This window comes from Streptomyces sp. NP-1717, from assembly GCF_022695985.1.
Lineage (GTDB): Bacteria > Actinomycetota > Actinomycetes > Streptomycetales > Streptomycetaceae > Streptomyces.
Window position 1 is genome coordinate 1 of sequence record NZ_JAAPBF010000033.1, and the last position, 50815, is coordinate 50815.

Genomic DNA, 50815 nt, shown 5'->3' on the forward strand with positions numbered 1-50815 from the left:
TGCGGCGCCGCACCGAGGCGGGCGCGCTCCTGAGCGGTGACGGCGCGCGCGGCTGACGTACTACTTCGCTCATTTCCCTTTCTCGTGTCCCGCCCCTCTTTCCCGCTGCCCCTCCTTACCGCTGTCCCGCTGTCCCGCTGTCCTGAAGACGAACGGAGTGCAAGGTGATTCCCGATCCCGACGACGTGGTGTGGTCACTCGACGCCGCCGACGCCACCGAGATACGTACGTCCCTGCTGGTCCTCCCGCACGCCGGCGGCAACGCCCACGCCTACACGGAGTGGCGCGCGTTCCTGCCGTCCGACGTACGGCTGCTGATCGGCCAGTACCCCGGCCGCGGTGCCCGCTTCTCCGACCCGCTCCCCACCGACGTCGACGACCTGGTCGGTCCGATCGTAGAGAGCCTGCCGGCCGGAACCGACGACCTGGTGGTACTCGGACACAGCATGGGTTCGCTCGTCGCCTTCGAGGTGGCACGGGCCCTCACCCTGGCCGGCCGGGCGCCGCGCGCGCTCATCGCCTCGGCGTGCCGGGCGCCGTTCATCGCCAACCCGAGCACGGTCCACCCCGAACGGCTCACCGACGACGAGCTGGTCACGGCCATCAAGGCACGCGGAGGCACCGACGACGGCATTCTCGACGAGCCCGAGCTCCGCGAGATCATCATTCCGTCGATCCGCGCGGACTTCGCGATCGACGACGTCTACCGCTACACCGGACCCTCCCCCGCGCTGAGCTGCCCGGTGACCGCGATCGGCGGCACCGAGGACCCGGTCGTACCGCTCGACGCGCTCGCGCGATGGGCCGAGATCACCACCGGTCCGGCCACGTTCGAGTCCCTGCCGGGCGGCCACTTCTACTTCCAGCAGCAGTTGGAGCGCTTCTTCGGCCTCGTCAACTCCGTGGTCTCCGGCGCGCCCACCCCGCACGAATTCGCCTGACCCAGACCACCCGTCCACCCGATCAGAAGGAATCACGCGATGTCGCCCACGGCCACCGCCACCCCCGCCACCGCTCTCGACGTCAGCAGGGAAGCGGGCAAGCCCGCGGTCCTGCGGACCCCCTCGTTCGACGCGATCGACCCGGCGATCGACTGGCTCACCGATCAGCGGCCCGCGGTCAAGGACGAACTGCACCGCTCCGGAGCCCTGTTGATCCGCGGGCTGGGGGTGGGTGACGCGGCCGACTTCGGGCGGGTGCGCGACGTTCTCATGCCGCGCAGAGCCGGCTACAAGGAGAAGGCCACGCCGCGCACCGACTTCGGCGAGGGCGTGTTCTCGTCGACCGACCTGCCCGCCGTCCAGCCGATCCGGCTGCACAACGAGAACAGTTACACCCTCGACTTCCCCGGCACCCTGCTGTTCGGCTGCGTCACCGCTCCCTCGGAGGACGGCGCGACGACGGTCGGCGACATGCGCGCGGCGCTTCGCCTGCTGCCCGCGGATCTGCGCGACAGGTTCATGGCCAAGGGCTGGCTGCTGACCCGCAACTTCTCCGAACTGGCCGGGCTGCCCTGGCAGAAGAGCTTCGCCACCGAGGATCCCGCCGTGGCCGAGGCGTACTGCCGTGAGAACGCGATCGGCTACGAGTGGCTGCCGGACGGCGCGCTGCGCACCCGCCAGCGGCGCTCGGCGGTCGTCACCCACCCGGTCACGGGCGAGGAGTCGTGGTTCAACCACTTCGCGTTCTGGAACAACCGGACGCTGGACGCCGACGTCCGCGAGGTGCTGCTGGAGACGTACGGGGACGACGGGCTGCCGTTCGACACCTACCTCGGCGACGGCACCCGGCTGACGGCCGACGAGGTCGACGCGATCAACCGCGTCTACGACCAGGTCACCGTCCGCGAGACCTGGCAGCGCGGTGACGTGATGCTGGTCGACAACGTGCTCAACGCCCACGGCCGGGAGTCCTTCAAGGGTGACCGGAAGATCCTGGTGGCCATGGGCGACCCCATCACCCTGGACGCCTGCCGCCCCGCGACCGCGCCCTCGACGACCCCGTTCGGGGAGTGAGCGGCGATGACGACAGCACATGCCCACAGCGAGAACACGGGTCCGGCAGCCGCCGGAGGCACGGCGCGGGATCTGCTGGCCCGGCTCGCGGCCGTACCGGCCGACCGCCCCGCCGTGCTGGCCGGCGACCGGGAGCTGACCTTCGGTGAGCTGCGGGCCGAGGCGGGACGCGTCGCCAGGGTTCTGGCCAGGCGCGGTGTGGGCCCGGAGAGCGTGGTGGCGCTGAGCCTGCCTCGCGGCGCCGACCTGGTGGTGGCGCTGATCGGCACGCTCACCGCGGGGGCGGCCTATCTTCCGGTCGACCCGGCGCTGCCTGCGGAGCGCAGGAGGTATCTGGTCGAGGACTCGGCTGCCGATCTGCTGATCGTCGCGGACGGCGCAGAACCGTCCGACGGGCCGGCCGACGGGCCCGGTACGGTGGCTTTCGGTGAACTGACCTCACCCGTCGGCCCGTTGACGGACGGCGGCTTCGCCCCGGTCGCGGTCGACGCGCGGAGCCTGGCGTACGTCATCTACACCTCCGGCTCCACCGGGCTCCCCAAGGGCGTCGAGGTGAGCCGGGGCTCCGCGTCGGCGCTCCTGGCCGAGCTGGAGTCCGAGGGGATCGCCGCTCCCGGGCCGGGCAGGGTCGGCTGGAACGCGTCACCGTCCTTCGACGCGTCGGTGCAGCAGTGGGTACGCCTCTGCCGGGGCGACACCCTCGTCATGATCGACACGGAGACACGGTCCGACCCGGCGCTCCTCGCCGCACTGATCGGGGACCGGTCGCTGACCGATCTCGACATCACCCCGTCGCACGCCGAGCCGCTTCTGGAGCACCTCCCGCCCCGTGACCCGGCGGCCGGCGGCCCGCTCACCCTGCTCATCGGCGGCGAGGCGATCAGCCCCGACCTGTGGGGGCGCCTGGCGGGGCTGGTGGACGAGGGCGTGCTGCGCGCCGTCAATCTGTACGGCCCGACCGAGTGCACCGTGGACGCCACCGCCGGGTGGATCGCCGCCGGCGACGGCCCGCACATCGGCGCCGTCCTGCCCGGTCTGCGCATGCGGCTGCTGGACGACGAGCTGCGGCCGGTCGCGGACGGCGAGACCGGCGAGCTGTATCTGGCCGGTCCCCGGGTCGCCCGGGGTTACCGACGGCGCCCCGCCCTGACCGCCGAGCGGTTCGTGGCCGACATGTCGGCGGGCGGCTCGCGGATGTACCGGACCGGTGACCTGTGCCGCCGGCTGCCGGACGGCCGGCTCGCCTACCTCGGCCGTGCGGACGGCCAGGTCAAGGTGCGTGGTCACCGTGTGGAGCTGTACGAGATCGAGGCGGCCGTCTCCGGACACCCCGCCGTCGCCGAGGCCGCGGTGGTCCTGCGGGACGACGTCAACGGGACCGCCGGACTCGTCGCGTACTACCGCGCCTCACGGCCGGTGGCCGAGGCGGAGCTGCGCGAGCACCTGACGGCGACGCTGCCGGGCTACATGGTGCCGGCCGTCCTCATGGAGGTGGCGCGGTTCGCCACGACGCCCAGCGGCAAGCTGGACCGCGCCGCGCTCCCCGCCCCGGTGGCCGCGCCGCCCGTGGCCGGCCCGGCCGCTCCGGCCGGTGGCCCGGCGGCCGACGAACCGACCGGCCCCGTCGAGGAGTTGATCGCCCGGGTCTGGGCGCAGGTGCTCGACATGCCCCGGATCGGCGCCGACGACAACTTCTTCAAGCTGGGCGGTCACTCGCTCCTGGCGATCAAACTGGTCGCCGGGGTCCGCAGGGAGCTGGGGGTGAGCCTTCCGGTGAAGACCGTCTACGCGCACCCCCGGCTGCGTGACCTCGCCGGGCGGATCGAGTCGATGCTCGCCGCCCAGGAGGCCGAACGGCAGCCGGTGGGGGCGTCGGCCTGACCGGCGCCCGTCCGCCGGCGCGGCGCCGGCCCGGAGCCGGTGCCGGCCCGGAGCCGGTGCCGCGCCCACCCGGTCCCTTCCTCATGGGCAGGACCCGGGCCCTGAATGTCGCCGTGCGGCGCCGCTCCCCCGCGGGCCCCGTCCCGGTTCCACCGCTCCCGCTTCCGTCCCGCCGCGCGGGCTCCCGGCGCCGCCCGGACTCCGGGCAAGTCGGCGAGATCGCTCAACTCCCTTGAAATGTCTGGAGGAATGACTGTGCTCCCGTTGTCGTTCGCGCAGCGTCGGCTGTGGTTCATGAATCGCCTGGAAGGCGCGTCGGCGACCTACAACGTGCCGGTCGTGCTGCGGCTGGGCGGTGTGCCGGACCGGCACGCGCTGGCCGCGGCGGTGTCGGACGTGGTGCGGCGCCACGAGGTGCTGCGTACCGTGTTCCCCGCCGTGGACGGTGAGCCGTACCAGCACGTCCTCGGCGATCCCGGACCGGAGCCGGAGTGGGTGGAGTGCGCGCCCGGGGCCGTGGACGCCCTGGTGGACGCGTTCGCGCACGAGCCCTTCGACATCACGGCACAACGGCCGCTTCAGGTACGGCTGTTCGTGGATGGTGCCGGTGAGTCCGTGCTGGTGCTGCTGCTCCACCACGTGGCGACGGACGGCTGGTCGACCGGACCGCTGCTGCGGGACCTGTCGACCGCGTACGCGGCGAGGTCGGCGGGCGCGGCCCCGCAGTGGGAGCAACTGCCGGTGCAGTACGCCGACTACACGCTCTGGCAGCGCGACATGCTGGGCGACGCCGACGACCCGGCGAGTGTGATGGCCGAGCAACTGGCCTTCTGGCGCGAGGCGCTGGCCGGAGTGCCGCCGGTGCTGGAGCTGCCGACGGACCGGCCGCGGCCGGCGGAGCCGTCGGGCCGGGGGGACCTGGTGAAGGGCTGGATCGACGCCGGGACCCACGCCCGGCTGCTGGAACTCGCACGGTCGCGACGGGCGAGCCTGTTCATGGTGGCGCAGGCGGCCCTGGCGGGTCTGCTCGCGGAGGTGAGCGGGCGGGACGACATCGTCGTGGGCTCGGCAGTGGCGGGGCGCCCGGAGGAGGAACTCAACGACGTCGTCGGGTTCTTCGTCAACAGTCTGGTGCTGCGCACCGATGTGTCGGGCGATCCGGCCTTCACCGAACTCCTGGACCGGGTACGGGAGATAGGCCTCGCCGCGTACGCCCATGACGACCTGCCCTTCGACCTGCTGGTCGAACACCTCAACCCGGCCCGCTCCCTCTCCCACCACCCCTTCTTCCAGACGATGCTCACCCTCCAGAACGGCACCGATCCGGGCGTACGGCTCGGCGGCATCCCGGGCGCCGTCGAACCGGCCGGGCTGCGCACCGCCAAGTTCGACATCAACGTCTTCTGCACGGAGGTGTACGGCGACGGCGGGGAGCCCGGCGGTGTCGAGGTGTGGTTCCAGTACGCCACCGACCTGTTCGACGCACCGACCGCCACCCTGCTGCTCGGCTTCCTCACCCGGGCGCTCGACGCCGTCGCCACCGACCCGGCCACCCGCGTCACCGACGCCGTCGCCCTCACCGACGCCGAACGCCACCAACTGGCCGAACGGCGCGAACGGGTCGCGGACGCCGGGGCGCGGGCCGAGGACGGCGCGGGCGAACGGGCAGCGGGTGACGGGGATCCGCACGCCGGATCCCAGGGCGCAGCCGGGGCGGCACGCTCACCGCGCGAGGAGATCCTGTGCGGGCTCTTCGCCGCGGTGCTGGGCAGGGGGCGGATCGCTCCGGACGACAACTTCTTCCGCAACGGCGGGCATTCACTGCTCGGTGTGCGCCTGGTGAACCGCGTCAGATCCGTACTCGGCGTAGAACTCGGCATCCGTGACCTGTTCCTGGCCCCCACCCCGGCCGGGCTCGACCGGCGGCTGGACGAACTGGCCGGCGGGTCGGCGCGACCCGTTCTGGTTCCGGTGGAGCGCCCCGAGCGGGTGCCCATGTCGTTCGCGCAACGCAGGCTGTGGTTCGTCAACGAGCTGGAAGGACCCAGCCGTTCGTACAACATCCCGGTCGTGCTCCGGCTGGACGGACGACTGGACGCCACTGTGCTCGCGGACGCGCTTGCCGATGTCGCCGAGCGGCACGAGGTGCTGCGTACGGTGTGCGGTGTCGTGGACGGCGAGCCGTACCAGCGGATCCTGACCGGGGTCCGGCCGCCGCTGGACGTGGTGCACACCGACGAGGCAGGTCTGACCGGGGCCGTGGACGCGGCGACGGGCCAGATCTTCGACCTCGGCGCCGACGTCCCGCTGCGCGCGCGGCTCCTGGAGGTGGCCGACTCGGGCGCGCAGGTGCTGGTGGTGCTGGTGCACCACATCGCGGGCGACGGCTGGTCCCTGGAACCGCTGCTCGCCGACCTGTCGGCCGCCTACACCGCGCGGCTCGCCCGACAGGCTCCCGAATGGCGGCCGTTGCCCGTGCAGTACGCCGACTACGCGCTCTGGCAGCGCGAGGTGCTGGGCGAGGAGTCCGACCCGGAGAGTGTGCTCGCGCGACAGCTTCTCTTCTGGCGGGCCGCTCTGGACGGCGCCCCGCCGGTGCTGGAGCTGCCGGCCGCCCGCACCCGCCCGGCGGTCGCGAGCCACGAAGGCGCGCTGGTGCCGTTCGCGCTCGACGCGGACGCGCACGACGCTCTGGCCCGCATCGCCGGGGAGAGCGGCGCGACGCTCTTCATGGTCCTCCAGGCGGCGCTGGCGCTCACGCTGTCGAGGCTGGGGGCGGGGACCGATCTGCCGATCGGGACCGTCGAGGCCGGGCGCGGTGACGCGGCCCTGGACGACCTGGTGGGCTTCTTCGTGAACACCCTGGTCCTGCGGACGGATGTCTCGGGCGATCCCGCCTTCACCGAGCTGGTGGCCCGGGTCCGGGACACCGATCTGGCCGCGTACGCGCACCAGGACGTCCCCTTCGAACAGCTCGTGGAGCATCTGAGCCCGGACCGTTCCACCGCCCATCACCCGCTCGTCCAGGTCATGTTGCTCCTGCGGAGCGCGGGTGGCCCGGTCTGCCCACGTCGTCGTGCTGGACGCCGACGGCGTTCCCGTGACGGGGGGTTCGGCGATGGACGCCGGGTCCGACCCGGGTGCCCCGTCGCTCGCGGGCGACGCGTCGGAGGCGGCGTACGTCCTGCCGGGCACGCCCGCCGCGCTGTTCTCGCACCGCGCCGTCGTGGCCGCCGCGACGGACCGCGCGCTCCTGGGGCCGACGTCCTCCGGGGGCCGCCCGGAGACATGGCTCCAGCACGCACCCGTCACCTCGGAGCGGTTCGCCCTGGAGCTGTGGGGCCCGCTGCTGTCCGGCGCGGCCTGTGTGCTGTCGTCCGGGGGCAGCGGACGGCCCGAGGCGATCGCTTCGCTCGTCACCGGGCACGGCGTCACCGCCACGGCGCTGCCGGGCCGGGTGTTCGACGCGCTCGTGGACGACCATCCGGAGGCGTTCGCCCGGCTCGGCCTGGTGATCAGCTGCGAGGAGCCCCCCTCGTCCGGGCAACTGGTATACGCACAGGACCTGTTCGGGCAGGTGCGGATCGTGTACGGCCACGGCTCGTCGGGCAGCGTGTTCGGCCACGGCGGCACCGTGGGGAACGGCCCGGGGACCTTCGGCGAGGGACACCGCTACGTCCTGGACGGCAGACTGCGTCCGGTGCCCGTCGGTGTGCCGGGTGAGCTGTACGTCGCGGGTCCGCGAACCGCGGACGGTCTCCCGGGTCGGCCCGGGGTGTCGGCGGCGCACTTCACGGCCGATCCGTTCGGCCCCGCGGGCAGCCGGATGCACCGTACCGGCGAGTCCGCCGTCCGGACGGCGGACGGAACCCTGCACGTCCTCGGCCGTCGCCTGGACGAACCGCCGACGGTGCGTGGGCTGCGGGTCGGGCCCAGGGAGATCGAGACGGTGCTCACCCGGCATCCGTCGGTCCGGCGGGCCGCCGTACTTCTCCGGGAGGACGAGCCGGGCGAGCGCCGCCTGGTCGCCTATCTGGTGGCGGCGGGCGAAAGGGCGCCCGACGTGGCGGCGGTACGGGCGGCCACGGCCGAGACGCTGCCCGCGCACTGGGTTCCGGCGGAGTTCGTCGTACTCGACGCGCTTCCGCTGACGCGGGAGGGCCGGCTGGACGGACTCGCCCTGCCCGCTCCCGAGGACGTCCGGGGTTCGGAGGCCGAACTGCCGCGTGACGCACGGGAGGAGGTCCTGCACGGCCTGTTCGTCGAGATTCTCGGCGGCAGGCAGATCGGCAGGGACGACAACTTCTTCCGGGTGGGCGGCCATTCACTGCTCGCGGTACGGCTGGTGAACCGGATCCGCTCGGCGCTGGGCGCCGAACTGACCCTGCGCGACGTGTTCAATTCCCCGACCGTCGCCACTCTCGCGGAGCGACTGCCCGCGAACGGAGGCCCGGAGACCACGCCGTCCCCCCAGGAGAACCGCCCCACGCTGCGCCGCAGGACCCGGGCGGGCAGCCGCGTACACGACACGCCGGTCCCGGCGGGCCGACCGTAGGCCGGACCGAGCCGATGTCCGGGGCCGCTTCTCGTACCGGAGGTACGGGGGCGGCCCCACGTACTTGGCCTGCTGGCCGTGCCCCAGGGGCGCCGCCGCGACGCACCGTCAACTCCGGTCCGGCACCGCACTGTTCCTCGCTGTGCCGCGCCTACGGGAGCGAGGCTCCGCGAGAAACGCCGGATCGCGCGGCGGCCTGGCCGACCGCCCATACAGCCGACGCCCGCATGCACCGCCCGCGGACGAGAGCGAAGGCCGGGAGGCGACGCGACTCGCGCGCCCCGGCGAGGCGGACAGACCGCCGTGCCTGTGACGAGCAAAGGACTCGTGTAGGCCGACACCCACCTACCCCCCGCCGCCGAAAGCCCAAGACCGACAAGCAACGCTGCTCGCACGTGTCGTAACACCCGGGGCGGGCAGAGCGCTTCCGTACTGTCGTCGCCCACGCACCGCCCCTCGCCGCACCAACAGCGCGGACCAGGCACGGTTCGCTCCCCACCGTCCGGTCAGGTGGGTGCGGCGCGATTAGCACAGGTGCGTCCGCACCCGGCAGCTGTCGCCGTCGACCGCGGTTCGTGCGACGGCGCGCCGTGCCGCCCAATCTGCCTCAGGTACTGCCGATCGTGCGGCCTGCCCGTACCTAGCCTTCTGCCAGAAGGACGGCGGGCCCTGGACCGGGCGTTCCCGTCGGCCGTCGTCCCGGCCCCCTCCCCGGTGCCGGTCCCGTCCGACCAACGCCCCCGTAAGGAGGACGTCCGATGCGGTCAACCGACCTCGCGGTGCCCACCACCGAAGCCGAGCCGAACCGGGGTGTCCCGGAGCCGTCCGTGCTGCTGGACGGCGGTCCGCAGGCCGCTCCGGTGGTACCGGTGCTGGAGCTGATCGCTCTGCGGACGGCGGCCGATCCGCGGCGGACGGCTCTGGTGCACGGTGATGTCCGGCTGAGCTACGGCGAGTTGGCCGAGGCGGTCGAGGCGAGGGCCGCGCTGCTCCGGACGGCGGGCGCCGGCCCCGGGCGGCTCGTCGCGGTGTGCAGGCCGCGCGGTGTCGAGGCGATCGTGACCGTCCTGGCGGCCCTGCGCTCGGGTGCGGCCTATCTGCCTCTGGACCCGGACGCGCCCCCGGCGCGCAACACGGCGATCCTGGCGGACGCGTGCGACGGGGAGCCGCCGCACCCGGAGACGCTGCGCGCCGAGGGCGAGGCCGTGCTGCCGGGGGACGCGGCGGGTGCGGGGACCGCGTACGTGATCTACACCTCCGGGTCGACCGGCACGCCCAACGGGGTGCTCGTCGGCCAGGAGGCGCTGGCGCACTTCGTGGCCGGCGCGACGCAGCGGTACGGCATCGGCGCTGACGACCGGGTCCTCCAGTTCGCCCCGCTGCACTTCGACGCCAGCGTCGAGGAGATCTTCGTGACGCTGTGCGCGGGCGGCACCCTGGTGCTGCGCACCGACGACATGCTTGACGTACGGGGGATGCTGGCGGGCTGCGTGGCGCACGGTGTGACGGTTCTCGATCTGCCGACGGCGTACTGGCACGAGCTGGCGTACGCCGTGGCCGCCGGTGTGGCGGAGCTGCCGGCCACCCTGCGTACGGTGATCATCGGCGGCGAGGCGGCGCTTCCGGAGCGCGTGGCGCGCTGGCGGCGCGCGGTGGGCTCGCGGGTGCGGCTGCTCAACACGTACGGGCCGACCGAGGCGACCGTCGTCGCCACCGTCGCGGATCTGACCGAGGGCCCTGCCGACGGCACTTCGGAGGCCGACGGGGTACCGATCGGACTGCCGCTGCCGGGGGTCGGGGCCGCCCTGGTCGACGGTGAACTGTGGCTGCTGGGCGGCGGGTTGGCCCGGGGTTATCTCGACAGGCCGGAGCTGACGGCCCGTCGCTTCACCCGACTCGGCGGCGAACCGGCCTACCGTACCGGCGATGTGGTGCGCCTCGGCTCCGACGGCCAGTTGGTGCACGTGTCCCGGGTGGACGACGAGGTCAAGATCAGCGGGCATCGGATCGACCCCGCGGCGGTGGAGTCGGTGCTGCTGGGCCTTCCGGAGGTCCGGGCCGCCGCCGTGGTGGCCCAGGAGTCGCCGGACGGTACGAAGCGGCTGGCGGCGTATGTCGTCGCGGACGGTCGTCCGACGCCGGCCGGGATACGCGAGGCTCTCGCGGAGCAGCTGCCGCCGCCGGCGGTGCCGGGTGTGATCAGTCTGATCGAGTCGCTGCCGAGAACCAGCACCGGTAAGATCGATCGGTCGCTGCTGCGGGCGATGCGACCGTCCCGGGAGCAGCCGGTCCGCCCCGAGGAGGCGGCGCCTGAGCACGAACACCCTGCGGCGGAGGACCGGGTTCCGCTGTCCTTCGCGCAGCGGCGGCTGTGGTTCCTCAACCGGCTTGAGGGCCCTTCGGCGACGTACAACGTGCCCCTCGTGCTGCGGCTGGCCGGTGTCCCGCGACGGGACGCGCTGGCGGCGGCGGTCGATGACGTGATCGAGCGCCACGAGGTGCTGCGGACGGTGTTCCCCGCCGTGGACGGCGAGCCGTACCAGTGGGTGCGCGACCGTGCGGGCGGTGCGTTCGCGGTCGTCGAGTGCGCGCCGGGTACGGGCGACGCGGCCGTGGCGGCCTTCACCGGCGAGGCGTTCGATGTCCCGGCCGATGTCCCCGTGCGGGTACGGCTGTTCGTGACGGGCCCCGGTGAGTCGGTGCTGGTGCTGCTGCTCCACCACGTGGCGACGGACGGCTGGTCGATGGGCCCGCTGCTGCGGGATCTGACAGCGGCGTACGAGGCGAGGTCGGCGGGCGCGGCCCCGGTGTGGGAGCAACTGCCGGTGCAGTACGCCGACTACACGCTCTGGCAGCGCGACATGCTGGGTGACGCGGACGACCCGACAAGCGTGATGGCCCGTCAGATCGGTTTCTGGCGGACGGCGCTCGCGGGTCTGCCCGGGGTGCTGGACCTGCCGGCCGACCGGCCGCGACCTGCGGAGCCGTCGTACCGGGGCGAGACCGTGACCGTCCGGCTCGGCGCCGAGACGCATCTGCGGCTGCGGGAGCTGGCCGCCGGGCAGGGCGCGAGCCTGTTCATGGTGCTGCGTGCGGCGCTGGCGGCGGCCCTGTCCGGGGCCGGCGCGGGTGACGACATCGCGATCGGTACACCGGTGGCGGGGCGCCCGGACGAGGCGCTGCACGATCTGGTCGGATTCTTCGTCAACACCCTCGTCCTGCGCACGGACGTGTCGGGCGATCCGGCCTTCACCGAACTCCTGGACCGGGTACGGGAGACGGACCTCGCGGCCTACGCCCATGACGACCTGCCCTTCGACCTGCTGGTCGAACACCTCAACCCGGCCCGCTCCCTCTCCCACCACCCCTTCTTCCAGACGATGCTCACCCTCCAGAACGACGCCGATCCCGGCATCCCCCTGGGCGATGTCCCGGGCACGATCGAGCCGGCCGGGCTGGAGACGGCGAAGTTCGATCTGAGTGTGTCCTGTGTCGAGACGCTGGACGGCGCGGGCGACGCGGCCGGGATCGAGGTGTGGTTCCAGTACGCCACCGACCTGTTCGACGAGCCGACCGCCACCCTGCTGCTGGACTTCTTCACCCGGGCGCTCGACGCCGTCGCCGCCGACCCGGCCACCCGCGTCACCGACGCCGTCGCCCTCACCGACGCCGAACGCCACCAACTGGCCGAACGGCGCGAGCGGGTCGCGGACGAGCGGAGCCGGGACACCGGGTTCGCCGCGGCGTCGGGTGGTACCGCGCGCGGCGGGCTCTCACCGCGCGCGGAGATCCTGTGCGGGCTCTTCGCCGAGGTGCTCGGCCTTCCGTCGGTGGGGGGCGACGAGAACTTCTTCGATCTCGGCGGGCATTCACTGCTGGGCGTGCGTCTGGTGAACCGGGTGCGGTCGGTGCTCGGTGCCGATCTCGGGATCCGCGATCTGTTCCTGGCTCCGACGGTGGCCGGTCTCGACCGGCGGCTTGACGAACTGGCGGGTGTCGGGGCGCGTCCCGCGCCCGCGCCGGCCGAGCGGCCGGAGCGGATTCCGCTCTCCTTCGCGCAGCAGCGGCTGTGGTTCGTCAACGAGCTGGACGGGCCGAGCCGTTCGTACAACATCCCGGTCGTGCTCCGCCTGGACGAACCCCTGGACGCCGCTGTGCTCGCGGACGCGCTGGCCGACGTCGCCGAGCGGCACGAGGTCCTGCGCACGGTCTACGGCGCGGTGGACGGGGAGCCGTACCAGCGGATCCTGACGGGGGTCCGGCCGTCCCTGGAGGTGGTGGGCACCACCGATGAACGGCTGGCGGCCTCGATCGACGACGCGGTGGGACACGTGTTCGATCTCGGTGCCGAACTGCCCTTGCGGGCCTGGCTGTTGGACATACAGGACTCGGGCGCCCAAGTGCTGGTGGTGCTGGTGCACCACATCGCGGGCGACGGCTGGTCGATGGAGCCGCTGCTGGCGGACCTGTCGGCCGCGTACACGGCGCGCCTCGCCCGACAGGTCCCCGAGTGGCGGCCGTTGCCGGTGCAGTACGCCGACTACGCGCTCTGGCAGCGCGACACGATGGGCGACGCGGCGGACGCCGGGAGCCCGCTCGCCCGCCAACTGGGTTTCTGGTCGGAGGCGTTGAAGGGGCTTCCGCCCGTTCTCGACCTGCCGGCCGACCGGCCGCGGCCGGCGGTCGCCACGCACGGCGGCTCCGTGGTGCCGTTCTCGGTCGACGGCCCGACCCACCAGAGGCTCGCCAGGCTCGCGGCGGCGCAGGGTTCGACGCTCTTCATGGTCCTCCAGTCGGCACTGGCGCTGGCGCTGGCGCGGCTGGGCGCCGGAACCGACATACCGGTCGGCACGGTCGTCGCGGGCCGCGGCGACGAGGCTCTGGACGATCTGGTCGGATTCTTCGTCAACACCCTCGTCCTGCGCACCGACGTCTCCGGCAACCCCGCCTTCACCAACCTCCTCACCCGGGTCCGCGACACCGACCTCGCCGCCTACGCCCACCAGGACCTCCCCTTCGAGCAGTTGGTGGAACACCTCAACCCGGACCGCTCCACCGCCCACCACCCCCTGGTCCAGGTCATGTTGCTGCTCCAGAACGGTGTGGGGGCGACAGGGACGGCGGAGGGGGACGCGGCGATGACGCGCTCGCCGCTGGCCGGCACGGACGTCGCGTTCGACACGGGGCTGACGAAGTTCGACCTGACGCTGACGGTGACCGAGCGGCGCGACGACGACGGAACGCCCCGTGGTCTGGAGGGTTTCGTGGAGTACGCCACGGACCTGTTCGAGCCGGAGACGGCCGCGCTCGTCTCCACGCGCCTCACCCGTCTGCTGGAGACGGTGGCGGCCGATCCGGGGCTCCCGGTGGACGACATCGACCTGCTCACGGCCGATGAACACCGCCTGCTGGTCACGGAGTACAACGACACCGAGGGTGTTCCCCTCCCGCGCGGAGCGGTGCACGAGCTGTTCGAGGCCCAGGCCCGGCGCACCCCCGACGCCGTCGCCCTCGTCCAGGACGACGGCGAGATGACGTACGCCGAACTCGACCGCCGCGCCAATCTCCTCGCCCACCGCCTCATCGCCGCCGGGACCGCACCGCAGGGCACCGTCGCTGTCCTCATGGACCACGGCCCGGACCTGATCGTCGCCCTGCTCGCGGTGCTGAAGACCGGCGCGGCCTATGTGCCGGTCGACGGGCGCTCTCCCGCCGACCGGGTGCGGCTCGTCATGGCGGAGGTCGGTGCGCGGCTGCTGCTGGTCGGCTCGGCCACCGCGGACAGCGACGTCACGGTCGCCGAGCGGGCCGCGGGCACGGCGGTCCTGCGTGCCGACAGCCCCGCCCCGGCCGGCACGCCCGACACCGCACCCGGCGTACCGACCGGCCAACAGGCCCTGATGTACATCATGTTCACCTCCGGCTCCACCGGCCGCCCCAAGGGCGTCGGGGTGACCCACCGCAATGTCGCCCGGCTCGCCGTGGACCGGTTCTGGGACCACGAGGTCCAGCGCCGGGTGCTGGTGCACTCGCCGTACGGTTTCGACGCGTCGACGTACGAGATCTGGGTGCCGCTGCTGGCCGGCGGCACGCTGGTCACGGCCGGCGGGGACGGCGCCGACGTGCGGTCCCTGAGCCGGGCGATCGAGCGGCACGGGGTCACCGCGACGTTCCTGACGGTCGGTCTCTTCCATCTGATGGCCGAGGAGGCGCCGGACACGCTGGCGCTGCTGCGCGAGGTGGGTACCGGTGGTGACGTGGTGTCGGCGGCGGCGGTGCGCGCGGTGCTCGCGCACTGCCCGGACACGGCCGTGACCCATGTGTACGGCCCGACCGAGACGACGTTCGCCTCGCATCTGCACCGGTACGACCGCTCCGGCGGCCTGCCGGAGACCCTGTCTCTCGGCCGTCCGCTCGACGACACGCGGGCCTATGTCCTCGACGGCCGGCTGCACCCGGTGCCGCTGGGTACCAGCGGCGAGCTGTACATCGCCGGTGACCATGTGGCCCGGGGGTACGTCGGCCGGCCGGAGCTGACGGCGGACCGGTTCGTTCCCGACCCGTTCGGGGCGGACGGCGGCCGGATGTACCGGACCGGGGACCTGGTGGCGTGGACGACGGACGGTGAGCTGCGGTTCGTCGGCCGGGCGGACAACCAGGTCAAGATCCGAGGCTTCCGCATCGAACCCGGCGAGGTCGAGGCGGTCCTCGCCCGGGACCCGTCCGTGGGAAGGGTCGCCGTGGTCGTGCGCGACGACGCGCCGGGCGGGAAGCGGCTGGTCGCCTATGTGGTGCCCCGGCCTGGCCTGAGCGTGGACGAGGCGGGGCTGCGCGCCGCGACGGCGCGGAGTCTGCCCGGCTATCTGGTGCCCTCGGCCGTGGTGACGCTCGACGCCCTGCCGATGACGGTCAACGGGAAGCTCGACCGGCGGGCCCTGCCCGCGCCGGAACCCCGGCACACCGCGCAGGGCCGCGCGCCGCGCACGCTCCGGGAGGAGATCCTGTGCGGGCTCTTCGCCGAAGTGCTCGGTCTCGGCCGGGTCGGGGCGGACGAGAACTTCTTCGACCTCGGCGGGCACTCCCTGCTGGCGACCCGGCTCATCAACCGGGTGCGGGCGGCGCTGGGCGTGGAGGTGGCGATCCGGGACCTGTTCCAGGCACCGACGGTGGCCGGGCTGGCGGAGCGCGTCGACGCGAGGGCCGGGGCGCCGGTCCGGGCGCCGCTGGTACCCCGGTCGCGGCCGGAGCGGATCCCGCTGTCGTTCGCGCAGCGCCGGCTCTGGTTCATCAACGAACTCGACGGGCCGAGCCAGGCGTACAACATCCCCGTCGTGCTGCGGCTCGACGAGCCGCTGGACGCCACCGCGCTGGCGGCGGCGCTGGCGGACGTCGGGGCACGGCACGAGGTGCTGCGGACGGTCTACGGCGCGGTGGACGGGGAGCCGTACCAGCGGATCCTGGCCGACGCCCGCCCCGAGCTGCGCGTGATACGCGTGCCCCGTGCGGAGTTGGCGGCCACCGTCGACGCCGCGGCCGGGCACGTGTTCGACCTGAGTGCCGAACTGCCGCTGCGGGCGGCCCTGGTGGAGTCCGAAGAGGACGACGCGAACGAGGAGGGCGCCGGTCAGTATCTGGTGATCGTCCTGCACCACATCGCCGGCGACGGCTGGTCGATGGGCCCGCTGATGGCGGACCTCTGGACCGCGTACGGCGCGCGGCTCGCCCAACAGGCCCCCGAATGGCGGCCGTTGCCGGTGCAGTACGCCGACTACACGCTCTGGCAGCGCGACACGATGGGCGAGGCGGCGGACACCGACGGCGCGGAGGGGCCCCGGGAGCGTCTTCTGGCGTACTGGAGCGACGCGCTGGACGGCGCCCCGCCGGTCCTGGAGCTGCCGGCCGACCGGCCGAGGCCGGCCGTCGCCACGCACCGGGGCGCCTCGGTGCCCGTCACGCTGTCCGGTCCGGAGCACGACGGGCTGGCCCGGCTCGCCGCCGAGAACGGGACGACGCTCTTCATGGTCCTCCAGTCGGCACTGGCGCTGACACTGTCACGGCTGGGCGCCGGAACCGACATACCGGTCGGCACCGTCGTCGCGGGCCGCGGCGACGAGGCCCTGGACGACCTGGTCGGATTCTTCGTCAACACCCTCGTCCTGCGCACCGACGTCTCCGGCAACCCCGCCTTCACCGACCTCCTCACCCGCGTACGCGACACCGACCTCGCCGCCTACGCCCACCAGGACCTCCCCTTCGAGCAGTTGGTGGAACACCTCAACCCGACCCGTTCCACCGCCCACCACCCGCTCATCCAGATCATGCTGCTGCTCCAGAACGGCATGGGGCCGGCCGGTGGCGGTTCCGTGCCGGGCGCGACGGAGGTGGCGTACGACACGGGACTCGCGAAGTTCGACCTGACGCTCTCCCTGACCGAGCGGCACGGTGCGGACGGCGCCCCTCAGGGGCTGTACGGATATCTCGAGTACGCCACGGATCTGTTCGACGCACAGACCGCGGCGCTCGTCGCCACGCGTCTGAGCCTGCTGCTGCGGGCGGTGACGGCCGATCCCGGGCGTCCCGTGGACGACATCGACCTGCTCACCGCCGAGGACCACCGGCTGCTCCTGACCGAGTACAACGACACCGCCACCGCCGGCCCCCTTCCGCACGGCACGGTCCACGAGCTGTTCGAGGCCCAGGCCCGGCGCACCCCCGACGCCGTCGCCGTCAGCCACGACGGTGGCGAGATGACGTACGCCGAACTCGACCGCCGCGCCAATCTCCTCGCCCACCGGCTCATCGCCGCCGGGACCGCACCGCAGGGCACCGTCGGTGTCCTCATGGACCACGGCCCGGACCTGATCGTCGCCGTCCTGGCCGTTCTGAAGGCGGGCGCCGCGTACGTACCCGTCGGCGGCGCTCTGTCGGCCGCGCGAGTCCGCGTGATCATGGAGGAGTCGGGGGCGACGGTCCTGCTGACCGACGCGGAACGGGCGGACGCGGGGATCGCGGCCGGGGAACGCGCCGCGGGGACGGCGGTGTTGCGGGCCGACGGTCCGGCCCCGGCCGGCACGCCCGACACGGCACCCGCCGTGCCGACCGGCCAACAGGCCCTGATGTACGTCATGTTCACCTCCGGCTCCACCGGCCGCCCCAAGGCCGTGGGCGTCACCCACCGCAATGTCGCGCGGCTCGCGGCCGACCGGTGCTGGGACCGGGAGACGCATCGCAGCATGCTCGTCCACTCGGCCTTCGGGTTCGACGCCTCGACCTACGAGATCTGGGTGCCGCTGCTGGCCGGGGCACGGCTCGTCATCGGGACCGGTGACGGCACCGATCTCCCCGCGCTGAGGCGGACCGTGGAGCGGCACGGCGTGAGCGCCGCGTACTTCACCGTCGGGCTGTTCCACCTGCTGGCCGACGAGGCACTGGACACGCTCGGGCTGCTGCGCGAGGTGTGGACGGGCGGCGACGTCCTGTCGCCGGACGCCGTTCGGCGGGTCCTCGCGCACTGCCCGGACACCGTGCTGGTCCACTCCTACGGGCCGACGGAGGCCACGTTCGGCACGCACCACCAGCGCTTCGGGCTCGACGAGCGGGAGCTCGATCTGGTGCATCTGGGCGGGCTGATGGACAACACCCGGGCCTACGTGCTGGATCACCGGCTGCGTCCGGTGCCGCGCGGCGGCACGGGTGAGCTGTACCTGGGCGGCTCCCATCTCGCGCGCGGCTATCTGGGACGCCCCGCCCTGACGGCCGAGCGGTTCGTCGCCGACCCGTTCGGCCCGGCCGGTGAACGCCTCTACCGCACCGGCGACCTGGTGAGCTGGACGACCGGCGGGCGGCTGCGTTTCGCCGGCCGGGCCGACGACCAGGTCAAGATCCGCGGCTTCCGCATCGAACCCGGCGAGGCCGAGGCCGCGGTGGCCCGGCACCCGTCCGTCGGCCGCGCCGCCGTCGTGGTCCGCGAGGACCGCCCCGGCGACAGACGGCTCGTCGCCTACGTGGTCCCCCGCTCCTCACCGGTGGACGAGGGGGCGCTGCGGTCCTGGCTGGCCGAGACCCTGCCCGAGTACCTGGTCCCCTCGGCCGTCGTGGTCCTCGACTCGCTGCCGCTCACCCCGAACGGGAAGCTCGACCGGGCCGCGCTGCCGGCCCCGGTTCGCGACGGCGCCCGGTCCGGGCGCGGGCCGCGCAACCCCCGCGAGGAGGTGCTGTGCGGGCTGTTCGCCGAGATCCTGGGTGTGACGGGCGTCGGGATCGACGACAACTTCTTCGATCTGGGCGGTCATTCACTGCTGGCGGTACGGCTGATGAGCCGTGTCCGGTCGGTGCTGGGCGTGGAGCGTTCCGTACGGGACCTGTTCCGCTCCCCCACCGTGGCTGGTCTGCTCGGTGACGAGACGGAGAGCGACGCCCTGGGGGTGCTGCTGCCCCTGCGCGCGGAGGGCGGCGGGCGACCGCTGTTCTGCGTCCATCCGGGAGCCGGCATGGGCTGGGCGTACGCGGGCCTCACCGCGCATCTGGGCGACTCCCAGCCGGTGTACGCCCTCCAGACGAGGGCGCTGACCCGGCCGGACTACCGGGCGTCGAGCGTCGAGGAGCTGGCCGAGGACTATCTGGAGCAGATCCGGCGGGTCCAGCCGTGGGGACCGTACCGGCTGCTCGGCTGGTCCTTCGGCGGTGTCGTCGCCCATGCCGTCGCGACCCGGCTCCAGGCGGCCGGCGAGGAGGTGGAGTTGCTCGCGCTGATGGACGCCTACCCGGTGCCGCCCGAGGAGGCGGCGGATCCGATGACGGACCGGGAGACCGTCGAGATGCTGGTGGGGCCGGCCGCCGAGGAGGCCGGGCGTCCGGACCCGCTGCCGGACGCCTTCTTCGCCCGGTTCGACACGGCCGCCGTGGTGGAGGTGCTGCGGCGCCGGGACCCGGTGCTCGCGGGCTTCGCCGAGGCGGAGGTCGCGGCGCTGGTCGGCGCCGCCGTGAACCACGCCGCCCTCATGCGGGCCTATCGGCCCGGCGTGTTCACCGGTGACCCGTTGCTGTTCACCGCGGCCGAGGGGCGGGGCCCCGATTCACCGTCCGCCGGTCTGTGGGACCCCTACACCGACGGAGAGACGCAGCGCCACGACATCAATTCCACCCATCTCCGCATGACCGAACCAGAACCGCTCGCGCACATCGGCCGAATTCTTCGGCAACGACTGTCGGATCCGCAGGTAATTGACCTCGGCCTCAACGAGACAAGGAACTGAGATGACCAATCCTTTCGACGACGACAACGCCACCTTCCTCGTTCTGGTGAATGACGAGGGCCAGCACTCCCTGTGGCCGGTATTCGCCGACGTACCTGCCGGCTGGGACATCGCACAAGGTGAGAGCAGCCGCCAGGAGTCCCTGGAGTACATCGAGAAGAACTGGACGGACATTCGCCCGAAAAGCCTGGTGGCGCAGTACACCTGATGTCCGGGTGAATTCGGCGGCCCGCCGTGCCTCTGTGCACGGCGGGCCGCCATTTTCGTTTTCCGGCCCGGTGCCGGCCGCCTGCGATTTCTCCGACTGCCCGCCTTACTGCCGCATCAACTTCCGTCCACGCCCTCTTCGGACTTCTATATTTCTGGTGCGGTACAAGGAAAGGCGCCGGTTCAGGAAAGTGTCCGCCGGAGCAGAGACCCATATATCTTTTCGGAGAGCTGCCATGGTGCTGTCGCAGAGCGGGCTCACGGTCCTGGTGACCAGTACCCGATCCGATTCGCACAACTGGAATCTGGTTTTCCTCCAGCTCCTCATCGAGGAGCTGGGGCATCGGGTGATCGGGCTCGGCCCCTGTGTGCCGGACGACCTGCTGATCGAGGAGTGCCGGGCGTCCCGTCCGGACCTGGTCGTGATGAGCAGTGTCAACGGCCACGGGTACCGCGACGGACTCGGTGCCATCGTCCGGCTGCGCCGGGAGCCCTCGCTCGCCACGCTGCCGGTCGTCATCGGCGGCAAGCTCGGCGTGACCGGCGCCACCGACACCGACGCCGCGCTCCGGCTGCTCGAAGCGGGATTCACCGCCGTCTTCGACGACGGGAACGTGGACGCCTTCCGGGAGTTCCTGGCACGGCTGCCGCGCCGCGAGCCGGCCACCGCGCGCCGGAACCGGGTGACGGCATGACGGGGACCGCGGCCCGGACCGCCGCTCCCGCACCCGTACTCCGCTCGCCCTTCGGCAGGTTCGTGGCCGAGTCGGCCGCGGCGGGCCGGCTGGTGGTCCAGCCCCGGATGGGCTTCAGCGACCTCCCCCGGATGCGTCTGGGCCTGGAGCGGACCAAGTCAGCCGCGGCCACCACCGTCGGCACCCTGACCATCGACAGCTACACCCGCCTGGGCGACCACGCGGCGGCCCGCCGGGCGCTGGACGAGGGGGCCCGCCTCAACGGCTACCCGATCGTCAGCCACTCCCGGGACACCACCCGCGCCCTGCTGGACGGGGTACGGGACGCGTCCTTCCCGGTCCAGGTGCGCCACGGCTCCTCACGGCCGCACCACATCATCCGGGCACTGGCCGACGCGGGAATCGACGCCACCGAGGGCGGCCCGGTCTCGTACTGCCTGCCCTACGGCCGTACCCCGCTGCGGGACTCGGTCCGGAACTGGGCGCGGGCCTGCGAACTGCTGGCCGCCACGGTGCCCGCCCCGCATCTGGAGAGCTTCGGCGGCTGCATGCTCGGCCAGCTCTGCCCGCCGAGTCTGCTGGTCGCCATCAGCCTGCTCGAAGCGGTGTTCTTCACCCGGCACGGCATCGGCAGCGTCTCCATGAGCTACGCCCAGCAGGCGCACCCGGCGCAGGACGAGGAGGCGGTCCTGGCGCTGCGCCGGCTGGCCGCCGAGTTCCTGCCGGCCGGGACGGACTGGCACATCGTCCTCTACACCTACATGGGCGTCTTCCCGGTCACGGCGCACGGTGCGCGGCGGCTGCTGGAGGAGTCCGCGCGGCTCGCGGTCCGCTCCGGGGCACGGCGCCTGATCGTCAAGACCGCGGCCGAGGCGCACCGGATCCCGACCGTCGACGAGAACGTCCGGTCGCTGGAGGCCGCTGCGCTCGCGGCGGCCGGCGCCGCCCCGCTTCCCGCGCGGCCGCATCCGCCCGAGAGCGGGATCCACGCGGAGGCACGGGCCTTCGTCACGGCGGTGCTCGGCCTCGGCGACGACCTCGGCCGGTCGCTGACCACAGCTTTCGAGCGCGGCCACCTGGACATCCCGTTCTGTCTGCACCCGGACAACGCCGGCCGGTCACGGAGCTTCGTCGACGCGGCGGGACTGCTGCGCTGGTCGTCGGTGGGATCGATGCCGATCCGGCCCGATCCCGGCCCCGGAGCGCGGACCGCCATGACCTCGGACCAGCTGATGTCCGCCCTGCACGGTGTCGCAAGGAGGTTCGACCACCCATGAGATCAGGAGAGCTGATGCCCCCCACGGAAGACGTCGGTACCACGATCGCGGACGGACGGCAGCCCGCCCCCCTGGGCGAGCACCTGCGCTCGCCGTCGCTCGGGGCCGCGATGCTCGTCCAGCAGGAAGCGCTGTACGCGGCGCGGGAGTTCCTGCGCTCGCGCGGCTTCGTCGAGCTGCTCCCGCCGCTCGTCGGACCGGTCACCGACCCCGGCGGGCGTGGCGCGAAGGCCCTGGACGTCGACTACTACGGCGAGCCGTACAAGCTCATGACGAGCGCGATCCTCTACAAGCAGGCGTCGCTGCGCGGCTTTCCGAAGCTGTTCTACATCGCGCCGAACCTCCGTGTGGAGCCTCCGGAGACCCGGCACACCGGGCGGCACCTGGTCGAGTTCCACCAGATCGACGTCGAGATGGCCGGGGCGTCGCGCGCCGACGTCATGGAGATCGCGGCGGGACTGCTGCGGCACGTCACCGCACGGGTGTGGGAGACGGTGCCCGGGGTCCTGTCCGGTCTGGGCCGCGACCCGCTGGCCTTCGCCGAGCTCCTCACGGGCAAGTTCGACGCCTGCACCCACGCGGAGGCGGTCGGCCGGCTGCGCGGCCACGGGCACACGCAGAGCGCCGACGCCGAGATCGACTGGACCGGTGAGGAGGCCCTGTCGCACGAGGCCGACCGGCCGTTCTTCATCACCGACTACCCCAAGGGTTCGCGCGGTTTCTACGACCGTGAGGACCCGGACCGCCCCGGTGTGCTGCGCAACTTCGACCTGATCGCACACGGCGGCTTCGGCGAACTGGTGAGCGGCAGCGAGCGCGAGTCCGACTACGCCACCGTCGTCACCCGGATGCGGGAGAGCGGCGAGAACCCCGCCAAGTACGAGTGGTACCTGGCCATGGCGCGTGAGGGCATCCCCGCGAGCGCCGGGTTCGGCATGGGGGTGCAGCGGCTGGTGCGCTTCCTCACCGGACTCGACGCGCTCTGGCAGGTCAGTGCCTACCCGAAGCTGCCGGGGGTGATCGCGCCGTGACGACACCGCGAACTCCCCTGACGGCGGGCGGTCTTCCGGTCGCGGCGATACGGGCCCGCGCCCGGCACGGCACCCGTGAGGTGTTCCCGCCCGTGGCGGCGTACGGAGCCGAGCTGTTCGGCGCGGGCGCGGGCGCGGACGCGGAGACCCCGCTGAGCCTTCCCGACGAGCTGGACCGGGCGCGGATCGTGCCGCCGGTCTTCATGCCACGGCGGCTGGAGAAGCTGATCGAGCTGGGCCGCGAACCGCTGGACGACGACGTCAGCCTGCGTACCGCCATCGGCGGTTTCGACTCGGCGCTGCCGGTCTACCTCTCCGCCTTCGGCTCCACCCGCGCCGGCAGCGGTGACCTCGGCATCGCGGCGAGCCGCCAGGCCGGGCGGCTCGGTATCCCCATGGTGATCGGGGAGAACATGGTCCCGGTGCACGGCTACCGCACCGGAGCCGGCCGCGCCGCGCCCTCCGCGATCACGGCGCGCATCCGCGCGTATCTCGACGAGTGCCCCGAGGGCACGGGCGGCGTGGTGGTGCAGCAGAGCACCGAGGACGCCGACTCGGAGGTCTGGAACCTCCTGTACAGCGACCCGGCGACCGAGCCGCTGCTGGAGTCGGGGCGGCTCGCCTTCGAGCTGAAGATCGGTCAGGGCGCCAAGCCGGGCCTCGGCGGCATGACCGTGGTGGACGAGGCGGACGCCGACCGGCTCGGCAGACGCTTCGCCGTACGGGACACGCTCGGCCCCGGCAGCCGGCTGCGGCTCGCGAGCCCCGGGACGTACACCGAGGAGATCGTGCGCCAGCAACTGCGCTTCATGCGCAACAACTTCCCCCGGGCCAGGGTGTGGGCGAAGTTCCATCCGGGCCGGGACATCGCGGACGCGGCGTCGACCGCCTGGCGGGCCGGCGCGGACGCGGTGACCGTCGACGGCGCCGAGGGCGGCACCGGCTGGGCGCCGCGCGTCTTCCTCGACCATGTCGGGCTGCCGCTGGCCGAGTGCCTGCGGCGCGTCGGACGCCCCGGCGGCTGCCTCCTGGTGACCGGCCGGATGTGGGAGGGCGGCCGGGTGGTACGGAGTCTGGCGCTGGGCGCCACGGCCGCGGGGCTGGGCCGCGCGGCACTCGTCGCGGTCGACGAGGACCCCGAGGACGGGCTCGTACGCCTGGTGGAGGCCCTGGCCCTGGAGAGCAGGCTGCTGATCAGCGCGCTGGGCAAGTACGCGACCGACGCGCTCGGCCCGGACGACCTGTGGTGGCCGGACCGCTCCCTCTCGTACGACACCGGCACCGACACCGCGGCGGCCGGGCCGCCCCTCGCGGAGACCGCCGGCACGACGGCCGCGACCGCGGACCGGATCGGAGGACGGGCATGACCGCCCTGCTGGACGTCGCGAGCCATCTGCCCGAACGACACGTCCCGATCGCCGACATCGGCGCGGACGTCGGGGCCGACGCGAGCCTCATGTGGACCTTCCGCAGGTTCTACGGACTGCGGACGGTGCTGCGCGCCCCCGGCCGGGATCTGCGCGCCACGCTGACCGCGGCCGTGGAGTCGCTGACCGGACTGCGGGGCAACGAGCACCGGGTCCGCTATGTGATCCATCCTCGTACGGTCTCGACCGTCGCCCCGGCCGGCGAGAACACCGTCGAGGGGCTGTGCGCCGAACTGGGGCTGACCCGGGCCGCCTCCTTCACGCTCACCCAGCACGGCTGCGCGACGGGGCTGTTCGCGGTGGACCTGGCCGGACGGCTGCTCGCCGCCGACGGCGACCCGGACGCCCTGGCGCTGGTACTCGCCGGGGAGAAGGCGTTCAGCCGCACCCTCCAGATCATCCCGGAGAGCACCGTCATGGGTGAGGGGACTGCGGCCTGTCTGGTCTCCGCGGACGGGGACGGCGACCGGCTGCTCGGCTTCGCGACCCGCACCCACGGCCGGTACAGCGAGGAGTTCCCCCCGTACCCGCTGGACCCGAGGTTCCTCAAGGAGCACAACGCCACCCTGGCGGCCGTGATGCGCGAAGCCGCCGAGGACGCCGGAGTCGGGCTCGACGACCTGGCGCTGGTCCTGCCGCACAACGTCAACCGGCTGTCGTGGCAGTGGACCTGCAAGCTCCTCGGCATCCCGCTCGACCGGGTCTTCCTGGACAACATCCCGGTGACCGGCCACTGCTTCACGGCCGATCCCTTCATCAACTACGTGCACGCCCGTGAGGCGGGCCGGCTCCGGCCGGGAGACCTCTACCTGATGGCCGCCGTCGGTCTGGGGGCGACCTTCTCGGCCGCCGTACTGCGCCACTGATCCGATCCCGGAAACCGGCCGTGCCCGTACGCGCTCGGCCTCGCGCCCTTGCCCGTACGTCCCTGCTTGCCCGTACGTCCCTGCTTGCCCGTCCGCTCCACCCGACCCGTCCGACACCGTGAGAAGGAAGAAGCCCATGCCACCGTCCCCCCGCCAGAACTTCCTCGACGGTGTGAAACACGCCTGCACCGGCGACCCGCGGACCCCGTTCGTCCTGCTCGGCAATTTCGAGGTGGAGGACGAGTGGGCCGTGGACGAGGTCGGACTCCCGTCGGTCGGGGGCAGTGCCTCCGCGGCGATCGTCAACCGCATGGACGAGTTCGCGCTGCTGCTCGCCGGCCGTGACGACTGCGTCGTACTGAAGGCGGCACCGGACCCCGGCTACCTCTCCTACCTGGAGGAACTGGGCCTGGAGCTGCCGGAGATCCTGGTCACCGACGCGCACGACCCCGCCCACAGCGTCAGCGTGGACGCCCTGCGCTCCCCGGTGCTGACCGCCGCGCTCGCCCGGCTCGCCGAACGCGGCGCGCACCTGCTGCCGCACGGCATGTCGGTACTGGAGGAGCGGCTGTGCGAACTGACCGGTCTGGCACCGGCGTTGCCGCCCGCCGCGCTGGTCAAGTCCGTCAACAGCAAGATCTACAGCCGCCGGGTCGCCGACGAGCTGGGGCTCCCGCAGGCCAGGGGCTGGAAGTGCGAGTCGGTCGACGAGTTCACGGCGGCGGCGGACGCGGCACGGGAGTCGCTGGCCGCCGGACGCCGGGTGGGGGTGAAGGACGCCTTCGGAGTCTCCGGCAAGGGAATCATGGTGGTGGAGGACGAGCGCAGGCTCGACCAGCTCGTCCGGATGGTCACCCGGGTCGCCCGGCGCACCGGCGACCCGCGCCTCGCAGTGGTCATCGAGGAGTGGGCGGACAAGGCCGTCGACCTCAACTACCACTTCACGGTGTATCGCGACGGCTCGGTCCGATTCGACTTCGTCAAGGAGGCGATCACCGAGAACGGGGTGCACAAGGGGCACCGCATCCCGGCCCGGATCTCCGCCGCGCACCGGGCCGAGATCGAGCGGTGCGCGGACCTGCTCGGCGCGCGGCTCGCCGCCGACGGGTTCCACGGTGTCGTGGGGGTGGACGCCATCGTCACGGGTGGCGGCGGTCTGCTGCCGGTGCTGGAGATCAACGCCCGTAACAACATGTCGACCTATCAGACCGCCCTCCAGGAGCGCTTCATGGGCCCCGGGGCCGTCGCGCTCGCGCGCCAGTACCCGGTGTCGCTGACCGGTGCGATGCCGTTCGGCGAACTCCGGGAGCGGCTCGGTGACCTGCTCTTCACCACCGCGTCCGGCCGCGGTCTGCTCGTCAACAACTTCGCGACGGTCAACGCCGCCGCGCCGGCCGGGACCGACAAGACCGACGGGACCGCGCCCGACTCCTACGGCGGCCGGCTGTACGGACTGCTCATCGCCCACTCCGAGGCCGAACTGGCCGAACTCGACGACGCCGTCGCGCTGCGCGTGCGGAAGGAGAGCCTCACCCATGTCTGAATCCGGTGCGACGCCCCAGGGGACGCGAGGGACCCACACCGTCCAGGGCCTGCCCATCACCGAGCTCGCCGAGCGGTTCGGGACCCCGCTGTACGTGTACGACGGCGATGTGATCGCCCGTCAGTACAACGGACTGCGCGATCTCCTGCACCCGTCGGTGGAGATGTTCTACTCCCTCAAGGCCAACCCCAACGTCAGTGTGTGCGCGCTGCTGCGGTCGCTCGGCGCGAGCGCCGAGGTCTCGTCGCTGACCGAGCTGATCACCGCGCAGCGGGCCGGTGTGCCGGCCGAGCGGATCATGTTCCTCGGCCCCGGCAAGAGCCGCGACGAACTCACCGCGTGCCTCAAGCAGGACATCACCGTCATCTGTGAGTCCTTCGGGGAACTGGCGGCGATCGACGAACTGGCGGCGGGACTCGGCGGTGTCGCGCGGGTGGTGCTGCGGGTCAATCCGAGCTTCGCCGTCAAGGGCGGCGGACTGACGATGGGCGGCAAGCCGCGCCAGTTCGGCATCGACGAGGAGGCGCTGACCGCCGTACCCGATCTGGCGGGCCAGCATCCCTCCGTACGTCTGGTCGGCTTCCAGGCGTACATGGGGACACGCTTCCTCGACGAGAACGTCATCGCCGAGAACTCGGCCCGGATCCTGGAACTCGCCGAGCGCCTCTCCGCGACGCTGGGCGTGCCGCTCGAAGTCGTCGACGTCGGTGGCGGTCTGGGCGTCGCGTACTTCCCCAAGGAGCGCGACCTCGATGTGCGCGTGCTGGCGGAAGGGCTCAACCCGGTGTTCGAGTCGTTCGCCGCGCGGCATCCGGAGACCCGCCTCGTCATGGAACTGGGGCGCTACCTCGTCGGCCACAGCGGGCTGTACGCGGCCGAGGTCCGGTACGTGAAGGAGTCGATGGGCGAACGGTTCGCCGTGGCCGACGGCGGAACCAACCACCACATGGCGGCCGTCGGGATCGGCTCGTTCGTCAAGCGCAACTTCCCGATGCGGCTGCTGAACCGGGCGGGCGCGGCCGAGGTCGCCCCGTGGAACGTGACCGGGCCGCTCTGCACGCCCAACGACACCATCGGCAAGGCCGTCGAACTCCCCGCCGATCTGCGCCCCGGAGACCTCGTGGGCGTGGAGCGCTCGGGGGCGTACGGGCCGACCGCGTCGCCGGTGCACTTCCTCAGCCACGGCTACCCGGCCGAGGTGCTGGTCCACCACGGCGAGGCCCGGCTGATCCACACCCGCGACGACGCCGAGAGCATGCTCGCGCCGCAGATCCTGCACGACTTCGGCTGAGGCGGTGCCGGGGCCCGCCCCGGCGCCCTCCTCCCGCGGTTCTTGATACGACCCGCAACCCGCAACCGCACGACGCGCACCACCCGCACCTGCGGGGACCGCACCGTCCGAACGCCCGTCCACCTCTCCTACAGAAGGCAGGAACCATCATGACCACCGTCGCCCAGGACACCGACCGCCGGCAGATCATCGACGCCGTCGTCGCCGCGCTCTCCGACGTGCTCCGCAAGGAACTGACCGACGTCACCGAGGAGACCCGCCTCTTCGACGACCTGAGCCTCGACTCCACCAGCGTGCTGGGTCTGCTGATGGCCCTGGAGGACGCCCTCGACATCGAGGTCGACCCCGAGAGCCTGGAGCAGAGCCACCTGGAGAGCGTCGGCGCCCTGGCCGGTTACATCGCCGAGAGCCGGTGACCCGTGCCGCCCACCCCGCCCCCGGGGACGCGGAGGAGTCCGGCCGCGCGTGACGGCGCGGCCGGACCGTCCATCGAACGCGTCATCCCCTTCGCCTTCACCGCCGCCGACTCCGGCGGCAACGACACCCGCCCCTACCGGGACCACGTGGAGTCGGTCTACGGCACCCTCCAGGATTTCTCCTGGCTGAAGGACGGCACGGCCGTCAGCTACCACGACATGGCACGGGTGATCGCCCGGGAGCTGGCCGCCGACCTCGTGGACGTCGACCTCGTCATCACCGTCGACGCGAGTCCCGACTGCCGGCACCAGAGCTTCCCCAGCTGTCTGCTGGCCGATCTGATGCCCGGCGACCCGATGCTGCTCGGCGTCTCCGAGCAGGGGGTCGCGGGCCCGTTCACCGCCCTGCGCATCGCCTACGACCGGCTGGCCGACGGGAGTTCGCGCCGGGCGCTGGTCCTGGTGATGGAGCAGAGCACACTGCCGCCCGACGACCGGGCGGTGAGGCCCGCGCGCGACGTGGCGGTGGCCCTGCTGCTCGGGCCGGACGGGGCGATACCGCTGGAGCGTCCGGTCGTCACCGTGGACGGCCGCAGGACGGCCGGCGGCCCGGAGCCGGCCGAGGACGGTCCCGACGGACCGTACGCCCCGTACGGTCCGTACGCCTCGCGCGCCGACGGCGTCATCGCCGGCGCCGGCCTCACCCGTCCGCTCCCGGACGCGGTCCTGGCGCGGGCGGAGCCCGGCCATCCGTGCGCCGGTGTCTGGCTGGCCCTGGCCGGGCTCCTCGAAGAGGCGGACGGTCCTGCCGGTGGACGGGTCCTGCTCGCCGACCGCGACCCCGTACTCCCCTACCACTGCGCCCTGTTGCTCACGCTGCCCGCCGGACGCACCCCGGCGCGGGTGGCACCGAGACGGAAGGAACTGGTGCCATGACCGTCACCACGACGCGTCCACCCGCAGGCGCCCCGGTCGCCGCCGCGCCGCCGGGCGGACCGGCACGCGACCGTGAGGAGGCGTACCGCGAGGCGGCGTACCGCGACGGGCCGGTGGCCGCGCTGCTCCTGCTGCACGGCGCGACCAGTCCCGGCGTCCTGCCGGCCGGTCCCGGCGGCCACGTGTTCGTGCCCCGGGAGATCGAGGCGACGTGCGACCGGCATCAGACGCTCCTCGGACCACGCCCACGCGGCGGCGGCACCGGCGAGCACCGACTGGGCCATGTCACGGTGTACGGGCGGGAGTTGACCGCCCTGCGGGTCGACGGCTCGGGCCCGCCCGCCGGGGAGCCGGACGGCTGGGCGACCGGTCTCGCCTGGCTGCGGCTCGGGCTGGCCGAGCGCCTGGTGGACCGGGTCACCGCGCATCTGGGCGGCCGTACGGTGCAGCGGACCGTCACTCTCAACCTGCCGCTGGTACGGGCGATGCTCGCCGACGCCGTCGCCGGGACCACCGAGTGCCGGGCGCTGCTCAAGGCCGCCCCGGCGCCGTACACCCTGCGGCGGGTGCACCGGAGCCTGGACGAGACCGGCCGCACATGTCTGCACCTGTTCGGCGCGGCGGGCTTCCTGGCCGCCGGGCCGGGCAGCGAGGTACGGGTCTCCGAGCTGCTCGCCGACACCTACGCGCCGGCGGCGGACGAGAGCGCGCCCCGTGACGGCGCCGCACCCACCTCCGGTGCGCCATCCGCCGACGGCGTCTCGTCCGCCGAGGGCGCAGCGCCCAACGGCCTTGAAGCACCGACCGGTTACCCACCCGCGACCGACCTGGAGCGGCCATGACCACCGACCCCGGATTCCTCGCCGGCCTGCGCGGGCTCGCCCGCGAACACGCCGCCCTGCTGCGGCCCACCGCGCTCGGACTCGACGCGGACCCGTCGCTCGGCCCCGCCCTGCTCGGCGGCGACCCGCGCTGGCTGCGGCTGACCGGGATGCCCGCCGCGTACAACCCGGACCCGCTGAGGGTCGGCGGACGCCCGGTGTACGTGGACCGCTGCGTGGAGCAGGTGGTCGTCATGGAGGAGCTGGCCCGTGTGGACGCGGCGGCGGTCCTGGCGCTGCCGGGTCCGTCGATGTCCGGCTTCGTCGTGGCCGACATCGCCGACGAGGAGCAGCGCGACCGCTACTACCAGCGGCTGGCCGACCGCCCCACCTGGACGTTCTTCGGGATGACGGAGCCCGCGCACGGCTCGGACCCGGCCAGTATGGAGACGGCCCTGCGACCGGCCGGCGACGGGCGGGAGGGGCTGCTCCTGAACGGCACCAAGCGGTTCGTCGGCAACGGCGCGCGCGCCGGTGTCGGTGTGGTGTTCGCCCGCCGTCACCCCGGCCCGCTGGGTGTGGTCGCGGTCCTGCTGGACACTGACCGGCCCGGTTTCACCGGGATTCCCCTGGAGACGCTGGGGCTGCGCGGTCTCCAGCTCAGCGAGCTGCGGATGAGCGACGTACCGGTGGCCGACGCGGACGTACTGGGACGCCACCGCCCGGCGACGCGGGGCGGGATGTGGGCGGCGGTCCGTACGTTCAACCGCTACCGCCCGGTCGTGGCGGCCTTCGCCCTCGGTGTCGCGCAGGGCGCCCACGACTACGTCGTCGCCAACCGGCGGCACCTGGGCACCGGGGACCGGGACCGGCTCGCCGACCTGGCGGACAGGCTCGCGGGTACCCGTGCCACGGTCATGGCGGCGGCCGAGTCCGCCGACCACGACCCGGGGGACGGGACACTCGCCTCGGCCGCCAAGATCAGGGCGACCGCGCTGGCGGAGGAGTCCACCCTCCTGGCGCTGCGGATGTTCGGCCCCGGCGCCCGCTGGGAGCATCCGCTCCTGGACAAGTGGGCGCGCGACGCGCGGGCCTTCGAGTTCATGGAGGGCACCAGCAACGTCCAGCGGCTGACTCTCGCCCAGGGACATCTGAACGGCAGGCTCGACGATGTCCGGCCGGCCGCCTGAGCCCGGGCGGCGGAGCGCCGCCCTCGCCGGCACCACGGCGACGGCCAGGGCGGTGCCGCTGCCGGTCGGCGCCGCTGCCGTCTTCCCCACCACGGGGGTCACCGCGCGGACGGTGGACGGGGCACGGCCCCGTGGCGCCTCGCCGCCCTGCTCCGCCTGCGGGGCCGTCCACCCGCCGGCTCCGGCCATTCCGGGCCCGCCGCCGGGCGCCGACGTGTGGCACATCGGGCTGGACGGCGGAGGGGACGCGCTCGGACCGGTCGCCTCCCTGCTCGACACCCGGGAACGGGACCGGGCCGCGCGTACCCGCGACCGGCCGTCGGCCGACCGGTACGTCCTGACGCACGGCGCGGTCAGGACGATCCTGGGCGGCTATCTGAGGATCGCCGGCTGCACGGTCCACTGGTCGGTGGGCAGACACGGAAAACCGGGGTTCGACGGCCCGCTGAGCCACTGGCAGTGGAGTCTGAGCCGGTCGGCGGAGCACGCGCTGCTCGCGGTCTGTCTGTCGGCGCCGGTCGGGGTGGACATCGAACGCGTCGACGACCGGACCCCTGCCGTCGCACTCGCGGCACGTTTCCTGCCGCCGGACGAGGCCGCCTGCGTCGCCGCACAGGAGACCCCGCACGCGGCGCGCGTCGCCTACCACCGGCTGCTGTCGCGCAAGGAGGCCTGTGTGAAGGCGAGCGGCGGGCGGCTGCTCGACGGACTGCGGCTGAACGTGCTGACGCCCGGCACGGTGCACGGCACGGGCGTCATGGCCGGCAAACGGTGGCAGCTGCGCGACCTGTCCGCGCCCCCGGGGTTCGTCGCGACGCTGGCCGTCCTCGACGACGAGGTGCGCGGACTGCGGCTCTTCGACTGGGGCCGGCGCGCACCCGGTCCCGAGCCGGGAAACTTCCGCCCGCCTGCCCCGCCAAGCGCCGCCGGCCAGGCGCCCCGTTCCCTACCGTTCGAATTCCAGCGGCCGCCCGCAGAGCCGGGGCCGCGAGGGGAGTGCTCACGATGAACGCCCATCGGTCCGTACGCCCGCCGTCCCGTACGGCGCGTGGCACCGCCACACGCGCGGCCGCCGCCCGCCGCCCGCGCGCCGGGGAGGACCGGCGTGGCGCTGTCTGCCCGCTCGAACCGGGGCGGGAGCCCGCCGCGTACTCCGTGCGGGTGCGCTTCACGCCCTCCGAGATCCCGGGGCTGACCTCCGGGCCGGTCCACCGCGGTACGGCGATCCGCGCCGCGGGCCTGGCGCTCGCGGCCCACGGCCGCGGCTATCTCGGCGGTCATCTGGAGATCACCTCGGACGCGCCCGCGCGGCTGGGGCGGATCCCCGCCGCGAGTGAACGGCTGGCGACGGTCCGGGCCGTGGAGGACGCGCTGCGCGGGGGCTCCGGCACCGTACGGCTGCCGCTGCCCGGGCCCTGGCCGGGCGTCACCGGCGGCCGGGCGGCGGCGGGCACGCCCCGTTCCGACTGATCCTCGTCCGCACTCCCCGAATCCGAACCCGCGATCGTCATTCGATCTCGCTGATCCTCATCCGATCTCCCGAAGGACAGACCCATGGCTACGACGGACGTATCAGAGGCATCCGGCACCGGCGGCGGGCCGCCGATCCAGTGGAAGAGGATCAACGCCCTGGTCGTCGGGCAGGGCGCCTCGATGGGCGGTGACTTCATCCTGCTGATCGCCATGGGCTGGACGGCGATCCAGCTGGGGGGCGCGGGCGCGGTCACCACGCTGATGCTCGCCGCGACGATCCCGCGGGCGCTGATGCTGATCTTCGGCGGGGCGGTCGCCGACAGGTTCGGCCCCCGGCACGTACTGCTGCGCACGACCAGCGCCCGGCTGGTGCTTCTGGCGGTCGGCACCGTGGTGGTCCATTCCTCCCAGTCGCTCACCCCGCTCGTCGTGATCAGTCTTCTGGACGGGCTGCTGTTCGGACTGGCGAGTCCGTCGGCGGGCTCGGTGATCCCGCATCTGGCCACCCACGACCAGCTCCCCCGGGCCAACTCCCTGTACGCCATGGTCACCCGGGTCGCCCCGATCATCGGCTCGCCGCTCGGCGCGTGGATGGTCGCCGCCGGCGAACTGTGGCCGGCGCTGCTGGTGGCGACCGTCACCTGCGCGATCTCGCTGGGCACACTCTTCGTCGTCACGAAGGGGATGGAGCCGCCGGAGCGCACGCCCGGCCGGAGTCTGGTGCGGTCGTCGGGCGACGGGCTGCGGCTGCTGGTGTCGCACCCCAGGCTGCGCTGGACCTTCGTCGCCGCGCTCTGCCTGGACATGGCGTTCGGCTGGCCGATCGACGTGGCGCTGCCGCTGCTCGTCCAGGAGAACGGCTGGGGCGTGCACGCCATCGGCGTGATCATCGCGGCGTTCAGCACGGGTGCGCTGGTCTCCAGCGCGCTGGGCGCGTTCCTCGCGCACCGCATACCGCTGGTGGTGCGGTTCGTGGTGAGCGGCGTGGGAATCGCCGTCGGCATCCTGCTGATGGCGCTGATGCCGTCGGTCCTGACGATCGCCGTGACGGGTGCCGCGGTCGGCCTGATGACGGGTCTGAACGGACCGGCCATCGTGACGGTCTATCAGCAGGCGGCTCCCAAGGACCGGATGGGGTCGGCGCTGGCCACCCTGACGCTGGCCAGTATCGGAGTGGGCCCGATCTCGATCGCGCTGTTCGGCGGCCTGTCGCTCGCGATCGGCCTCAAGCTCACCTGGCTGGTGTGCGGCACGGTGGCCCTGGTGGGGCCGGTCGCCGCGCTACTGGCGCTGCGCCACCCGGTCCGGGAGCCGGCCGAGGAGGAGCCCGTACGGTCGGCGGAGGCCGAACTGCCGCACCCGCGCGAGAAGGTGGCGTCGCCGGTCGTCTGACCCCCTCGCCGCCGGGCGCACCGGCGCGCCGACGCCCGACGATGTGGAGCTGAACCTCGGCAGCCTGCCGCCGAGGCGACGGCTGCCCCGTGGACGCGGTTCCAGGTGGTCGTGGGCAGCCGTGCGAGGTACGTTCGAAGGGGCTGGGGGCGCCGCCGCGGGCCGTCACCACCGGGAAGGGCGCCGCTGCGACCTGCCGCCACCGGGGCCGGGCAGCGCGCGCCGGGTGCTCATCGCGCTCCGTCACCTCGCTCATCGCGACCCCACACGTCATGGGAGGCACTGATGACGGGCAACAAGCCGAACCAGCACCAGGAGTTGGCCGACCAGACCGTCGTGGTGATAGGCGCGAGTTCGGGAATCGGGCTCGAAACCGCTCGTCAAGTCCGCGCGGGCGGCGGCCAGGTCGTCATGGTCGGACGGGATCAGCGGCGACTGGAACGAGCTGCGGCGGAGATCCAGCCGCTGAGCACCATGTCGCTCGACGCGACCGACACCGACCGTCTCGAACAGTTCTTCAGCGAACTGCCCGGCCCGGTCGACCACGTCATATCGACGGCCGGCGGACCGTCGTACGCGCCCCTGTCGGAGATGGACCTGGCGCGGACCAGCCGGCACTTCGGCGAACGCCTCGCCATGACGCTCGGGACGGCCAAGTACAGCCGGGGCAGGGTCCGGGACGCGGGAACACTGCTGTTCATCGGTGGCACCGGCGCCCGGCGTCCCGCCAAGGGGATGACGGTCACCTCGGCGCTGACGGCGGCGCTCCCGGCCATCACGGCGAGCCTGGCACTCGAACTCGCCCCGATCCGGGTGAACCTCATCGCCGCCGGATTCGTCGACACACCGTTGTCGGCCTCGCTCCTGGGTGATGAGCTCGAAGCGAGGCGAGAGGAACTCCGCGCCTCGCTCCCCATCCGACGGGTCGTCGGCCCGCAGGACGTGGCCGCGCTCGCCGTGCACATCATGCGCAACGAGGCGCTGACGGGCGCGACGTACGACATCGACGGCGGCCAGCAGCTCCTGTCGCACTGACTCGGCCGCGGCCCCCGGTCCGCGCGCCCATCCGGGTGGGACTCGGCGTTTCCTGCGCGGGAACAAGGCCCCGCCGCGCCTCACCTGTGCCATGAAGGTGTCGCAACCGGGGAGTCCCCGGATGCTCACCGACAAAACGAGGACATCGCCATGAGCGCATCGCACACCGGGCACGGGATCGTCTCCGTGCTCGCCGGGGTCCTGCTGGCCGGCACCGCACTCGCCGCCCCCGCCGTCGCCGCCGACCACCCGGCGGGCACCGGACCGGCCTCCTACACCGCGCAGACCGACCAGGCCGCCGCGGCCGTCGTCTACAGGGGCCGGGTCATCGCCCACCCGGCGCTCAACGTACGCAAGACCCCGAACACGAAGTACAAGCCGATCCGCTCGATCCCGTACGGCACCGTCGTCGACATCAAGTGCAAGACCAACGGCGAGGTCGTGGACGGCAATCCCCGCTGGTACCTGCTGAAGAACGGCGGCTGGGTCTCCGCCCGCTATGTCGAGAACATCAACGGCATCCCCCCGTGGTGCTGAACCTGACCCACTGACCGCCGCCCCGGCATCCGGCCGGGCCCGGCGGTCGAAACGGGGACCACGAGGACGACGCCGCACCCTCCGGAGCCACGCGGCCCCCACCGACCAGAACAACGCCCGGCCGGCCCGAAGCACTCCATACGGTCCCGCCTTACGAGACCCCGGCCGGGCGCGTTCCCTCTCCGGCGCCGGCACGGGGCCGGGGTCACGAGAGCGAGGCGGGGAGCCGGGTCTTGCCGTCGACGCGTGCCGAGTTCAGTTGTTCCTTCGTCAGATGCCGCGCGCCGCGCAGGTCCGCGCCCGCCAGATTCGCCCCCGACAAGTTCGTGTCCAGTAGCGCGACGCCATCCAGGTCCACGTCCTTGAGGTCCGCGCCGGACAAGTCCGCACCGGACAGGACCGCGTCGGACAACTCGGCGGCGAAGAGTTCCGCGCCGGAGAGATCCGCGTCGAACATCTGGGCACGGGACAGGTTCACACCGAAGAGGTTCGTGTCGGACAGGTCCGCCTCGGACAGATTCGCGTAGTGCAGATCGGCGTTGCCCAGGTCCGCCTGGCGCAGGTCCGCGTGGAGAACGCTCGCACCGTTCAGGTTCGCGCCGCTGAGATCCGCCCCGCTCAGGTCGGCGTTGTCCAGGATCGAGTGGTTCAGGTCGACGGCACGCAGATCGGCACCGGCCAGCGCCGCCCCTGGTGCCCCGTGCACGGGGGCGAGTTCGACCTGTTGGAGCCTGGCACCGCGCAGGTCCAGGCGGAAGCCGGCGTCGTGGGCCGTCTCGCGCGTGGTCAGGACGATGAGAGCGGCATGGATGTCCTCCGGGACGCTCCTGTACTTCGCCGGGGGCTTGACCGCGTGGGTACGGACGTAGGTGGCGAGGACGTTGGCGATGGTGGACTGGTCACGGGTGGAGTCCTGCATGATCCGCTGCAAGGCGTAGATGCCGCCCAACCGTATGTCCATCTTGTCCTCGCCGAGGTTCCCCACCGCCGCGGTGTACCGGTCGGTTATCTGCCCCTCCTTCGCCAGCGCCCTGTCGTCCCGCGCCTGCTGGTTCGCCTGCCGCGTCTGGACGCTGGAGTACCAGAGACCGGCCACCGCCACGAGCGACGCGAGCAGGACCGACACCAGTTCGATCCGCCGCGCCCAGTCGAGCCCTCCCTGAGGCGCGGTGGCGGCCCCCGGCCTCCCTGCGGGCCGCCGGGGAGCGGGCCGGGGGGTGCGGCGGCGTAATCGCGGGCGACGGACAGGCGTAGGAGACATACCTGTATTCGACCGCGAACGTCCGCCTCTCCGCAGGGAATTGACCCGAAATCTCCCCGGGCGCGAGCGTCGCGGCGCCGGCTCCCGCGACGGCGCCCAGGAATCTAACCGGCGGCCGCCGCCTCGGCGACCCCGGGGGCGATCGGCTGCGCGACGGCAGGGGGCGTCCGGTAGGCGCGGAGGGAGGGGTTCGTCGCGGCCACGACGGCGATCGCCAGGACGGCGGACAGTCCACCGGCGACCAGGGAGAAGGAGGCGGAGGTCGCCGACGCCACAAGTCCACCGCGGAGGTTGCCGAGTTCGGGGCCCGCGACGCCGATGACGTGTTCCACGGAGGAAACCCGCCCCCGGTAGGCGTCCGGGGTCTCCAGTTGGACCAGGGCGTTGCGGGTGACGACCGACACGGAGTCCGCGGCGCCGGCCACGGCCAGAGCGCCGAGCGCCAGCCACAGCGGCCCGGCCAGCCCGAACACGGCCAGCGCCAGGCCCCAGACGCCGGCGGCGGTCAGCTGTACGAGTCCGGCACGGGACAGGCGCGTCACCGTGCCGGAGAGCAGGCCGGCGGCGATTCCCCCCACCGCGACGGCCGAGAGGAACAGGCCGAGGGTCTGCGGATCGCCGCCGAAGCGGTTCTCGTTGACCAGCGGGAAGAGCGCGACCGGCATGGCGAGCAGCGTCGCGGAGAGGTCGGTGGCCATCGTTCCCCACAGCGTCGGGCGGCGCAGGACGATCCGCCAGCCGCCGCGCTGAGGGCGGCGTCCGGTGCCCGAGGCGTCGGTGCGCCCGGGTTTCATGGCGGGGAGGCGGAAGACCGTGAGCATCGAGACCGCGACGGTCACGCCCTGCACGGCGTAGGCGGCGGGGAAACCCCAGCGGGCGATGACGAGCCCGGCCATCGCGGGGCCGGCCAGCATCGCCGCCTGGAAGGAGACGTTGGTCAGCGCGAGCCCGGCCGCGACCTGGTCGGCCGGCAGCAACCGGACCGGGAGGGTACGCCGGGCAGGAGCGCCGAGCGCGCCGCAGGCGCTCTGCAGGGCGACCAGGGCGAGCAGCAGGAGTACGTCCCGGTTGTCCGCCAGCGCCTGGGCGAACAGGGCTCCGGCGGCCAGCAGTTGGCCTGCGGTGGAGACCCGCACCAGCGCGATCCGGTCGACGGTGTCGGCCAGCGTGCCGCCGAGCAGCCCGAACAGCACCATCGGCAGGCCGGTCGCGAGTCCGATCGCGCCGGTGCCCACCGGGCTGCCGGTCAGGTCCCAGACCTGGGCCAGCACTGCCACAGTCGCTGTCTGCGCGCCGAGTTGGGAGGCCAGGGTGCCGATCCACAGGTCGCGAAACGGCCGGCTGTCGCGCAGGGGGCGGGTGTCGAGGAACCGGACACGGCACCTCATCGCGGTGGCTCGACCAGGCGGGCGAGGATCCGCTGCCGAATCGACCGGTGCGCCAGTGCCCGCCGCAGGTCCTCGACAACGGCGGTCAGCGCGTACGGGATCTCGCCGTCCAGTTCGGCGACCGTCGCGTGGGTGGCGCGCCACTCGGCCTCCAGGAACGGGATGAGCGACCGCCCGCGCTCGGTCAGTCCGATCCGCCGGGTACGGCCGTCGGTCCCCGGCTCGGAGGTGACCAGATCCTCCCCGCGCATGGCGTTGACGGTCTGGCTGATGGCGGAGTGCGAGCGGTTCAGGGACTCGGCGAGCTCGCGGATGGTCAGCGGTCCGGTGTGGGCGAGCCGGATCAGCGGATAGGCGAAGCGTGGCCGTACCCCCTTGATGCCACGCTCGGTGTAGACCTGTTCGATCTCGGCGTCCATGGTCGCCAGAAGCTCGTGCAGGGAGTGCCAGGGGTCGGGTAGGACGGTAGGGTCCGAAGATGTCACAGCGCTAATATAACAGCGCTACGACAATGGAAGTCACAGCCTCCCGCGAGGACGAGGATTGAGCGACGACGACGCACGCCACGACCGGCCGATCCGGGACCTCAGCACCTGGACGGTCGACCGACTCGAAGCCTTCACGACCACACAACAGGGCCAAGAACTGGAGCGAATCAGAGTCGTCGCGCAGTCTCACGCCTACCGGTCCGACGAGCCGCAGCAGGCCCGCCTGCGCTGGGCCGAGCTGGCCTTGAACGCCAATGAACGTCTCCCCGGCGACGTCCCGTGGAGTCACAACCGGAAGATCTGCCAGAACTTCGCGCTACGCGCCTGGATCATCGATCAGCTCGGCCCTGCCGCCGATTCCCCGTGGGATCCCGAAGCCCTCGCCGCCGACACACTCGCGGCACTCACCCTCGATCCCGGTCAGGTCGTCGCGCTGTCCGCGCGCTGGCGTGACCTCCCGATCGAGCGCATCGGTGACCTTCGCCGCCACAAGAACCGGACCGCCCACCTGGACCGGCTCCTGGACCACCTGCCGCCGGGACCCGACAGGGACCAGCTCGTCGCATGGTCCGAAGTGCGCAAGCACCTGCCCTGAGCCAATGGGGCCGCGGGCCGTGCGTCAGTGCGTCAGTGCGTCAGTGCACCGTGATCACGGTCTTGCCGCGGGAGTGACCTTCCTCCATGTGCCGCATGGCCTCGGCCGTGTCGGTCAGGGGGTAGGTCCGGCCGACCACAGGGGTGACCTGACCCGCGTTGATGAGCGCGGTCACGGCGAGCAGATCTTCTTGGGCCGGACCGCTCGGGGTCGCCGGGATGATCGGGCGCAGGCTGTGCCGGGTGGCCGTGTTGACCGCGGCCAGTTTCAGCATGGAGCCGATCGCCCCGAACACGCGGCCGGGTGAACCGCCGCCGTTGGCGACCAGCACTCCGGTCGGGGTGAGCGCCCCACGCAGGCGGCCGAGCGGGAGGTTGCCCACGTTGTCCAGGATCACGTCGTAGCGAGTGCGTCTTTCGGTGAAGTCCTCGCGACGGTGGTCGATGACGTGCGTGGCGCCCAGCGAGCGCACCGTCGCGGCGCTGCCGGCGCTGCACACCCCGGTGACCTCCGCGTCCAGGCCGGCCGCGATCTGTACGGCGAAGGTGCCCACGCCGCCGCCCGCCCCGTTGACCAGTACCCGCTGCCCGGCCCGGACCCGGCCCACCGTCCGGATGCCGCGCAGAGCGGTCACCGCTGCCATCGGCGTGGCCGCCGCCTCCTCGAAGGACAGACGCTCGGGCTTGGGCACCAGCAACTCCGCCTCGGCGCACGCGTATTCGGCGAACGCCCCCGCGCAGAAACCCAGTACCGGGGTGCCGGGCCGGAGCCCTTCCGCGCCGGCGCCGACAGCCTCCACCACTCCGGCCGCGTCGATGCCGGCCACCCGCTGCTTCGGCCGGGTCAGCCCCATCCCGCCCATCAGTCGCGCCGCGTAGGGGTCGCCGCGCATCATGTGCCAGTCGTAGGGGTTGAGCGCGGCGGCGTGCACACGTACCAGCACCTGGCCGGCCCCGGCCCGGGGCCGGTCGACTTCCCCCAGCCGCAGGATGTCCGGCGGCCCGAACCGCTCCTGGAGCACTGCCTTCATCGCCCTGCCCCCATGTCCCCGGAATCCGTCATGACCGGCACATGTCCGGCCCACGGTGAGGGCAACGTAAGCGTGCGCGGTGGAGCCGTCAATGGCCGCCGGCCGTCAGGCGGCGGCACGCGAGGTCGCCACCGCCCGGCCGCGCTCGGAGTCCGGGAACTGCCGCAGCAGCTCGCGCAGTTGAGGTGCCGGGGTGTTCGCGCCGAAGACCGGGGTGCCGGGCTCCATGCGTACCCCTTCGGCGAGCGCTCCGGCCTCGACCGGATCGAAGCCGAGGGCGTCCACCAGCGCGGTGACGGTGGCCACGGCCTCGGGGGCGTCTCCGGCGACGGCGATGGCGCGGCGGCCGGGCGCCCCCGTGGTCAGATCGGGGCGGGCGCCGTCCTCCAGGTCGTGGTAGCCCATGTGGTTGAAGGCTTTCACGACGCGGGAGCCGGGCAGGTGGGCCTGGACGAGTTCGCTGGTGGAGATGGTCGGGTCGGTGAGGTCGTCGCGGATTCCGTCCACCTCCCACCAGTAGTTCATCGCGTCGACGACGAGCTTGCCGCGCAGTGCCTCGACCGGGACGCCGCGGTATTTGCCGAGGGGCAGGGCGAGGATGACGAGGTCCGCCTCGGCGGCGGCCCGTTCGGCGGTGACGGGCTCGGCGCCCGGGGCGAGAACCTCCACGGTGAGGGCGATGTCCTCCGGTGCGCCCGAGCCCGCGATCCGGACCCGGTGGCCGGTCGCGACGGCAAGGCGGGCCAGCACCGTGCCGACCTTCCCCGCGCCCAGGATGCCGATCGTCGCGAGAGGGCGAGTGCTCATTGCGTACTCCTTCGCTGTGGTCAACCGCGTTCAGTCGGCCAGCAGTTCGCGGACCATCGGGATGACCTCGGTGCCGTACAGCTCGACCGCCCGCAGCCGGGCGCTGACCGGCTGGGCGCCGCTGGTGTAGACGAGGTCGAACCGGCCGACGCCGAGTTGCTTGATGACGGCGGCCATCTTGCGGGCGACGGTCCGGGGGGAGCCGACGTACATCGAGCCGTGTTCGACCTCGGTCTCGTACTCGCTCCGGGTGACCGGCGGCCAGCCGCGCAGGGCCCCGATCGTGTCACGGACGATCTTGTAGTGCGGCCAGTGCAGGGCGCGGGCCTCTTCGTCGGTGTCGGCGACGAACCCCGGGGAGTGCATGCCGACCGGGTGCGCGGTGGTCCCGAACTGCTCGGCGGCGCGCCGGTAGAGGTCGGTGTAGCGGGTGAAGCGGGACGGGCCGCCACCGATGATCGCGAGCATGAGCGGCAGCCCGTAGCGCGCGGTGCGGATCACCGACTGCGGGGAGCCGCCGACACCGACCCAGGTGGGCAGGCGCCCGGACTCGGTCTTGGGGAAGACGTCCGCGTTCCGCAGCGCGGGCCGCTGGGAGCCCTCCCAGGTGACCGGCTTCTCCTCCAGCAACTGGACGAACAGGTTCAGCTTCTCCTCGAAGAGCACGTCGTAGTCGGCCAGGTCGTAGCCGAACAGCGGGAACGACTCGGTGAACGAGCCCCGGCCCAGGATGACTTCGGCGCGTCCGTTGGAGAGCGCGTCCAGCGTCGAGAACCGCTGGTGGACGCGGACCGGATCGTCCGAGCTGAGCACGGTGACGCCGGAGGCGAGCCGGATCCGCTCGGTACGGGTGGCGATGCCCGCCAGCACCGTCTCGGGTGTGGAGACGGCGTACTCGGGCCGGTGGTGCTCGCCGAGCGCGAGCGCGTCGACCCCGATGGAGTCGGCGAGCACGGCCTCGTCCACCACCTGCCGGATCGCGCGGGCGTGGGAGACGGGACGGCCCTGGTCGTCCTGGGGGACGTCGCCGAAGGTGTCGAGGCCGAAGAGGACGTCGAGCGTGACGGCGGACATGGCGGGCTCCGTTTCGGAGGAGGGACTGGACAGGGGGTGGCTGCCTGCGGGCGCTTACCAGGCGTACGGGCCGAAGCGGCCCCAGGCGATCACGACGGCGACGGCGAGCAGGACGATGTTGACGCCGACGTTCGGCCATTCGCCGCGGCGGGCGTGGGTGATCACCGCGCCGATCATGATCAGCGCGACACCGACGGCCGCGAGCGGCGTGAGGACGGTGGCGATGCCTGTCGCGGCCGGGAGGATCAGGCCGAGCGCGGCCACCACCTCCAGTGCGGCGATGGTCTTGACCTGGCCCGCGCTGAAGCTTTTCGCCCAGGGCATCGACTCGGCGGTCTTCTCGTAGGGCTGGGCGAGCTTGCCGCCGCCGGCGGCGAGCATCCCTGCGGCGAGCAGGGCCTGCAGGATCCAGAGGAAGACATTCATGTCGGAGTCCGATTTCGTTCGACGGGAGGGGACGGGACGCGGCCCGGCACGGGCCACCGCGTACCGAGCGTCGCGCCGGAAGGTGCGGCGCCCGGGGCGAGGAGCCGGTGGCGAAGCCTCGGACAGCATAAGCGGACTTCACCCCGCTTATATTCCGCCCGCCCGGACAGATCGTGAAGCGGGGATAGATTTGCCGCATGGATCGAACGCCCCTGTCTCTCGGACGGCCGCGCGCCGAGCGCGCCGACGCAGCCCGCAACCGGGAGCAGCTCCTGGCGGTGGCCCGCGAGATGGTTGCCGAGCTGGGGGCGGACAAGGTCACCATGGACGGCCTCGCCGAAGGCGCCGGTCTGGGCAAAGGCACCGTCTACCGCCGCTTCGGCACCCGCGCCGGCATCTTCCACGCCCTGCTCGACGACGACGAGCACGCCTTCCAGCGCGAGGTCCTGGCCGGCCCGCCTCCGCTCGGCCCCGGCGCGAGCCCCCTGGAGCGGCTGGTCGCCTACGGCCGGGCCCGCATCGCCTTCCTCACCGGCCACATCACGATCGTCCGCTCCGCCCTGGACCACCACCGGGCTGTCCCCGCCGAGGGTGGCAGTGCCTTCACCCAGGCCCATATCCGCATGCTGCTCGGCCAGGCGGGCACCGGCGTCGCCGACCTGGACAGCCTGACCATCCAGCTCACCAGCGCCCTCGAAGGCCCTTTCATGATCTTCCTGGCGCTGCCGGGGGCCGGTCCCGAACCGGGCGCCGAGGCCGACGCCGCCTTCGAGCGGCGCGCCCGCCCGCTCGGGGACAGCTGGCAGACCCTGGTCGGGAGAGTCTGCCGCCGGGCCTGAACCAGTTCGGCCCGTGGCCCTCGGTGGTGTCCCGGTGGGCCTGTGCCTGTCGCTGCCGGTGGACGGGGAGCGTAGGTTCCGGCTTGACCTTCGACCTGGGTCGAAGGTCTACGGTCGCGTGTATGGGCACCATGCGGATCTCGAAGCTCGCCGAACGTTCCGGCGTTCCGGCCACCACCCTGCGGTTCTACGACACCGCGGGGCTGCTGCCCGCCGACCGGACCTCGGCCGGCTACCGCGTGTACGGCGAAGCCGCCGTCGAGCGGCTGGCGTTCATCGGCGCGGCCAAGCACCTGGGGCTGGCGCTCGGGGAGATCGGCGAGCTGCTCGGGGTGTGGGAAGCGGGCGCCTGTCGGGACGTGAAGGCCGACCTGCGGGTGCGGATCGCCGCCCGCCTGACCGAGGCCGAGTCCCGCGCCGCCGGGCTCGCCGCGTTCACCGCCTCCCTGCACACCGCCCTGGAGCACTTGAACGCTCTGCCCGACCGTGCAAGCCCGTGCAATCCCGAGTGCGGCTTCCTCTCCCCGTCGGCCCCGGCCACCGCCGTTGGTTCACGGCCGGTCGACGTGCGGCTCGCACCGAGCCACCAGGTGGCCGAGGCGGAGGCGGAGCGATGGCGGACGGCTCCGGTGGCCTGCTCCCTGACCGGCGACGGATTGCACGAGCGGACCGTCCAGTGGCGCGAGGTGGTCGACGGCGCCGTACGGACCTCGGTGCCGGAAGGGCTGCGGCTGACGCTGCCGGTCGAGCGGACGACGCGGGTGGCGGAGCTGGCGGCGGCGGAGCAGCGTTGCTGTCCGTTCTTCGACTTCCGGCTTCATCTCGACGGCCCGCGTCTGCACTTGGAGGTCCGTGCGCCGGCTGACGGTGCCCGGCTGCTTGCCGACCTGTTCGGGCCGGCCGCCTGACGGCGTGTCCCCGTTCCGCCCGCTAGGCCCTGTCCGGCGGATCTTCGGGGGCCCGGAGCGCCTGGCACGGCACCTCGCCGCGTTGTCGGACTCGTCCAAGTACGTCCAGTACGAGCACGATCCTCCGCCTTGCGATGCACCGCACCAGACGCCCCGGGCTGATCCCCGAAGATCCGCCGGACAGGGCCTAACCCCTTCTCCGGAAAGTCCCCGCCATGCTCGTCGCCCGCTCCATCGCCCTGTTCGCCGTTGCCGCGTTGTTCGAAATCGGGGGCGCCTGGCTCGTCTGGCAGGGCATCCGCGAGCACAAGGGGTGGATCTGGATCGGTGCCGGCGTCATCGCGCTCGGTTTGTACGGGGTGATGGCCACCTTCCAGCACGATGAGAACTTCGGCCGGATCCTCGCCGCGTACGGCGGGATCTTCGTCGCCGGGTCGATCGCGTGGGGCATGGTCGCCGACGGTTACCGCCCGGACCGCTTCGATGTGATCGGCGCCCTGGTCTGCCTCGCCGGGATGGCGGTCATCATGTATGCCCCGCGCGGCCACTGAGCCGACCGTCCGGCACGACACGTGCAACTGTTCGGGGCCGGTAGGTGTCTAGGGGTTAGCAGTTGGCCGTTCCGCTGAAAGACACCTCCCGTTCAGCATGTCCCGACAGAGGATTCCGCAATGCCGACCCCGCCGTACCGACGCCGCGTCTCCCGTTCCGCCGTCGCCACCCTCGGTGCCGCCGGGCTCGTCGCCCTGGGCGCCGCCCCCGCCGCCGTGGGCGACGAGGCGCCGCCCTCCCTGGCCCTCGGAGACATCAAGCCGATCACCGGAGTGAAGCCGGGGAGCCCGGTCGATCTGCCGGTCACCGTGGTGAACAACGGCACCACGACCGTCGACAAGGTGTGGATCAAGTACACCGCCACCCGGGGTCTCGCCTTCCCGGAGGTGCCTTCCAACTGCGTGAAGCAGTACGTCGGTGCGTACGACGAGATGCCCGAGCGGTGGATCGCGATATGCGCGTTCGACCAGGCGGTGAAGCCGGGCGTCGCCTACAAGCCCCAGAAGCCGTTCGCCGTCAAGGCCGAGAAGCACGCCTTCGACGACGAGATGTGGGTGGGCGTCACGGATTACGAGCCGTCACCGGACGAGAACAGCACCCCGGTTCCCGGCACCGCGCCGGAGATCGAACTGATCGAGTCACCGGCCGGGGGTACGGGGTCCGCGGACCGGTTCAGGGTGCCCGTCACGTCGGTCAACACGGCCGACTACGAGGTGACGGGCGCGGCGTTGCGGGGGAAGCCCGGCGACACGGTGACGATGAAGGTGACTTTCACCAACACCGGCCCCGGTTGGGTCTGGTCGAAGCCGGGGACTCCGTGGACGTCCGTCCTGGTCACGCTCCCCGCGGGAACGTCGGTCGTCAAGCCCGACTTCTACTGCAAGGTCAAGGGTAAGGTCTACGACTGCGGCCTCACCACCCGCCCGCAGGAACACCTGGAGACGGCGACCTTCACCTTCAAGCTGAAGATCGACAAGAAGGTGGCGGGCGCCAAGGGTTCGGTGGCGTTGAGCAACAGGAAGCTGCCGTTCGACCCCGACAAGAGCAACGACACGGCCCCCATCACGCTGGAGGTCACCGGCGGGGAGCCGGGCGGTACGGGCGGTACTGCGGGCGGCTCGGACGGTGGCTCCGGCTCGACCGGCGGGTCGAGCGGCGGTTCCACGGGCTCGACGGGCGGTTCGAGCGGCGGTTCCACCGGCTCGACGGGTGGGTCGTCGTCAACCGGCGGTGCCGGTACGGCCACGACCGGCGGCAACCTCGCGGCGACCGGCTCCTCCTCCGCCACACTCCCGATCGCGGGCGCGGCCGCCGCGGCGGTGGTCATGGGCGCGGGCACCGTCCTCGTCGTACGCCGTCGCCGCGCGCGGCACGACAGCGACGGCTTCTCCTAGGCAATGAAGAAGGGCACCGGGCGCAAGCCCGTCAGGTGCCCTGGAACGCACACGCCCGGGCCGCGAGTTGAACGCCCACGAGTACGGCGCGCGGTGCACGACCCGGAACACTTCTGGCTTCGAAAGCCGTCCGGACGACCGCTTGGGTCTCCCTCACAGGTCGTCCAGTCCGATCAGTCCGTCCTGGATCGCCCGCGCCAGGAGTGCGGCTTTGGTCGGGGCCTGTCTGCCGCTCATCGCGTACTTGACACGGATGTGTTCGAGGTGGGTGTTCACCGTGTGCGGGGATATGCCGAGGCGTTGGCCGACGAACGCCTTCGACTCGGACTGGAACCATTCGATCAGCACCTCGGTCTCGCGGGCCGAGAGACTGGGCCGGGTGGCGGAGCGGTCGCCGGCCAGCGCGCCTGCCAGCGAGGGCGGGGTGTAGCCGCGGCCCGCCGCCGCCATCACGGCCGCCTCCAGGAGATGCTCGGCTCCCTCGGCCTTGGTCAGGTAGCTGAGCGCCCCCAACTCCAGGCACTGCAGAGCGGTGTCGTCGTCCGCGCGCATCGAATAGACGACGAGCCGCCGTCCCGCCTCGGTCAGTCTGCGCAGCTCGCCCATCGCGGGTACGGGTCCGCCCAGGTGCAGGTCGAGGATCACCACGTCGGCGGTGACGCCTTCGCCGGTCCAGGCGGCCCGGACGTTCTCGCTGGAAGCAGCGACCCGGATCGGCGGGGTGCCCGCCGTCAGCCACTGTGCGATTCCGGCCCGTACCGCGGGGTGGTCGTCGATGATGACCGCGGTCAGCCCGGTCACTTCCGCCATCGCGTCTCCAAGCGCTGGAATTGCCCGTACCCGCCGTATTCGACGACGACCGGCCCGGTGGAGGGGGCGGGGGCCACGGTTCCGGCGTCGGCGATCACGGCGATGCGCACTTCCTCCTCGGTACGCAGCACACTCACCCTGGCACGCCGTCGCGCCGCCGACAATGCTGTCACCAGTGGCCCGGTCAGCTCCTGGCGGATGCGGAGGGGAAGTTCGACGGCCGCGCCACTGACGGCGAAGGAAACGTCCACACCTCGTCGTTCGGCCACGTCGACGCAGGCGGTGACCTCGTGGACCAGCGGGTCGGGTACGTCGTCGTTCTGCGCGAAGAGGCGGCGCAACTGTGTGGCCGTCAGGGCGCACTGCCGCTGGGTGTCTTCGTCGCGCGGGTCGGTGACACCGTCGGCCAGGCCGGCGAGCAGCGGCAGAACCGTGCCCATCTGTGCGGCGAACAGGTCGCGTTGCCTTTCCCGCCACTGGTGCGCCGCGAGCATCCTGGTCAGCAGCCGGTCGCGTTCCTCGGCCGCCTCCGCCGCCTCCCGGCTGCGGCCGCACAGCACCCTCGTGATCACGACGACGGCCAACTGCACGCCGACCGCGCCGAAGGCGGTGGCGCCGGCCGTGCCGAGCGCGGCGCGGTCGGGCGTGCCCGCGACCAGGAACAGCCCCGCGCTCATCGTCAGGTGCGCGGCCAGGACGGTGACCAGGAGCCGGACCCGGTCCAGCAACAGCAGCAGGACGTACCAGCCCGCCAGGCCGAACGACCAGTCCGGTGCCTGGAAACGCCGCTCGGGGGAGACCGCCACGGTGGCGGCGGTCGCGGCGGCGAGGACGAGCAGGGTGCCCGTCACCGTCAGCGCGGCGGGCAGGGGCCTGCGCCTGAACACCCACCAGGAGCAGGCACTTGTGACGACGGCCAGGACGGCGAAGGCGCACGCGGCCAGGCCCCGGTGCCGGTAGTCCTCCTCCAACAGCGGGCGCAGGGACAGGCCGAACAGCAGGACGGCCGTGGCACAGACCAGGACGATCCGCATCGTCGCGTACACGTGCCCGGTGGGCCCGCGCCGGTGCTCAGTCACCGGGCCACTCCAGCCGTACGCACGTCCCCGCCCCGGGCTGCGAGCGCACCGTCGCGCACCCTCCCGCCGCGGCCATCCGTTCGGTGATCGAGCCGCGGATACCGCGCCGGGTGGGCGGTACCCCGGCCGGGTCGAAGCCCACTCCGTCGTCGCACACCACGACGACGACGCGCTTCCCGTCCCGGCATACGCTCAGCGTGGCCGAGTCGGTTCGGGCATGCCGCTCCACGTTCGCCAGTACCTCGTGCAACGCACGGACGAAGGCCAGGGCCACCGAGGCGGGTACGGGTCCGCCGGCCTCTTCGGCACGGACGTGGACGTTGATCCGGCTGCTTCCCAGGACGGTACGCAGAGAGGCCGACAGGTCCACGGGACTGTCCCGCGCGGGGTGCTCGCCCGCCGTGCCGGTGAGTATGGCGAGGTCGCGCCGGGCGTACCCGGCGACCTCGTCCGGATTCGCGTCCTGGCCGCGAACCGCCACCATGAGGAACGTCGAGGCGGCCGTGTCGTGGAGCAGCGCGAGGTATTCCCGCTCCTGGCGGTGCCGGGCCAGGGCCAGCGCCTCGGCGCGGGCCAGTGCCGAACTGCGGCGGCGCAACCGGTCGACCCGCCGCCCCGACCGGCGCAGCAGAATGAAGCCCAGACGGGCGAGGAAACACTCGAAGACCAGGCGTGGCACGAGCGTGTCGACGTCCTCGGAGCCGGTCACGGCCAGGTCGTGGGCGAGAAGCCCCACGACGCAGGGCACGGCCACCGTCGGGGGCCACTCCCACTGGAGGGTGATCGCCGTGGTGGTCAGCACGTTCAGGGCCCACAGGCTCGTCGCCGCGCCCAGCGCGTCCTGACTGCCGCAGACGGCTACGACGCGCAGGAGGGCACAGCCCAACGACAGTACCGGGGCCCGCCCGGTGAGCCCTGTCCAGCAGTCCACCGCGGCGCCGGCGAGCATCAGCCCGAACAGCGCGTACCCCAGGGGCAGCGCCTGCTCCGGCACCGCGAGAAGGCCGAAGGCGCTGATGACCACGACCGTCACACCGCGCACGGGGCCGGCCAGCCGGCGTGCGGAGGCCAGGAACAGCGCCTCGGTACCGCCGCTCCAGGAAGTGGCGTCCGCTGCGTCCGGTTCAGGGTTCTGAAGCACCGGCTTCAGGCGGTGGGGCGCCTGCGCGGGCATCGGAGCACCGCCTCCTGGGCTGGGTTGGTCCGCTTGCGCGCGGGCCGGATTCCGAAGACCCGCGGACTATACCGAAGCCGGCTGAAGACCGGCGTTGTCCCTGCGTACCGGCTGGTCCTCATGGGACAGGTCGGTCGAACACGCGATGTGTGTACGGGAGTTCGTGGCTAGCTTCGGTTCCCCCCATGTTCCTCGATGCCGAAGGTCGGGTTGATGACGAGAACAAGAACCAGCCGAAGTTGGGCCGTCCTGGCCGCGGTCTGCGCGGCCCTGATGATGTCGTTCGGTCTCGCTCCGCAAGCCGGTGCCGCCGCGGCCTGGCCGGTCCTGAGCAACGGATCCGCGGGCGCGGACGTCGGCACCGCCCAGTACCTCCTGCGAAGCCACGGGCACGGGATCGCCCCGGACGGGGCGTTCGGTGCGGAGACCGCGAACGCCACACGCGCCTTCCAGGCGTCCAAGGGGTACGCCGTGGACGGGGTGATCGGCGCCGAGACGTGGCCCGGGCTGATCGTCACCGTCCGACAGGGCTCCACCGGTGACGCGGTGGCCGCCGCGCAGACGGCGTTGAACAAACACGGCTACGGCCTGGCCGTGGACGGCCAGTTCGGGCCGGCAACCACCTCCGCGGTGACCGGCTTCCAGGGCCGCCAGGGGCTCACGGCGGACGGGATCGTCGGCCCGGACACCTGGCGGAGCCTCGTCGGCCAGGGCGGAGGCGGCGGAGGCGGCAGTTCCCTGCCCATCCCGCGCGACACGCTCGGCCGCGGCCACTACGGCGCCCCGCACCACGACTATCCGGCGCTCGACCTGCCGGTCGGCACCGGAACCCCGGTGTACGCGGTGGACTCCGGCGTCGCCCACCAGATCAACAACGCCCGCTGCGGGCTCGGCTACGAGGTCGTCGGCGACAACGGAGCCACCTACTACTACTGCCACTTCTCCGCGCACGGCGCCGGATCCGGTGTCCGGGTCGGAGCCGGAACCCAGCTCGGCCTGTCCGGCAGTACCGGCAACTCGACCGGCCCGCATCTGCACCTGGAGATCGTCGCGGGCGGCGCCAACCGCTGCCCGCAGCCCTACCTGCTGGCCATCTACGACGGAACCACCCCGCCCGCGGTCGGCAGCCTCCCGACCGGTGGCTGCA

General features: G+C 72.6%; 38 protein-coding genes and 2 pseudogenes. 30 read left to right on the forward strand and 10 right to left on the reverse strand.

Going from position 1 to position 50815, the window contains the following annotated elements; translation table 11 throughout:
• Window positions 1-164 precede the first annotated feature (164 nt).
• The 24 genes and pseudogenes from GXP76_RS10220 to GXP76_RS10330 all read left to right on the forward strand — a co-directional run bounded on the left by GXP76_RS10220 (window position 165) and on the right by GXP76_RS10330 (window position 35843).
• Entirely contained in the window at window positions 165-941 is a 777-nt protein-coding gene (locus GXP76_RS10220; RefSeq protein WP_242571139.1) for a thioesterase II family protein, read from the forward strand.
• 39 nt (window positions 942-980) lie between these two features.
• Window positions 981-2015 (forward strand): TauD/TfdA family dioxygenase, encoded by a 1035-nt coding sequence (locus GXP76_RS10225; RefSeq protein ID WP_242571140.1) that lies wholly within the window; start codon window positions 981-983, stop codon window positions 2013-2015.
• A 6-nt stretch (window positions 2016-2021) separates the two neighbouring features.
• The gene (locus tag GXP76_RS10230; protein ID WP_242571141.1) at window positions 2022-3896 is read left to right on the forward strand and encodes a non-ribosomal peptide synthetase; all 1875 of its coding nucleotides are present in this window, start codon (window positions 2022-2024) and stop codon (window positions 3894-3896) included.
• A 294-nt stretch (window positions 3897-4190) separates the two neighbouring features.
• A pseudogene (locus GXP76_RS10235) lies at window positions 4191-6944 on the forward strand (condensation domain-containing protein); the annotation flags it as partial.
• Between the two features lie 70 nt (window positions 6945-7014).
• Window positions 7015-7593: pseudogene (locus GXP76_RS36000) on the forward strand (AMP-binding protein); the annotation flags it as partial.
• 3 nt (window positions 7594-7596) lie between these two features.
• The gene (locus GXP76_RS36005) at window positions 7597-8451 is read left to right on the forward strand and encodes a phosphopantetheine-binding protein (protein WP_374360473.1); all 855 of its coding nucleotides are present in this window, start codon (window positions 7597-7599) and stop codon (window positions 8449-8451) included.
• Between the two features lie 758 nt (window positions 8452-9209).
• Entirely contained in the window at window positions 9210-19706 is a 10497-nt protein-coding gene (locus GXP76_RS10245; protein ID WP_242571143.1) for a non-ribosomal peptide synthetase, read from the forward strand.
• 1 nt (window position 19707) lies between these two features.
• Entirely contained in the window at window positions 19708-19914 is a 207-nt protein-coding gene (locus tag GXP76_RS10250) for an MbtH family protein (protein WP_147874551.1), read from the forward strand.
• Between the two features lie 235 nt (window positions 19915-20149).
• A complete protein-coding gene (locus tag GXP76_RS10255) occupies window positions 20150-20608 on the forward strand; it encodes a cobalamin B12-binding domain-containing protein (RefSeq protein WP_242571144.1) in 459 nt (152 codons plus the stop codon).
• Window positions 20605-21885: a methylaspartate mutase gene (locus GXP76_RS10260; RefSeq protein ID WP_242571145.1), complete on the forward strand. Its 1281-nt coding sequence runs from the start codon at window positions 20605-20607 to the stop codon at window positions 21883-21885. Before GXP76_RS10255 ends, GXP76_RS10260 begins: the two co-directional genes overlap by 4 nt.
• A gap of 14 nt (window positions 21886-21899) precedes the next feature.
• A complete protein-coding gene (locus tag GXP76_RS10265; RefSeq protein WP_242571146.1) occupies window positions 21900-22916 on the forward strand; it encodes an asparagine synthetase A in 1017 nt (338 codons plus the stop codon).
• Window positions 22913-24283 carry a glutamate synthase-related protein gene (locus tag GXP76_RS10270; RefSeq protein WP_242571147.1) on the forward strand — a complete coding sequence of 457 codons (1371 nt, stop codon included), beginning with the start codon at window positions 22913-22915 and terminating at the stop codon, window positions 24281-24283. Before GXP76_RS10265 ends, GXP76_RS10270 begins: the two co-directional genes overlap by 4 nt.
• Window positions 24280-25209, forward strand: a complete 930-nt coding sequence (locus tag GXP76_RS10275; RefSeq protein WP_242571148.1) for a 3-oxoacyl-ACP synthase III family protein — start codon at window positions 24280-24282, stop codon at window positions 25207-25209. Before GXP76_RS10270 ends, GXP76_RS10275 begins: the two co-directional genes overlap by 4 nt.
• A gap of 136 nt (window positions 25210-25345) precedes the next feature.
• A complete protein-coding gene (locus GXP76_RS10280) occupies window positions 25346-26752 on the forward strand; it encodes an ATP-grasp domain-containing protein (RefSeq protein WP_242571149.1) in 1407 nt (468 codons plus the stop codon).
• A complete protein-coding gene (locus tag GXP76_RS10285) occupies window positions 26745-28043 on the forward strand; it encodes a type III PLP-dependent enzyme (protein ID WP_242571150.1) in 1299 nt (432 codons plus the stop codon). Before GXP76_RS10280 ends, GXP76_RS10285 begins: the two co-directional genes overlap by 8 nt.
• A 149-nt stretch (window positions 28044-28192) precedes the next feature.
• Window positions 28193-28459: an acyl carrier protein gene (locus GXP76_RS10290; RefSeq protein ID WP_242571151.1), complete on the forward strand. Its 267-nt coding sequence runs from the start codon at window positions 28193-28195 to the stop codon at window positions 28457-28459.
• A 3-nt stretch (window positions 28460-28462) separates the two neighbouring features.
• Entirely contained in the window at window positions 28463-29395 is a 933-nt protein-coding gene (locus GXP76_RS10295) for a hypothetical protein (protein WP_242571152.1), read from the forward strand.
• Window positions 29392-30237, forward strand: a complete 846-nt coding sequence (locus GXP76_RS10300; protein ID WP_242571153.1) for a hypothetical protein — start codon at window positions 29392-29394, stop codon at window positions 30235-30237. The genes GXP76_RS10295 and GXP76_RS10300 overlap by 4 nt, the downstream gene beginning before the upstream one ends.
• Window positions 30234-31406: an acyl-CoA dehydrogenase family protein gene (locus GXP76_RS10305; RefSeq protein ID WP_242571154.1), complete on the forward strand. Its 1173-nt coding sequence runs from the start codon at window positions 30234-30236 to the stop codon at window positions 31404-31406. The genes GXP76_RS10300 and GXP76_RS10305 overlap by 4 nt, the downstream gene beginning before the upstream one ends.
• Window positions 31387-32415 carry a 4'-phosphopantetheinyl transferase superfamily protein gene (locus GXP76_RS10310; protein WP_242571155.1) on the forward strand — a complete coding sequence of 343 codons (1029 nt, stop codon included), beginning with the start codon at window positions 31387-31389 and terminating at the stop codon, window positions 32413-32415. The genes GXP76_RS10305 and GXP76_RS10310 overlap by 20 nt, the downstream gene beginning before the upstream one ends.
• Window positions 32412-32876 (forward strand): hypothetical protein, encoded by a 465-nt coding sequence (locus tag GXP76_RS10315; RefSeq protein ID WP_242571156.1) that lies wholly within the window; start codon window positions 32412-32414, stop codon window positions 32874-32876. The genes GXP76_RS10310 and GXP76_RS10315 overlap by 4 nt, the downstream gene beginning before the upstream one ends.
• A gap of 84 nt (window positions 32877-32960) precedes the next feature.
• Window positions 32961-34271 carry an MFS transporter gene (locus GXP76_RS10320; protein WP_242571157.1) on the forward strand — a complete coding sequence of 437 codons (1311 nt, stop codon included), beginning with the start codon at window positions 32961-32963 and terminating at the stop codon, window positions 34269-34271.
• A 285-nt stretch (window positions 34272-34556) separates the two neighbouring features.
• A complete protein-coding gene (locus GXP76_RS10325) occupies window positions 34557-35306 on the forward strand; it encodes an SDR family oxidoreductase (RefSeq protein ID WP_242571158.1) in 750 nt (249 codons plus the stop codon).
• Between the two features lie 150 nt (window positions 35307-35456).
• Window positions 35457-35843, forward strand: coding sequence for an SH3 domain-containing protein (locus GXP76_RS10330; protein ID WP_242571159.1), 387 nt, complete (start codon window positions 35457-35459; stop codon window positions 35841-35843).
• 205 nt (window positions 35844-36048) lie between these two features.
• Here GXP76_RS10330 and GXP76_RS10335 read toward each other — a convergent pair whose 3' ends face one another.
• The 3 genes from GXP76_RS10335 to GXP76_RS10345 form a co-directional block, all read right to left on the reverse strand.
• Complete coding sequence (locus tag GXP76_RS10335; RefSeq protein WP_242571160.1) at window positions 36049-36969, reverse strand: pentapeptide repeat-containing protein; 921 nt, start codon at window positions 36967-36969, stop codon at window positions 36049-36051.
• 239 nt (window positions 36970-37208) lie between these two features.
• Window positions 37209-38492, reverse strand: coding sequence for an MFS transporter (locus tag GXP76_RS10340; protein ID WP_242571161.1), 1284 nt, complete (start codon window positions 38490-38492; stop codon window positions 37209-37211).
• The gene (locus GXP76_RS10345; RefSeq protein WP_242571162.1) at window positions 38489-38977 is read right to left on the reverse strand and encodes a MarR family winged helix-turn-helix transcriptional regulator; all 489 of its coding nucleotides are present in this window, start codon (window positions 38975-38977) and stop codon (window positions 38489-38491) included. Before GXP76_RS10345 ends, GXP76_RS10340 begins: the two co-directional genes overlap by 4 nt.
• A gap of 58 nt (window positions 38978-39035) precedes the next feature.
• On the opposite strand from GXP76_RS10345, the gene GXP76_RS10350 reads away from it, so the two are divergent.
• A complete protein-coding gene (locus GXP76_RS10350) occupies window positions 39036-39575 on the forward strand; it encodes a hypothetical protein (RefSeq protein ID WP_242571163.1) in 540 nt (179 codons plus the stop codon).
• A gap of 40 nt (window positions 39576-39615) precedes the next feature.
• Here the strand turns inward: GXP76_RS10350 and GXP76_RS10355 are convergent, their stop codons facing one another.
• The 4 genes from GXP76_RS10355 to GXP76_RS10370 all read right to left on the reverse strand — a co-directional run bounded on the left by GXP76_RS10355 (window position 39616) and on the right by GXP76_RS10370 (window position 42912).
• Window positions 39616-40605 (reverse strand): NAD(P)-dependent alcohol dehydrogenase, encoded by a 990-nt coding sequence (locus tag GXP76_RS10355; protein WP_242571164.1) that lies wholly within the window; start codon window positions 40603-40605, stop codon window positions 39616-39618.
• Window positions 40606-40710: 105 nt separating this feature from the next.
• On the reverse strand, window positions 40711-41412 hold the full coding sequence (locus tag GXP76_RS10360) for an NADPH-dependent F420 reductase (RefSeq protein ID WP_242571165.1): 702 nt from the start codon (window positions 41410-41412) through the stop codon (window positions 40711-40713).
• A gap of 30 nt (window positions 41413-41442) precedes the next feature.
• Window positions 41443-42486: an LLM class flavin-dependent oxidoreductase gene (locus GXP76_RS10365; protein ID WP_242571166.1), complete on the reverse strand. Its 1044-nt coding sequence runs from the start codon at window positions 42484-42486 to the stop codon at window positions 41443-41445.
• 54 nt (window positions 42487-42540) lie between these two features.
• Window positions 42541-42912, reverse strand: a complete 372-nt coding sequence (locus GXP76_RS10370) for a DoxX family protein (RefSeq protein ID WP_242571167.1) — start codon at window positions 42910-42912, stop codon at window positions 42541-42543.
• A 197-nt stretch (window positions 42913-43109) separates the two neighbouring features.
• Between GXP76_RS10370 and GXP76_RS10375 the strand changes: the two genes are divergently transcribed.
• The 4 genes from GXP76_RS10375 (at window position 43110) to GXP76_RS10390 (ending at window position 46605) form a co-directional block, all read left to right on the forward strand.
• Window positions 43110-43751, forward strand: a complete 642-nt coding sequence (locus tag GXP76_RS10375; RefSeq protein ID WP_242571168.1) for a TetR/AcrR family transcriptional regulator — start codon at window positions 43110-43112, stop codon at window positions 43749-43751.
• 122 nt (window positions 43752-43873) lie between these two features.
• On the forward strand, window positions 43874-44659 hold the full coding sequence (locus GXP76_RS10380) for a MerR family transcriptional regulator (protein WP_242571169.1): 786 nt from the start codon (window positions 43874-43876) through the stop codon (window positions 44657-44659).
• A 215-nt stretch (window positions 44660-44874) separates the two neighbouring features.
• Complete coding sequence (locus GXP76_RS10385) at window positions 44875-45210, forward strand: YnfA family protein (RefSeq protein ID WP_242571170.1); 336 nt, start codon at window positions 44875-44877, stop codon at window positions 45208-45210.
• A 120-nt stretch (window positions 45211-45330) separates the two neighbouring features.
• Entirely contained in the window at window positions 45331-46605 is a 1275-nt protein-coding gene (locus GXP76_RS10390; RefSeq protein ID WP_242571171.1) for an LAETG motif-containing sortase-dependent surface protein, read from the forward strand.
• Between the two features lie 153 nt (window positions 46606-46758).
• On the opposite strand, the gene GXP76_RS10395 is transcribed toward GXP76_RS10390, so the two are convergent.
• From GXP76_RS10395 to GXP76_RS10405, 3 genes are read right to left on the reverse strand one after another with little or no spacing between them, the layout of a single operon-like run.
• Complete coding sequence (locus GXP76_RS10395) at window positions 46759-47415, reverse strand: response regulator transcription factor (protein WP_242571172.1); 657 nt, start codon at window positions 47413-47415, stop codon at window positions 46759-46761.
• On the reverse strand, window positions 47403-48494 hold the full coding sequence (locus tag GXP76_RS10400) for a hypothetical protein (protein ID WP_242571173.1): 1092 nt from the start codon (window positions 48492-48494) through the stop codon (window positions 47403-47405). The genes GXP76_RS10395 and GXP76_RS10400 overlap by 13 nt, the downstream gene beginning before the upstream one ends.
• Window positions 48487-49668, reverse strand: coding sequence for a sensor histidine kinase (locus GXP76_RS10405; RefSeq protein ID WP_242571174.1), 1182 nt, complete (start codon window positions 49666-49668; stop codon window positions 48487-48489). Before GXP76_RS10405 ends, GXP76_RS10400 begins: the two co-directional genes overlap by 8 nt.
• A 213-nt stretch (window positions 49669-49881) precedes the next feature.
• Between GXP76_RS10405 and GXP76_RS10410 the strand changes: the two genes are divergently transcribed.
• A partial coding sequence (locus tag GXP76_RS10410) for a peptidoglycan-binding protein (protein ID WP_242571175.1) occupies window positions 49882-50815 on the forward strand: 934 nt, incomplete at its 3' end.

Coding starts and splice junctions, on each gene's coding strand:
- GXP76_RS10225 (WP_242571140.1), top strand. CDS start 981: ATGTCGCCCACGGCCACCGCCACCCCCGCCACCGCTCTCGACGTCAGC.
- GXP76_RS10230 (WP_242571141.1), top strand. CDS start 2,022: ATGACGACAGCACATGCCCACAGCGAGAACACGGGTCCGGCAGCCGCC.
- GXP76_RS10245 (WP_242571143.1), top strand. CDS start 9,210: ATGCGGTCAACCGACCTCGCGGTGCCCACCACCGAAGCCGAGCCGAAC.
- GXP76_RS10250 (WP_147874551.1), top strand. CDS start 19,708: ATGACCAATCCTTTCGACGACGACAACGCCACCTTCCTCGTTCTGGTG.
- GXP76_RS10255 (WP_242571144.1), top strand. CDS start 20,150: ATGGTGCTGTCGCAGAGCGGGCTCACGGTCCTGGTGACCAGTACCCGA.
- GXP76_RS10260 (WP_242571145.1), top strand. CDS start 20,605: ATGACGGGGACCGCGGCCCGGACCGCCGCTCCCGCACCCGTACTCCGC.
- GXP76_RS10265 (WP_242571146.1), top strand. CDS start 21,900: ATGCCCCCCACGGAAGACGTCGGTACCACGATCGCGGACGGACGGCAG.
- GXP76_RS10275 (WP_242571148.1), top strand. CDS start 24,280: ATGACCGCCCTGCTGGACGTCGCGAGCCATCTGCCCGAACGACACGTC.
- GXP76_RS10280 (WP_242571149.1), top strand. CDS start 25,346: ATGCCACCGTCCCCCCGCCAGAACTTCCTCGACGGTGTGAAACACGCC.
- GXP76_RS10285 (WP_242571150.1), top strand. CDS start 26,745: ATGTCTGAATCCGGTGCGACGCCCCAGGGGACGCGAGGGACCCACACC.
- GXP76_RS10290 (WP_242571151.1), top strand. CDS start 28,193: ATGACCACCGTCGCCCAGGACACCGACCGCCGGCAGATCATCGACGCC.
- GXP76_RS10300 (WP_242571153.1), top strand. CDS start 29,392: ATGACCGTCACCACGACGCGTCCACCCGCAGGCGCCCCGGTCGCCGCC.
- GXP76_RS10305 (WP_242571154.1), top strand. CDS start 30,234: ATGACCACCGACCCCGGATTCCTCGCCGGCCTGCGCGGGCTCGCCCGC.
- GXP76_RS10310 (WP_242571155.1), top strand. CDS start 31,387: ATGTCCGGCCGGCCGCCTGAGCCCGGGCGGCGGAGCGCCGCCCTCGCC.
- GXP76_RS10315 (WP_242571156.1), top strand. CDS start 32,412: ATGAACGCCCATCGGTCCGTACGCCCGCCGTCCCGTACGGCGCGTGGC.
- GXP76_RS10320 (WP_242571157.1), top strand. CDS start 32,961: ATGGCTACGACGGACGTATCAGAGGCATCCGGCACCGGCGGCGGGCCG.
- GXP76_RS10325 (WP_242571158.1), top strand. CDS start 34,557: ATGACGGGCAACAAGCCGAACCAGCACCAGGAGTTGGCCGACCAGACC.
- GXP76_RS10330 (WP_242571159.1), top strand. CDS start 35,457: ATGAGCGCATCGCACACCGGGCACGGGATCGTCTCCGTGCTCGCCGGG.
- GXP76_RS10340 (WP_242571161.1), bottom strand. CDS start 38,492: ATGAGGTGCCGTGTCCGGTTCCTCGACACCCGCCCCCTGCGCGACAGC.
- GXP76_RS10355 (WP_242571164.1), bottom strand. CDS start 40,605: ATGAAGGCAGTGCTCCAGGAGCGGTTCGGGCCGCCGGACATCCTGCGG.
- GXP76_RS10360 (WP_242571165.1), bottom strand. CDS start 41,412: ATGAGCACTCGCCCTCTCGCGACGATCGGCATCCTGGGCGCGGGGAAG.
- GXP76_RS10365 (WP_242571166.1), bottom strand. CDS start 42,486: ATGTCCGCCGTCACGCTCGACGTCCTCTTCGGCCTCGACACCTTCGGC.
- GXP76_RS10370 (WP_242571167.1), bottom strand. CDS start 42,912: ATGAATGTCTTCCTCTGGATCCTGCAGGCCCTGCTCGCCGCAGGGATG.
- GXP76_RS10375 (WP_242571168.1), top strand. CDS start 43,110: ATGGATCGAACGCCCCTGTCTCTCGGACGGCCGCGCGCCGAGCGCGCC.
- GXP76_RS10380 (WP_242571169.1), top strand. CDS start 43,874: ATGGGCACCATGCGGATCTCGAAGCTCGCCGAACGTTCCGGCGTTCCG.
- GXP76_RS10385 (WP_242571170.1), top strand. CDS start 44,875: ATGCTCGTCGCCCGCTCCATCGCCCTGTTCGCCGTTGCCGCGTTGTTC.
- GXP76_RS10390 (WP_242571171.1), top strand. CDS start 45,331: ATGCCGACCCCGCCGTACCGACGCCGCGTCTCCCGTTCCGCCGTCGCC.
- GXP76_RS10395 (WP_242571172.1), bottom strand. CDS start 47,415: ATGGCGGAAGTGACCGGGCTGACCGCGGTCATCATCGACGACCACCCC.
- GXP76_RS10405 (WP_242571174.1), bottom strand. CDS start 49,668: ATGCCCGCGCAGGCGCCCCACCGCCTGAAGCCGGTGCTTCAGAACCCT.